Here is a 55,992-nt window from a genome sequence, read left to right on the forward strand (position 1 = left end):
GATGTTTTCGGAAGAGTCGGCGAAGTAATCGATGCCCTGGCGCCTGGCAGCTATGCCGGGCATCAGGGACGGTGCTGGTAGCCTTTGCATTGCGCGCGGCTACCCGTCAACCGGGGCTCAGGCCAGCAGCCGGGCCTCGGTCTCGCCGTAACGCAAGGTTTTTTCATCGGCGTTGAAGCATCCTGTGTGCTCGTCCCGGCCTTGTAGCACAAAGCGGGCATCCGAGCGGCCCAGGGTGGCCGCCGCCTGCTGGCTGTTCTCCCCGATCACGCCTTTTTGCTGGCGGTTGATGATCACCCCCAGGCGCGTATCGGTGAAGTCCTTCATCATCCAGGCGTCACCATCGCTGTCACCAAACACCAGGGTCGGGCCATAGCCTTTTTGGGCTACAAACACATTCTGGATGCCGACGGTCTTGCCCGGCCCCCAGTTGAAGTGCCAGTCCTTTTTATACACATTGGTGTATTTGCCATCGAGCATTTCCAGCTTCAGGCCGAGGACATTTTCTGGCGGCAGCCCGTAGCCGTATTTCGGATCACAGGCAAAAACCCGCACCACGTCGTCGATCGATGCGGTGGAAATGTACACATCGAAACCGTTAGTCCGCAAAGTTGCCATCAAGACCACGATTTCAGCATGCACGCGCATGCCGTAGAAGTGCACCGGCGCAACCTGGCCCGCACGACCAGGCATCTCTGCGCTGCTGTGGATCGGCGCCTGGCGCAAGGCCTCTCCGAGGTTGTATTGAATGGAGTCGCAGACCATTGCCTGCAACTCGGCGGTGGTGAAGTTCTTATAGAAATAAATGATCCACTTGTAGCCCACTTCCATCGGGTAGGTCGCGCACAGCGCACCGTACAGAAAGTAGAACTTTGCGCGGAAGTCCTGGAACTGCGCGCTGGTCCGGATGACCTCCAGGGGCTGTGTGCCACCCAGTGCGGCGCAGTGCGTGTAGAGCCACTGGTAGGCCTCGTTGATGTCGGCCGCCAGGTCTTCCATTGAAATACGCTGGCCGTCCAGATTGGTGTAATCGGCGTGGAACAAACCGCCTGGCACATCCTGCTGCAGCACTTCGGCGAACTCGGTCGGCGTCAGTTTGAACCGCAGGTTTTCGGCCTGGTACAACAACAGCGATTCCTCGGTGTCGTTCATGATGCAGGTATTGTCCCAGTCGAACACTGCATAGGGTTTTTGGGTTGGGTTGTAAGCGGCACTGCGGCAGCCCCAGGTTTGCAGCACCTGGTTGATGGCCTTCCGGTTGGCCGTGGACCAGCCCGCAGGTTGCGCGGGCAATACAAAGTTGTCGATCGTCATGCTCAGGCCGTTTCTTCCAGTACCAAAAGATTATCGAATGAGAAGCCCAGGGTGATGCTCTCGCCACGCTGGGGCAGCGCACGGTGCGGATCGTTGAACACGTCGAGTGAGATGACCACGGCGTCCATGCGCACCCGGATACGCACCACGGCGCCGAGAAAATCAACGTCTTCCACCGTCGCCGCCAACGAGTTGCGCCCCGCTGTCGGCGGCTCCAGCACGATGGCTTCGGGTCGGATCGCCAACGCACGGGTTTGGCCTGCGGCGGCATCGACGATAGGGTTCGATGTCACCAACGACTGACCGCACACGGAAATCTGGCCCGTCACGGCATCCACCACTACGCCAGACAGCAGGTTCAGGGTACCGACAAACGACGCCACAAAACGGCTGCGCGGGAAGTTGTAGACCTCGCTCGGCGTGCCGATCTGTTCAACCCGGCCTTCGCTCAGCACCACGATACGGTCCGAGATCGACAAGGCTTCTTCCTGGTCATGGGTGACGAACACCGAGGTGATGCCCAGCTCGCGTTGTACGGCGCGGATCTCTTCGCGCAGCGAGACACGGATCTTGGCGTCCAGCGCTGACAAGGGTTCGTCCAGCAGCAGCACCTGGGGCTTGCCGGCAAGTGCGCGGGCCAGGGCCACACGCTGTTGCTGGCCGCCCGACAGCTGCGAGGGATAACGTGCGCCCAGGGTCGTCAGGCCGATGAGCTTGAGCATTTCGGTGACGCGATCGTGGACCTGCTCCGTGGGCATCTTGGCCACCTTCAGGCCAAAGCCGATGTTCTCGGCCACCGTCATGTTGGGGAACAGCGCGTACGACTGGAACACCATGCCGATGTTGCGCTGGTTGGTCGGCGTGTGGGTCACATCCTTCCCATCGAACTTGATGGTGCCGCCCGAGGGGCTTTCGAACCCGGCCAACATGCGCAAAATCGTGGTTTTGCCGCAACCCGATGGGCCCAGGAAGGTGATGAACTCGCCACGGGCGATGTCCATCGTGAAGTCATGCACCGCGGTCTGAACACCGAAGGCTTTTTGCAGGTGAGTGATTTCGAGGAAAGCCATGGGATGTTTTTTCCGTCAATTAAGGTTTTGCGTTCTTGGCATTGCGCCCGAACACCTGGATCAAGCCCATGGAGGCCCAAGTAATCATGAAGGCCATCACCGCCAGCGCGGATGGCTCGTACGCCTTGTTGGCACCCACCAGTTGCAGGTAAGGCCCGAACGCGGGGCGGTTCAACAGGCTGGCCATGGTGAACTCGCCGATCACCACGGCAAAGGTCAGGAACGCACCCGACAGAATCGCCGAACGCAGATTCGGGAAGATCACCTTGAACAGAATGTCGAAAGTACCCGCACCCAGCGCCTCGGCGGCTTCCGTCAGGGTACGCACATCGATGGTACGCAGGCCGGTATCGATGGAGCGGTACATATAGGGCAGCGACAAGGTGACGTAGCTGCACACCAGCAGGAAGTCGGTGGCCCGCTCGTTGCCGGTCAGTGGTATCCAGGAGTTGCTGCCGAAGATGCGCAGATAACCAAACACGATGACGATGGCGGGGATCACCAGGGGCAGCAAGGTGATGAATTCCACCAGCGGACGCAGCTTGGGCAGGCGCAATTGCACCCAGTAGGCGGTGGGCACCACCAACAGCACGCCGACCACAATGGTGATGATCGCCATCAGGATCGAATAGCCAAACGTGGCCTGGAACTGAGGATCGGTGAACACCACCCGATAGGCTTCGAAGCTGTATCCGCCGCGCAGCATGCGCAGGCTGAACTCAAAGGTGGCCAGCAGCGGAATCAGGAAATAACTGGTGCCCACGCCGATGGCGATCCAGGCACCCAACCGAGAGGTGGATTTCATTTGCGGCCCTTTTCCGATTTGCTGCGCAGCCAGATATAACCTGCGTTGGAGACCCCGGTAATCACCACCATGCCCAGCGCCAGTGCGTAGCCCAGGTTCGGGTTGTGCAACACGTCGCCGCGGATTTGCGCATACAGCAGGATCGGCACGATGTTCAGCGAGCTGCCGGTCAGCGCGTACGCCGTGGCCACCGCGCCAAAGGCGTTCGCAAACAGCAGCAGCATGGCGCCCATGATGCTCGGCCACAGCACCGGCAAGGCAATAAAGCGCCAGTAGTGGTAAGCGTTACCGCCCAGGCAATCGCAGGCCTCACGCCATTCGCGTTTCAGGCCTTCCAGTGCCGGCGACACGATCAGCACCATCAAGGGGATCTGGAAATACAGATAGGTCAGCGTCAACCCGGTGAAGCTGAGGATATTGAACCCGGTGGAGTAGAGGTTGAAGCCTAGGTACTTTTGCATCAGCGCCGTCACCAGACCCACCCGCCCCAGGGTGGCCAGGAACGCGAAGGCCAGTGGCACGCCGGCGAAGTTCGAGGCCACGCCCGAGAAGGTCATCAAGGTCGGGCGAATCCACTCGGGTAGTTTGCCCTGGACCGCCGCCCAGGCCAGCAGGAAGCCGATGATGCCGCCGCCCAGGGCCGACGCGGCACTGATGCGAAAGCTGATCCAGTAGGCGCTGACCACGTTCGGCTCGGCCAAACCGGCGATATTGGCCAGGGTGAAATGGCCGGACGCGTCCTGGAATGCACCGACCATCAGGTAGCCGGTGGGCAAAAGCAAAAACAGGATGGCAAAAAGCAGAAAGGGCAGCACACCCAGCCAATGCCACTTGAGCGACCCGCGCGGCATGGACGCCGCTGCGGGTGGCGCAGAATTCGAAGAATCAGTCACGTGACGCCCGCCTTTCAAGCAATCATCCAATCCATGAAATAACTGGCATGGCCCGCGAAGGCCATGCCAGGCTGAAGCCATCGAAGGCCGATTACTTCACGCTGGCGCCAACCAGGGTGTCCCACTGCTTGGTGATGGCTTCCTTGCTCGAGTTCTGCTCATCCAGCGTCGGGAACACAGCCTTGGCATAACCTTCTGCGGGAGGCAGCTTGTCGAGCATGGCCTTGGGCAGCTTGTTGTTGGTGACCAGGTCGTTGAAGCGGATCGGGTGGCAGTAGCCATTCAGCCAGCCGATTTGGCCTTCGTCCGAATACAGGTATTCCATCCACAGCTTGGCGGCATTCGGGTGTGGTGCATAAGCGCTGATGGCCTGCACATAGACGCCGGCGACCACACCTGACTTGGGCACGACGACTTGCACATTGGGGTTGCCCTTGAGTGAGTCGCGGTCTGCCAGGGCGTTGTAGTCCCAGCGGATGATGATAGGGGTCGTGCCTTGTGCCAGGGATGCGGCTTTGCCGATCACCGGCACAAAATTGCCGGCCTTGTTCAGATCGGCGAAGAACTTCAGGCCGGCGGCGGGGGCCTTGGTGGGATCGCCACCCGCAGCGGCAATACCGGCGGCGTAGATGCCCTGGATAGCCTGGTTGGCAGAGCGTGGGTCGCCCGCCAATGCCACGGCGTTCTTGTAATCGGCCTTGAGCAGGTCGCTCCAGTCGGCCGGTATCGAGCTGATCAGGTCGGTGTTGACTTCGAAAGCCAGCACGCCGTAGTAGTCGCCATACCAGTAGCCATCGGCATCCTTCACCGAATCGGGAATGGTTGCCCAACTGGCCACCTTGTAGGGCTGCAGCAAGCCGGAAGCCTTGGCCTGGGGGCCGAAAGACAAACCAACGTCGATGGTGTCGGGCGCTTGCGGCCCTTTGTTGTCCTTGTTGGCCTTGATCGCTTCGAGTTCATCGCCTGAACCTGCGTCAGGGTTCAGTTCATTGACCTTGATGCCATACTTGGCTTTGAAGTTCTTGATCTGGTCGCCATAACCGCACCAGGAGTTCGCCAATGCGATAACCGTCAGTTCGCCCTCTGCCTTGGCGGCAGCGACAAGTTCCGCCGAGGCGGCCGATGCATTTTGCGCGCAGCCCAGAGCTGCGGAGATGGCTGCTGTTAGAGCAACGACTTTGAATGTTTGACGTGGCATATCACTTCCTTTTCGATGTCCGGTAGAGGGAAATTTGACGGCGGAAGATCAGGGCACAGCGAACTGCCTTGGCGCAATGGCAAGGTTGTTATATCTATTATGTAAACAATCAGTCGGTACCTGGCCCAGGCTGGCAGGACAGGAAAGAAAGGTAACTTTCAGAACTTCAATTGCATACTACTGTTGGCGCTGTGCCTGCGCAATCGTAGTGGTGATTTATGACTCTTTCGCGACAAATTGGTCGTAATTGGAAATGTACGGAGCGAAATTTTAGTGAAAGCAGGCGCCCAGTGTAGGCGGGGAGATTGCAGATGTTCCAGATAGAGCTTTATTGCTGTTGGTGGTAGAGAAATAGGTTATCGGATTCGTTTTAGGGGGCTTGTTTTTGCCGGTGGGCTTGAGCTGATATCTTATTTTTGTCTGGCTCCAGATTCGGATGGAGGTCGCATTATTTGATAATAGCTATACAGCGTAAAGCCGTCTTTGTGATGCAGTAAGGTTAAGTTGGCAAGGCGCGTTGTAGTTATGGGCAGTCGAAACTCAGCGACTTACAAGATGTGTGCCCTATCGGGCGCACAAAAAAAGGCCCATCACCAGGATGGGCCTTTCTTTAAACGAGCGTCACATCATCAAGCAAGTAATCAGGTGATTACAAGATTTTGAATGGGTACTGAGTGATCAGGCGGAACTCGTTGATGTTGCCTTCGCCATCGTCTGCGTTGCCGCGGTGCCAAGCTTGGCGTGCGCGGAAGGACAGGTCTTTCAGAGGACCGGTCTGTACAACGTACTTGGCTTCCACGTTGGTTTCGAAGTGATGGCCATCTTTACCATAAAGGCCGGCGTACGAACCGGTAGGATCCGCATGGGTGCCGTCGATGCCTTCACCATGGACATAACGTGCCATGAAACTCAGGCCTGGGACGCCGTAAGAAGCCATTTTCAGGTCGTAACGAGCCTGGATGGATTTCTCGCCAGGACCGTTAAAGTCGGAGTACTGGATGGAGTTGGCCAGGAAAATCGAGTCACCACCGCGGTTGCTGCGATCACCTACACCGATGTAGTCAAACGGTGTATCGCCGTGTACCTGTTGGAATGCCAGGGTAACGGTGTGTGCCTGGAGGAAGGAGTAAGCAGTCGCGAACGAGAACGCAGTGTTGTCGATCTTGCCTGCCAACGCCGAACCGGTATCGGTCGTGCGATAGATGTTGAAGTCGAAGTTCAGCGACTGATCGCTAGCCAGGGGCAGCGTGTAGTTCGTGTTGACGTAGTACTGATTCCACACGTCCTGAGCTTTGGCGCCATAGAGAGAAACGGTCAGGTTCTCATTGATGCCGTACTTGCCGCCTGCATAGTCGACGCTTTTAACATCGAGTACATTGCCAGAGCCTGTTTTGGCAGCATAGGTAGTACGCAGATCTTGCGACAGCGAGGTCTGATCCTGGCTGCTGCCTGCATAGAAGTGACCGGCTTCGAGATCGAGGTCTTTGATCTCACTGCTTTGCAGTTGGAAGCCACGACCGGTCTGTGCGAACAGGCGGCTGCCGCCCAGAGCGAAGACTGGAGCGGTGGTCGGTGCTTGGTCGCCGAATTTCAGCTCGGTTTTGGAGAAGCGAACTGCAACAGCGGCACCGGCTTTACCGAAGCTGTTGTTGTTGTCGCCGTTGGCTTGACGGCTGATGTTTTGCGAACCAGCTTTATCGTCATCGCCGCTCAGCAGGTAGCCGGCATCGCCGAAGCCTTCAACCTTTACGCCAACCTGACCTGTGGTGTAACCCGAGCTGAATTTGCCCAGGAAGCCTTGGGTCCAGTCGATCGCGTCATTGTTACCGTGATCCTGTTTGGTCCGGTTGAAGTAGTAGTTCTCGAGAACTACACCAGCCGAAGCACCTTCAACGAAACCCTTGGCATCAGCCTGGGAGGTTACGAACGGGTCGGCCATAGCCACTTGGGAACCTGCTGCAGAAACAGCCAGGGCGATCATGCTCCACTTCATCACGCGCATCGTGATTTGCTCCTTTGGTTTTTAGGAAGAGTACTGCCGTCCCACCTGTATTTTTGTCTGGGCGGCTCTTTCTTTTTTGTGTCGGCGCAAACTTATATCACGCTGACAAACTTGGCGATACTTGCACACCTATCCTTGCGGCTTCTTTACGAGCCTGTCGCAAAAAGCTAGCTCCATGTCGCAAATTCACAGCCTTTATACAGCGGCTGTACAACTTCAGCGCTGTTTCCAAAAGCATGAGCATAGAAAAAAATGGTCTATGTCCAAGCCCTGAACTCTCCATGGGGCGCACTGTGCAGCGTTGTTACGATGTCGCAGGGGCTTCAGCGTCCGGGCCGACCCTCTGTCGCGACTATTCACTCACCAATGCAACAAGCATGCACAAAGTGAAAAATTCGTGAGAAAAATTTTACCTGGCACCGTCATCACGCTGAAACCCTTATGAAACCTAGGGCGGTTGGCATTTTCGTCGGGGCTTGACGTACTGCTTTTCCTTGTGCTGCTAATCCGTTGAAAATCCATGGAAAGCGAAAAACGTTACCGCTCCACACTCCGACTGGGTAGTCGGTGGCTAAAGCGTGCACTGATAGTAGCCGCAGTGTGCGGTTTTGGTGCAAAAAGTTGATTCACAGTGTCGATGCACGCATCGACTGCGGGCAAGGTGACTTTTTTGTCATTTAGGTCAGCTCTCGCCGTTCATGAGGTAGGCAGAGGATTTCAGAAAAAAGTGACATTTTTGTGGCTGACTGGGTTTTTTTCTGGCCGGTGTGCAATTTTGTGGTCTTTGTGTTTCTGGAAAAGCGCCATTTGTTCCATTCTGGCGCAGCCCGTGCCCCGTATTCGCCCATTTGCCGCGATCCTTGGCCAGGGCCGTGAATCGGCGGCCGATCAGGGGTATCCTGACGGCCTGTCGCCAGGCCTTTGCCGGGCGCAAACCTATCCGTTACGCAGGAGTATTCACGGTGTTCGTTCTCGATTCGCGCCTTCAACAAGACACCTTGCCGATGGGCGACCTGCCGTTGTGTCGTGTGCTGCTCTCCAATGATGCGAACTATCCCTGGTTCATCCTGGTGCCACGGCGCGGGGATATCAGTGAAGTGTTTCAACTCGAGGCCGCCGACCAACAGCAATTGTGGCGCGAGACCTCGGAGTTGGCGCAGTTGCTACAACAGGCCTTCAACGCGGACAAGATGAATGTCGCGGCCTTGGGTAATGTGGTCAGTCAGTTGCACATGCATGTGATCGTCCGTCGCCGTGACGATGCGGCATGGCCGGCACCGGTCTGGGGCAAACATCCGGCTCGGCCCTATAGCGAGGAGGAGGTCGTGGTGATTCGCGAGCAATTGCGCGTGGCGTTCCAGCATGACCCACGTTTTGTGCAGGCGGGCCTATGAACCTTGAAGATCGTGTGACCGAACTGGAAAGTCGCCAGGCGTTTCAGGATGACACCATCCAGTCGCTCAATGATGTGCTGGTGGCGCAGCAGCGTGTGGTCGAGCGCCTGCAATTGCAGATGGCGGCCCTGCTCAAGCGCCATGAGGAAATGATGGGGCAGTTCGAGTCCTTCGAGGAAGAAGCGCCGCCGCCGCACTACTGACAGCCATCTCCAGACATAAAAAAACGCGAGGCAGCCTGGCTGCCTCGCGTTTTTTTGTAGCCGATCAGCGCCGCGGCAAGGCCGCGATCACGTCTTCGGCTTGCAGGCCCTTGTCCCGGTTCATCACCGAGAACTCCACGCGCTGGCCTTCGACCAGGACGCGATGGCCTTCGCCACGGATGGCGCGGAAATGCACGAAAATATCATCGCCGGAGTCCCGCGAGATAAAACCGAAACCCTTGGAGGTGTTGAACCACTTCACGGTACCGGTATCGCGATTGCTCATGTCGTAGTTGTGGGAAGCCGCCGCCGGGGAGGATTTCTTGTAGAAACTCACCGCCAGGTGCAGCAATACGGCAATCACGGCGGCCAGCAGACTCGGAAGCACGGCGGGTTGGCCGCCGATCAGGGTCAGGGGGGCGAGCAAGGTGAGGATTTGCAGTGCCACGGCGATGATCAGCAGGATGCTGACCAGGATTTGCAGTTGATGCCGTGGACCCTTGTTCCAGTAAGGAATGACTGGCGCGAGGGTAAGGTTGAGCAAGCCGAAGAATGCCAGGTACAGCGCATCAGGTTGTTGCAGGTAAGGCAGGGCTTCGGATCGCAGGCTGGGTATAAAGGACAGCAGCAGGGCAACAGCGCCCGTTAGCAGGTGGACGATTTTCAACATTTTGATTGACTCACTCAAGACGGATCACAAGGACGAGCGGGTGACACACGGTTCGCTTCTGGAAAAAAGGTGAGGCGTTGGGCACGTGTGGGCATCCGCCTATGCGCCACTGCCAGAGAATCGACAGCCACGACACAGCCTCTATTTAACAGCAAAGCCCATGCCTTCTCAAACTTCGAGGCCGGGCCGCTGTCGGAGAGTGTGCGCGGGGGCCACGCCTGCGCCGACGCGGCCCGCGGGCCAGACACCTGGCGTGGTGGCCATGGCGGATTTGTCGCAGTCGCTGCGGCTGTGCGAGTCGTAGGCGCTTGCTAGAGTGGTCCTGCACCTGTGAAGACGATGATCCATTCTGACCAAGGGGATACATATGGCTATTGATATCGGTATCAGCGAAGCAGACCGTAAATCCATTGTTGAAGGTCTTTCCCGTCTGCTGTCGGACACCTACGTGCTGTACCTGAAAACCCACAACTTTCACTGGAATGTCAGCGGGCCGATGTTCCGCACGCTGCATTTGATGTTCGAAGAGCAATACAACGAATTGGCCCTGGCCGTTGACCTGATCGCCGAGCGCATCCGTGCCCTGGGTTTTCCTGCACCGGGTACCTACTCCACCTACGCCCGTCTTTCCTCCATCAAGGAAGAAGAAGGGGTGCCGAGTGCCGAGGAAATGATCAAGCAACTGGTTCAGGGCCAGGAGGCGGTCACGCGCACGGCGCGGGGCCTCTTTCCGTTGCTGGACAAGGTCAGCGATGAGCCGACCGCGGACCTGCTGACCCAGCGCATGCAGGTGCATGAGAAAACCGCCTGGATGTTGCGCGCCTTGCTGGAAGGCTGAGTCCACGCTGCGCGAATGAAGCCATTGGCGTTTTATTCGCGCAGCGTCCCAGCGCCCTTGGGGTATTGGCGACGGCGCAGGCTTTCGCCCGGCCCCGGCCCCAGGCTTTTCGTTGTTCTTCCTTATTAATGGACTCTTCCTACGGAGGCTGTGGTGCAGTCTGCTGGATAGGGTTTTTTACTTAATGTTTTATGTCAGGAGGTTTGCCAGGAGCGCCTTTATTCAAAGGTGTGCAGCGACGGAGTGCGATGAAAATGGTTCAGTGGGTAGGGCATGAGGTGGGGAGTTCCGGTTGTGTGCGCAAGACACGGGTGGATCCCCTGTTACTGGATTTCGATATTGGGTTGGCGAAGCCAGTTTCGCGCTCGGTGCGTTTGAATGGTTTTGCCACCTGCTTGCGGTTGGAGGAGGTTTATTGGAAGGTACTGGCCGATATTGCCAATACCCATGAATGTACGGTCAATGCCTTGCTGTCCAATGTGGACATGGAGGTTCATCTGCGGTACGGCGGCGTGAAAAATTTCAGTGGTTTGATTCGTGTGGTCTGTGTCGTCCATCTGCTGACGTTGGGCGGTTTGTCCCGGGGTCGCTAGGCCTGTCCGGACGTCTCGGTGGGTTGGCGAGACGGCATGGGCTGGGGCGCTGACCGGTCCACGGCTGCAAAGGCTCGATTTAACGGATATAATCCCGCTCTTTGCTGCATGGCCCATCACGGGCTCGGGCAGCAGTGATGTTGTTATCTGATTGCCGAGACGCCCCATGCCCATGTACGACTACCAATGCGCTTCCTGCGGTCATCAACTGGAAGCCATTCAAAAGATCAGTGATGCACCGCTGGTCGACTGCCCGGCCTGCCAGGCACCGCAATTGAAGAAAATGCTCTCCATGCCAGGGTTTCGCCTGAGCGGGACCGGCTGGTACGAGACGGACTTCAAGACCGGCAGCAAGAAAAACCTGGCCGGTGGCGATAAAGCCGACTGAAATAAGCGACACGAGCGGGCGCTTGTCGCGTTGCCAAGACAAGACCTCCACCGAATTCGAACGAATAGAAGCGAACCACGACCATGATGCGCAGCCATTATTGCGGCCAACTGAACGAGAGCCTGGAAGGCCAGGAAGTCACCCTTTGCGGATGGGTCCACCGTCGTCGCGACCATGGCGGGGTGATTTTCCTCGATATCCGTGACCGCGAAGGTCTGGCCCAGGTGGTCTTCGACCCGGATCGCGCCGATACCTTCGCCGCCGCCGATCGCGTGCGCAGCGAATACGTGGTCAAGATCACCGGCAAGGTGCGCTTGCGTCCGGCCGGTGCCGGTAATGCCAACATGACCTCCGGCGCAATCGAAGTGCTGGGCTATGAGCTGGAAGTCCTGAACGAAGCGGAAACCCCGCCGTTCCCGCTCAACGAATACTCCGACGTGGGCGAAGAAACCCGCCTGCGCTATCGTTTTATCGACCTGCGTCGTCCGGAAATGGCCGAGAAGCTGCGTCTGCGTTCGCGCATGACCACCAGCATCCGTCGTTACCTGGATGAAAACGGCTTCCTCGACGTCGAAACGCCGATCCTGACCCGTGCGACCCCGGAAGGTGCCCGCGACTACCTGGTGCCGAGCCGTACCCACGCCGGTAGCTTCTTCGCCCTGCCGCAATCGCCGCAGCTGTTCAAGCAACTGCTGATGGTGGCCGGTTTCGACCGTTACTACCAGATTGCCAAGTGCTTCCGCGACGAAGACCTGCGTGCCGACCGCCAGCCGGAATTCACCCAGATCGACATCGAGACCAGCTTCCTCGATGAAAAAGACATCATGGGCCTGACCGAAGGCATGATCCGCAACCTGTTCAAGGAAGTGCTGGATCTGGAATTCGGCGAGTTCCCGCACATGACCTGGGACGAGGCCATGCGTCGTTACGGTTCCGACAAGCCGGACCTGCGTAACCCGCTGGAGCTGGTCGACGTTGCCGACCAGCTCAAGGAAGTGGACTTCAAGGTGTTCAGCGGCCCGGCCAACGATCCGAAATGCCGTATCGCCGCTCTGCGTGTTCCTGGCGGGGCCAGCATGCCGCGCAAGCAGATCGACGACTACACCAAGTTCGTCGGCATCTACGGTGCCAAGGGCCTGGCGTACATCAAGGTCAACGAACGCGCCAAGGGCGTGGAAGGCCTGCAGTCGCCGATCGTGAAGAACATTCCGGAAGCCAACCTCAACGTGATCCTCGATCGCGTCGGCGCGGTTGATGGTGACATCGTGTTCTTCGGTGCCGACAAGTCCAAGATCGTCAGCGAAGCCCTGGGTGCATTGCGGATCAAGGTCGGCAACGACCTGAACCTGCTGACCTGCAAGTGGGCGCCGATGTGGGTCGTCGACTTCCCGATGTTCGAAGAGAACGACGACGGCAGTCTCACCGCGATTCACCACCCGTTCACCGCGCCGAAGGGCACCCCAGAAGAGCTGGAAGCCAACCCGGCGGCCGCGCTGTCCCGGGCCTACGACATGGTTCTGAACGGCACCGAGCTGGGTGGCGGTTCGATCCGTATCCATCGCAAGGAAATGCAACAGACGGTCTTCCGTCTGCTGGGTATCAGCGAAGAGCAGCAGGAAGAGAAGTTCGGCTTCCTGCTCGACGCGCTGAAATACGGTGCACCGCCCCACGGTGGCCTGGCCTTCGGCCTGGACCGCCTGGTGATGCTGATGACCGGTGCCCAGTCGATCCGCGAAGTGATCGCGTTCCCGAAAACCCAGAGCGCGGCCTGTGTCATGACCCAGGCGCCGGGTGTAGTGGATGCCACCGCCTTGCGTGACCTGCATATCCGCCTGCGCGAAACGCCCAAGGCAGAGTAAGACGGACCCGAGGGCGCATCCACTGGATGCGCCTTTTTTCAAGGTCGAGATTTTTTATTGCCGGCCACTGCCACAAGGCAGGGCGGGCAACGTTTCAAAGAGCATAAAGAGAATTCGGAGCGAGTTATGGCGGGTCATTCCAAGTGGGCAAACATCAAGCACCGCAAAGAACGTCAGGATGCCAAGAAGGGCAAGATCTTCACCAAGTGGATTCGTGAACTGACCGTTGCCGCTCGTCAGGGCGGCGGTGATCCGGGCTCCAACCCACGTCTGCGCCTGGCGCTGGACAAGGCCCTCGGCGCGAACATGAGCCGCGATATCATCGATCGTGCGGTGGCCCGCGGTGCCGGTGCGGCCGACACCGACGATATGGTCGAGCTGAGCTACGAAGGCTACGGCCCCGGCGGCGTGGCGGTCATGGTCGAGTGCATGACCGACAACCGCAACCGTACCGCGGCGGCCGTGCGCCACGCGTTCAGCAAGTGTGGTGGCAACCTGGGGACCGACGGTTCCGTGGCCTATCTGTTCGAACGCAAGGGGCAATTGTCTTTCGCCCCGGGCATCGATGAAGACGCGCTGATGGAAGCGGCGATGGAAGCCGACGCCGATGACGTGGTCACCCACGAAGACGGCTCCATGGACGTGTTCACCTCGTTTGCCGGCTTCTATACGGTGCGTAACGCCCTCGATGCGGCGGGATTCAAGGCGGCGGACGCGGAAATCGTCATGTTGCCGACCACCAGTGCCGAGCTGGATCTTGAGGGCGCGGAGAAGGTGCTCAAGCTGATCGATATGCTCGAGGACCTGGACGACGTGCAGAATGTCTACTCCAATGCCGATATTCCCGAATCGGTAGCCGAACAGCTCGGCTGACCCAAACGCAGGCGCTATGACTTTAATTCTTGGTATCGACCCCGGTTCGCGCATCACCGGTTATGGTGTGGTGCGCGATACCGGGCGTGGCTGCGTCTACGTCGCCTCGGGCTGCATCCGCACCGGCAGTGGCGAACTGCATGAGCGTTTGCAGATCGTCTACCGCAGTGTCCGCGAAGTGATCCAGACCTACGGTCCGGTGACCATGGGCATCGAAAAGGTGTTCATGGCAAAAAACGCCGACTCGGCGCTCAAGCTCGGCCAGGCGCGGGGCGCGGCGATTGTCGCCGGTGCCGAGGAAAACCTCGAGATCGCCGAGTACACCGCGACGCAGGTCAAGCAGGCCGTGGCCGGCACCGGGGGCGCCAACAAGGAACAGGTGATGATGATGGTCATGCACTTGCTCAAGCTCACCACCAAGCCGCAAATCGACGCCTCGGATGCCCTGGCGATTGCCCTGTGCCATGCGCACACTCGTTCCAGCCTGTTGCCCCATGGCCTGGGCGCCGCACGTAGCCGTGGCGGTCGCCTGCGTCTCTGATAGCATCATCGCCTCAAACAATTTTGCTTGCCGATAGCGTCACGCCGGATAAGGTAGTGCGCTATCGTTCCGAGTCTTCAGCTACTGGTCTGGCCAGAAATAAGGATCTGATACGTGATTGGACGTTTGCGCGGCACCCTGGCAGAAAAACAGCCGCCGCACCTCATCCTTGATGTGAATGGCCTCGGCTATGAGCTGGAAGTGCCGATGACCACGCTTTATCGTCTGCCGTCGGTCGGCGAGCCGCTGACCCTGCACACGCATTTGGTCGTGCGCGAGGATGCCCAGTTACTCTATGGCTTCATCGGTCGGCGCGAGCGTGACTTTTTCCGCGAGCTGATCCGCCTCAACGGCGTCGGGCCGAAGCTGGCCCTGGCCTTGATGTCGAGCCTGGAAGTCGATGAGCTGGTGCGTTGCGTGCAGGCCCAGGACACCTCGGCGCTGGTGCGCGTGCCCGGTGTCGGCAAGAAGACTGCCGAGCGCCTGCTGGTGGAGCTCAAGGATCGCTTCAAGGCCTGGGAAACCGTGCCGAGCATGTTTGCCCTGGTGCCCAACCAACCGGACGGCGCACCTGCGCAGCCGGTGGCCAGTGCTGAAAGCGATGCGGTCAGTGCGCTGATTTCCCTGGGCTACAAGCCCCAGGAAGCGAGCAAGGCGGTGTCGGCCATCAAAGACAAAGGCCTGAGCAGCGAAGACATGATTCGTCGTGCCCTGAAGGGAATGATCTAAGTGATTGAAGCCGATCGTTTGATAACCGCCTCCGGCGGGCGTGACCGCGAGGAGGTCCAGGATCGCGCCATTCGGCCATTGAGCCTGGCCGAGTACATCGGCCAGCCGACGGTCAAGGAGCAGATGGAGCTGTTTATCCAGGCGGCGCGCGGGCGTGGCGAGTCCCTTGACCACACCCTGATCTTCGGTCCGCCGGGCCTGGGCAAGACCACCCTGGCCAATATCATCGCCCAGGAAATGGGCGTGTCGATCAAGAGCACCTCGGGGCCGGTGCTGGAGCGGGCCGGAGACCTGGCGGCGCTGCTGACCAATCTCGAACCCCACGATGTGCTCTTTATCGATGAAATCCACCGCCTGTCGCCTGTCGTCGAAGAGGTCCTGTACCCGGCGATGGAGGACTTCCAGCTCGATATCATGATCGGCGAAGGGCCGGCGGCGCGTTCGATCAAGCTCGATCTGCCACCCTTCACCCTGGTCGGTGCTACTACCCGCGCGGGCATGTTGACCAACCCGTTACGTGACCGCTTCGGTATCGTCCAGCGTCTTGAGTTCTATAGCACTGCAGATCTGGCAACTATCGTTACCCGTTCGGCGGGGATTCTGGGTTTGCCGCTGGACCCGGAAGGCGCGTTCGAGATCGCCCGACGGGCCCGGGGTACACCGCGGATCGCAAACCGCCTGTTGCGGCGGGTGCGTGATTTTGCCGAAGTGCGAGCCAAGGGTCATATCACCAAGGCGGTGGCGGACCTGGCCTTGAATCTGCTGGATGTCGACGAACACGGTTTCGATCACCAGGACCGGCGCCTGTTGCTGACCATGATCGAGAAGTTCGACGGTGGTCCGGTCGGGGTGGACAGCCTGGCGGCGGCGATCAGCGAGGAGCGGCACACCATTGAGGATGTGCTCGAACCTTACCTGATCCAGCAAGGCTACATCATGCGCACCCCCCGTGGACGGGTGGTGACCCGGCATGCCTATCTGCACTTCGGTTTGAATATTCCGTCGCGCTTGGGTGAGATGCCCGTGGTAGACGAGTTCCTTGATGCGTTGGACGAGTAAAAGCAGTATTGGGGCTGATTTATTCGTGGTTTGCGTTGTCCGAAGGGCACGTGTCACGAATCTTCATGCAAAAAGTCGTCGAAGGATGAAAAACAGTTGCCTGGCCGGATTGGCAACCTGAGGAGTAAGCACTAGAGTATGCGCGCGCAAAACGGGGTTCAGTCGTTCGCACATCGCTGTCGCGTTTATTACGAGGACACCGATGCCGGCGGCATCGTGTATTACGTCAATTACCTTAAGTTCATGGAGCGGGCTCGAACCGAGCGGCTACGGGCACTGGGCTTTGCCCAATCGTCGCTGGCAGGGGAGAACCTGTTGTTCGTCGTGCATTCCAGCGAAGCGCGTTACCACGCGCCGGCGCGATTGGACGATGAGCTGTTGATCAGCGCCGAGGTGATCGAGCTGAACCGTGCGAGCCTGCGCTTCAAGCAGCAGGTCAGGCGTGCTGATGATGAAACGCTGCTCTGTGAAGGGCGGTTCCTGGTGGCCTGTGTGCGCGCCGATAGTTTAAAACCCCGGGCCATTCCAGAAGCCTTGCGTTCGGCCTTTGCCGACACAAGCGGCGCGGGTACTCACTTAGAGCAGGAGATAAAGCGTGGAAGCTAACGTCGTCGACCATTCCTCCATGTGGAGCTTGGTCAGCAATGCCAGCATCGTGGTGCAATTGGTCATGCTGATCCTGTTGGCCGCCTCGGTCACCTCATGGGTCATGATTTTTCAGCGCAGCAACCTGCTGCGCGCCGGTCGCCGGGCCCTGGAGAGCTTCGAGGAGCGCTTCTGGTCGGGTATCGACCTGTCCAAGCTCTACCGTCAGGCCGGCAGCAACCCGGATCCGGACTCGGGCGTGGAACAGATCTTCCGTGCCGGCTTCAAGGAGTTTTCCCGTCTGCGCCAGCAACCGGGCGTTGATCCGGAAGCGGTCATGGAAGGCGTCTCGCGTGCCATGCGCGTGGCCATCTCCCGCGAAGAAGAAAAGCTCGAGCAGAGCCTGCCGTTCCTCGCCACCGTCGGTTCCGTCAGCCCGTACATCGGCCTGTTCGGTACCGTCTGGGGGATCATGAACTCCTTCCGTGGCCTGGCTACCGCCCAGCAGGCGACCCTGGCCACCGTGGCCCCGGGCATTTCCGAAGCACTGGTGGCTACGGCGATCGGCCTGTTCGCGGCGATTCCGGCAGTTATCGCCTACAACCGCTTCGCGGCCCGTGGCGAGACCCTGATCAGCCGTTACTACACCTTCGCCGATGAGTTCCAGGCGATCCTGCACCGCAAAGTGCACACCAGCGAAGAGTGAGCAGGTAAATCCCCATGGCCCGAGTTCGCCACAAACGCAAGCCGGTCGCCGAGATGAACGTGGTGCCCTACATCGACGTGATGTTGGTGCTGCTGGTTATCTTCATGGTGACCGCGCCGATGCTCAATCAGGGCGTGAAGGTTGATCTGCCCAAGGTTTCCAGCGAAGCCTTGCCGCAGGACAACAACACCCAGGTCCTGACCATCTCGATCAAGGCTGACAAGACCTATTACTGGAACCTTGGCAGTGAAGTCGACACCGAAAAACAGCAGGACAGGGCCATGACCCTGCCGCAGATGACCGACGCGGTGACCAAGATCATCCGTGCCGGCACCGAAGGCGGCAAGCGTACCCAGGTGTTCATTCGCGGTGACAAGACCGTTGACTATGGTTCCGTCATGGGTGCCATGGGCGGTCTGCAGAAGGCCGGCGTCGGTAATGTTGGCTTGATTACCGAGGCCCCCTGATGCACCAACAGCGAGAGCCGTCCGCGTCGGAAAGCTACTTCTGGCCGAGCGTCTGGGCGATTGGCCTGCATATCCTGATCTTTGGCATGCTGTTCGTCAGCTTTGCCATGACGCCGGATCTGCCGGAGGCCAAGCCGATTGTCCAGGCGACCCTGTATCAGCTGAAATCGAAAAGTCAGGCGACCACCCAGACCAATCAGAAGATTGCGGGTGAGGCGAAGAAATCCGCCGCACGCCAGACCGAAGTCGAACAGATGGAACAGAAGAAGGTCGAGCAGGAAGCGATCAAGGCTGCGGAACAAAAGAAAGAGGAAGCGGCTCAAAAGGCCGATGAAGCCAAGAAGTCCGACGAGGCCAAGAAAGCGGACGAGGCTAAAAAGGCCGATGAGGCCAAGAAAGCCGACGACGCGAAGAAGGCTGCCGAGGCGAAAAAGGAATTGGCCGATATAGCCAAGAAGAAAGCCGACGACGAAGCCAAGAAGGCCGCTGAAGAAGAGGCCAAGCAGGCCGCTGACGACGCGAAGAAGAAAATCGTCGAAGACGCCAAGAAAAAAGCGGCCGAAGACGCGAAGAAGAAATCCGAAGCTGACGAGGCGAAGAAGAAAATCGCCGAAGACGCGAAGAAGAAAGCGGCTGCCGATGCTGCGAAGAAGAAATCGCAGGATGCGGCGCGTAAATCTGCCGAAGAGAAAAAGGCCCAGGCCCTGGCAGACTTGCTTTCCGACACGCCGCAGCGCCAACAGGCCCTGGCTGATGAGCAGGGTGATGAAACGGCGGGCAGTTTCGATGATCTGATTCGTTCCCGGGCGGCAGAAGGGTGGGCACGTCCTCCTTCGGCGCGTAAAGGGATGACGGTGGTGTTGCAAATCGGCATGTTGCCGGACGGCACGGTGACTTCGGTCACGGTGGCCAAGACCAGCGGCGATGGCCCGTTTGACGCCTCGGCGGTAGCGGCGGTCAAGAATATTGGTCGTTTGACGGAAATGCAGGGAATGAAACCGAGCGACTTTGCTCCCTATCGTTCCTTCAAGATGACATTCACACCTGAGGATCTAGCCTTGTGAGAAACCTTCTTCGAACAATGCTTGTCGTGATCTGCTGCCTGGCAGGGATGGCGATGGCGGATGAAAAGAACATTCTGGTTACCAGCGGCAGCGATCGGGCCACGCCCATCGCGGTCGTACCGTTCGGCTGGCAGGGCGGTAGCGTCCTGCCGGACGACATGGCCCAGATCATCAGCGACGACCTGCGTAACTCCGGTTACTACTCGCCGATTCCGAAACAGAACATGATCAGCCTGCCGACCCAGGCCAGCGAAGTCATCTACCGTGACTGGAAGGCCCTGGGCGCCCAGTACATCATGGTCGGCAGCATTGTTCCGGCCGGCGGTCGCCTGCAGGTGCAGTACGCACTGTTCAACGTCGCCACCGAGCAGCAAGTGCTGACCGGCAGCGTCTCGGGCACGGTCGATCAGTTGCGCGACATGTCGCACTACATCTCCGACCAGTCGTTCGAAAAACTCACCGGCATCAAGGGTGCGTTCTCCACACGCATGCTCTATGTCACGGCTGAACGCTTCTCGGTGAACAACACCCGCTACACCCTGCAACGCTCGGACTATGACGGTGCACGCGCAGTGACCCTGCTGCAATCGCGCGAGCCGATCCTGTCGCCGCGTTTCGCCCCGGATGGCAAGCGTATCGCCTATGTGTCGTTCGAACAGAAGCGTCCGCGCATCTTCGTCCAGCACATCGACACCGGTCGTCGTGAGCAGATCACCAACTTCGAAGGCCTCAACGGTGCACCGGCCTGGTCGCCGGACGGTAATCGCCTGGCGTTCGTGCTGTCCAAGGACGGCAACCCGGACATCTACGTGATGGACATGGCTTCGCGCCAGATGAGTCGCGTCACCAGCGGCCCGGGCATCAACACCGAACCGTTCTGGGGCAAGGATGGCTCGACCATCTACTTCACCTCCGATCGCGGCGGCAAGCCACAGATCTACAAGACCAGCGTCGGTGGCGGCGGTGCGGAGCGCGTGACCTTTATCGGTAACTACAACGCCGCGCCGAAGCTGTCGGCAGATGAGAAGACCCTGGTGATGATTCACCGCCAGGACGGCTTCACCAATTTCCGTGTGGCGGCCCAGGATTTGCAGCGTGGGACAGTAAAAATACTGACAGACACCAACCTTGATGAGTCAGCCACTGTCGCACCCAACGGCACCATGGTAATCTACGCCACCGCCCAGCAGGGCCGGGGAGTCTTGATGCTCGTGTCCATCAATGGACGCGTAAGGCTCCCGCTTCCTACCGCTCAAGGCGAAGTCAGAGAACCTTCCTGGTCCCCTTACCTGAACTGACGCGGCGCTTTACGATTTTGCTTAACACACTGGGGTTCATTAGGAGTTTTACGATGGAAATGCTGAAGTTTGGTAAATTTGCTGCGCTGGCTCTGGCCATGGCTGTAGCTGTAGGTTGCTCGTCCAAAGGCGGCGACAATGCCGGTCAAGGCGCTGTAGATCCAAACGCTGGTTACGCCGCTAACACCGGTGCAGTTGATGGTTCCCTGAGCGAAGAAGCTGCTCTGCGCGCTATCACCACTTTCTACTTCGAATACGACAGCTCGGACCTGAAGCCAGAAGCCATGCGCTCCCTGGACGTTCACGCCAAGGACCTGAAAGCTAGCGGCGCTAAAGTCGTTCTGGAAGGTAACACCGACGAACGTGGTACTCGCGAGTACAACATGGCACTGGGCGAGCGTCGTGCGAAAGCCGTTCAACGCTACCTGGTACTGCAAGGTGTTGCTCCAGGTCAGCTGGAACTGGTTTCCTACGGTAAAGAGCGTCCAGTTGCTACTGGCCACGACGAGCAGTCCTGGGCTCAAAACCGTCGCGTCGAACTGCGTAAGTAATTCGTCATGCGAACGTGCCGTCGTGCTGTAACTGTTTTGGCTCTCAGCCTTATGCCGCTTGCGGCGTGGGCTGCGGTTCCTGTGGTCGATAACAACTCCGGCAACAATAGCGGTGGGAGTTATCCGCCTGCGGGTTACGGTACGAACGGCGCCTATGCCGGGGGAGGGGTTTCGACCCCTGTCTCGGCACAGGGCGAGCTGTTCAATCAATTGCAACGCATGCAGGAACAACTCGCGCAGCAACAAGGCGTGATCGAAGTTCTGCAAAACGATGTAGCGCGCATGAAGCAGGAAAACCTGGAGCGATACCAGGATCTTGATCGGCGCATAGGCAGTGGCGGCGCTCCGGCGGCTGCGGCTCCTGATAATTCTGCAACCGGTGGCGATGTCAACGCCGCCGCCGGTGCTGCACCTGCTGCCCAGGCCCCCGCGGCCAGCAGCGAGCCGGGTGATCCGGCCAAGGAAAAGCTCTACTACGACGCTGCCTTCGACCTGATCAAGGCCAAGGACTTCGACAAGGCCAGCCAGGCGTTCAGCGCTTTCCTGCGCAAGTACCCCAACAGCCAGTACGCCGGCAACGCGCAGTACTGGTTGGGCGAAGTGAACCTGGCCAAGGGCGACCTGCAAGGCGCCGGCCAGGCGTTTGCCAAGGTCAGCCAGCTGTATCCCAAGCACGCCAAAGTGCCGGATTCGCTGTACAAGCTGGCGGACGTAGAGCGTCGCCTGGGTCATACCGACAAGGTCAAAGGTATTCTGCAGCAGGTGGTTTCCCAATATCCGGGGACTTCCGCCGCGCAGTTGGCACAGCGCGATCTGCAGCGTATGTGACGGCCGACGGCCTGCTTGAAGAAACCCGCGCTTGTCGCGGGTTTTTTCGTTAGAATTCACGCCCTTTTTTATGAAACACGCTGTCCTGGACTGTGCGATTGCAGGTTCATGGCGGTGCCTGACTGAGGCGGACGGCCTGTTTAGCTGTTACGCCCGTGGCGACTATGCAAGACACATTGAGAATCACCGAAGTTTTTTACTCGTTGCAGGGTGAAACGCGGACGGCTGGGCTGCCCACCGTTTTCGTGCGCCTGACCGGTTGCCCGCTGCGCTGCCAGTACTGTGACAGTGCCTACGCTTTCAGCGGTGGCACCCTCATGACCCTGGACAGCCTCCTGACCCAGGTGGCCGATTACCGTCCGCGTTATGTCTGCGTGACCGGCGGCGAACCGCTGGCCCAGCCCAATGCCATTCCCTTGCTCAAGCAGCTCTGTGACGCCGGTTACAGCGTGTCCCTGGAAACCAGTGGCGCCCTGGATATCTCTGCGGTGGACACCCGGGTCAGCCGCGTGCTCGACCTGAAGACGCCGGGCTCGAAGGAATCGCATCGCAACCGCTACGAGAACATCGATCTGCTGACCCCCAACGACCAGGTCAAATTTGTGATCTGCTCGCGGGAGGACTATGACTGGGCGGTGTCCAAGCTGATTCAGTACGGTCTGGAAAAGCGTGCCGGCGAAGTCCTGTTCTCGCCGAGCCACCACGATCTGCCGGCCCGTGAGTTGGCCGACTGGATCGTTGCGGACAACCTGCCGGTGCGGCTGCAGATGCAGTTGCACAAATATCTATGGAATGACGAGCCGGGGCGCTGATATGACCACCCAAGCAAGCACTGACAAGAAAGCGGTAATCCTTCTCTCCGGCGGCCTGGATTCGGCCACCGTGGTGGCCATGGCGCGCGCCGAGGGCTACAGCTGCTACACCATGAGCTTCGACTACGGCCAGCGGCACCGTGCCGAGTTGCAGGCGGCCGAACGGGTGGCCCGTGACCTCGGGGCGGTCGAGCACAAGGTGATTGGCTTGAACCTCAACGGCATCGGTGGCTCGGCCCTGACCGACAGCAGCATCGATGTGCCCGAGACGCCGGGCGAAGGTATTCCGGTGACCTACGTGCCGGCGCGCAACACGGTGTTCCTGTCGTTGGCCCTTGGCTGGGCCGAGGTGCTCGGTGCCCGGGATATCTTTATCGGCGTCAACGCGGTGGACTATTCCGGTTACCCGGACTGCCGTCCCGAGTTCGTCGAGGCGTTCGAAACCCTGGCCAACCTCGCGACCAAAGCGGGTGTCGAGGGTAATGGTTTCCGTATCCAGGCGCCGCTGCAGAACCTCAGCAAGGGCGATATCGTCCAGGCCGGTATCAAACTCGGAGTCGACTATTCCCTGACGGTATCCTGCTATCAAGCGGATGCTAACGGCTTTGCATGTGGGAAATGTGACAGTTGCCGACTGCGTGCTGAAGGCTTCGCAGCGGCCGGAATCAGTGATCCGACACGTTATTTTTGATTTTTTTCATTTAAGGTGTTGAATTACCGTTAGAAATCAGTATTATACGCGCCACCACACAGCGGGTCGTTAGCTCAGTTGGTAGAGCAGTTGGCTTTTAACCAATTGGTCGTAGGTTCGAATCCCACACGACCCACCATATTTGTTGTAGAAGAAAATCCGGAATGCCCACGAAAGTGAGGAGTTCCGGATTTTTTTTGCCTACAAAATGGCACGTTGAGCGGTTCTGAAGTCGTAAAGGGCGCAACACTTACTTGCTGACATGCAGCCGTCTGCCTCGAACATTAGTTTCGAGTTGGCGTGATGTCAATATGGAACACTCGACTTGCAGGAGCGAGGCTAGAGCGTTTTGTCAATCTGCAGCTTGTCTGCCCTGCAGAATCTCTGAGCACGCTGGGACCTTTCCCAAAGGTCTGACAGACTATTCTTGACGCGTATTTGTTGAATTTTAGGCAGCCGCGTATGTCCAGACAGACAGTGCCGGTTCTCATGCCTGTTAGCTGCTACAGCGATCCTGCAATGGGCTGCATCAGCCCCAGCTGTAGCTCTTGATACCCACCCTGCTGATCATCAGCGTGAACAACACGGACGACTCAGACCCCTCATCCATGGATGGGGGCTGGGGTATGCCGAGATCCTCCCACCAGGTACCTGGACCATCCCATGTGAGCTCGTGACTGAGGCCGGTACCGACTGGGAGAATGGCCTGCTCCAGTGAATATCGTTCTGAACTGATGCTGGCGACTTGAGTCAGCAGTTTGGAGACTGGCGGTGATTCAGGCGGTAGCAGCAGGGAGGGGGGGGCCCCGACCACCTCAATTGCCGCCGGCGCCGGTGGGACCTCCGGTATGTGGGGTATGAGCGGTGGCTCGCCAGGATCGGGCAAGGTATTGGCCGGGGAGGCGGGAATGTGTTCGTCGACGCGTCTTTCGAACGCAATTGCTCCCTGGGCCAGGCTGCGCTCATGAAGTACGGCGCGCATGTGATCGTAATCGACCTCGATGTAACTCAAGGTGGTCGCGATATTCGAATGGTTCAGCAGGTTCTTGGTCAGGTGGATATTGCGCTCGGGCTGCCTCATCAGGTCGGTGGCCAGGGTATGCCTGAACCGGTGCGGGGTCATGCGCACCCCAAGCGACGTGGTCAGCTTGCGATACATGCCCTCAACTTGGTCGATATTCATGACCTTGGATCGATAGTGTCTGGAGAACCGGTTGACGTTGAACAACTGATCGCCAGGAGCGAAGCCAATTTCATCTGCGGCATCCAGCAAGCGCCGTATGTGCGGTTCCAGGCCCGCCATGATCGGTATGGAGAATTCGCGGTGTGTCTTCTCCGTATCGGCCTCTACCCGAATCAGTTTGTTGAGCCAGTCGATGTCCTGGTAGCGAAGCGTCAGCAGCGCGTTCAGTCGAATGCCCGTGTAGTAGAACATCTCGAAGGCAGCCAGCCAGAACCAGGCTGGGGTGACTTTGCTGCGTTTTTTCGAGCAGCGCTCTTCCGAAACCATTGCCTTGAGCCAATCACGCGCAATCTTTATCGCGTCACGGGCGATCGTCTTGCTCGGTCGCTTCGGCGGAATCACCGCGGTTTTCTTGAACGGGTTGGTCGTCGTATGGGTTAGTAAACCCTGTTCCAGGGCATAACCCCAGACAGTGCGCAGATGGTTGGAGTAGGTGTTCCAGCTCTGCTTCGACAGGCCGTTCTCCAGAAGCGCCCTTCGGCATCCAAGAACGCCGCGGTGATCGATGTCTTCCGCCGCGATCTCTGTACCGAAATACCTGAGCAACGCTCGGGTGGACGCCAGGTAGATTTTTCCGCTCGACTCCCTCAGGTCGTGAGTGAAGATGTAATCCTTGGCCAGTTCCAGTGGAGCGGTCATTCAGAGCCCTCCGCTGATCCAGAGATCAGACTCAAGCTCACATTGTCGAAGGGCAATTCGTTGAACACGGTCAGGGGATCGATCAGCAAGTATCCCTTGAGCTTCTTTGTACTGCGCGGACCGATGACGTTGCAGGTCCAGATATTGAGGCTCTTGTCTGTCTTTCGATGAAGTTTCAGTTTTTCAAAGCTTCGCTGCACCAGTTGCCAAGCTTCCACTTTTTGGGCCTTTGCCTGTGCTTCGATGGCAGGGAACTCCTGTACGAAACGCTTGAAAATTCCTGGTGTTACCAACATTGCGGTTCCCGTCACGGTATGCACAAGTGCCTTTGTGTCGTTGATGATGATTCGCCGGGAGACGAGGCCATTCCTTAACCATTCAACAAATCCCTGACCCAGCTCGATCTTATGGCTCGGCATCGGAGCCATATCTTCGGTGCTCGCTACAGGTTCACTTCCCGCGACTGAAGGCTCGATTGGCTGGATTTCTTCCAGTTTCGAAGGTGCGGTCTGTGCCGCTGAGAGTGGATCCTCTGGGTGGCCTTCTAGTGGCGCTGTGATATTACCCAGGAGGGCCATAAGCGCGTCAATTTCAGCAGGATCATTGGTGGGGGGGGCTGAAGGCTTTAGTACAGGGGCTGAAACGTTTGTAGTGTGGAGCGCTGGACCAGTGCTGTTGCTTTCTGGTAGGCCCGGGTCGAGGGATTGTTTGACCTCCTGTGGCTCCTCGGTGGTTGAGCCAGCATCGACTTCCAAGGTGCCCGAATAAACCGGGGGGCGGTCAGTCACATCATTCCAGATCAGTGCCGGCGACAGCTTGAGTAAGGTGAATGTGTTGCGCCAGCCATTCCCGTTGTCGATCGTGGCCCTCCAGATTGCTTTGTCTTGGGCATTGGTCTGGATGACTCCCTGATCCTGGAGCATGTTGAAGAACGGTGCATTCGAAGTAGGGACTCCATCGACACCCTGTGTCAGCAGATAGGCACGTAGCTGATCGGCTATCGGCTTGCTGACCAGCCATAAGGCGTCCTGAGCCAGCCATCCATCTGAAGGTCCGTCAGGTTGGTTCAGCTTGAATTTGTCGCGTACCAGATAGCGCAGGCCATCTGCCAACTGCCGTTGCAAGGATTGCTTGGGCGCGACCAGCGCTCGAGCAGGATTGCCGCCAAGCTCCTGGGCAACTGACGCCCGGTCGGCCTGTACCACGATTTCACCCAGAATGCCGGCGTTCTCGTATTGGCCGGCCAGGATGAAGATCAACTGCGACCACACTTCAGGAAAGTCGCTGAGCCAGTCCAAGATGTCCGGTGTGAGCACCTGTGCATAGATCAGCGCGGCCGCTGCGCCGTGGAGCTGGTAATTGCGTCCCTTCACATAGCGGAATCGGTAGGGACGGGTTATGGGACCGTGCCACGGGTGCCAGGTCTTGCCGCCCTGCAGCTCGATATGCACGTCGACGGCGATTTTCCCGAGGTCGTGAATCAGTGCCCCATATGCCGCCGCCGCAGTCCAGGCTTCGGCCTGTGCCGATTGCGACTCCGGTGGTGCGCCGATCGGCAGTAGGTAGGTCTGTCGGATCTTCAAGGCATAGGCGACGATTTCCAGGCCGTGGTCAAGCATGCCGCCGGGGTGCGCGTGGTGGTGGTTTTCCGAAGCAGGGAGCTGCTGGACCAATTCCGCGTAGCGCTCAAGTGGACGTCGGTAAAGCTCGACAAACTGCTGGCGGGATAACGATGCGCGCTGCCAGATGTTTTCCAGTAGTTTTTGACGACGCGGAGTCGCAAGTAGCTCCAGGCCTTGGGCGGGTTGTAGGTAGCCGCTAGGTGAGGGGGCCGCGGTAGCTTGGGCTTTGCCGCGCCGGAAGATTGAGAACATGGCCAACTCCACGAAAGATTCATGGGGCGGGCTTTTCCTCTATCTGGAGGGTGTTGCTCAATGGGAAAGCATCATCAGCAGCGAATAGTATTTTTGATGGCTTAATGATGTCGCAAGGCATGACAGTCTGAGCTGTGTGGAAAACAAGCTTCCATGGAGCTAGGATCTTGGGGCGGTTCACACGTTCTTGCCCAGCAGGGCAAGATTGACCCCTTAGTCAGTTTGGAAAAGCACCGGCCACAACCGTGACGGAAAAAACGCTGCCATGAGGACAGCTATGACCCAACTTGATAGCAGAATCAGCTTGACCTTCCGTTCCAACCTTGCAGCAATCACCACGCTGATGGAGGCTGGGCACCATACCCATGCAATTGCCCTAATTTATTCGGCGATCGACCACATGTCTTGGCTGAACACAACTGGCGAGCCAGGTGGTCGAGGCTTTAAGGATTGGGTGCACCGATTTTTGTTCAATGGCGACACTTTTGACTTCAACGCTGAGGACCTGTGGGCGGCAAGATGCGGCCTCCTTCATACGGGAGCCGCGGAGTCCGATCTTTACAGGGGCGGTAGCGCGAAGCTGGTCTATTACGTCCTCGGTGAATCACTACCGGATGAAGGCATGCTCAATCCCGTACTGACGGCGCATGGCATCGCTCGCAGCCAAGTCGTGATCGTGGACTACTACTGGCTCTCGACAGGATTCGTTGATGCATTGAGCCGCTTTCAAGATCACTTACTGGCAGACGTAGCGGCACATACTCGGGCCGCCGAAAAAGCAGCATTGCAGATGGTTTTCCAAGTCTCCAGCGGCGTCTCCAGATGATCGAGGAAAAGTGCTCCAGATTCACCACAGCTACAGCCTAGAACTGGGGCCAAGCGCGTAGGAGGACGCTCACCTAGCATCCTCGAAAACAGACAGGGAATCGTTTTATGAGGGATTCATTTTCGAAGCGTCACGGTTTTGCATCTGTCCAAGAGGCAGAAATCACCATCCGCGAAGATGCACCGCAGGAGTTGAAGGAATACCTGATTCAGCTCGTTTATGAGTGCCGCCTGGAGCCGTCAGACCTACGTGAAATCATCTGCCAAGCCCTGAAAGTTCTGGCCAATAAGCAGAACTGGAGCGAGCGGCCCAACATCCACCAAGAAAACGTGCAGCTGTTGAGCGAGTGTAAATGGTTCAAGGTGTATGACGTGATCGAGCGCGTAGCTGAATGTCTCCGCCAGAGGAACTACCCCCAAGGTGTGTACCAGTACTTCACTGAAGAGTTGAACGAGTTTTTTGTTGAGCATGGCATTGGGTGGAAGCTGCTCGATGGTCGTGTCGAGATCCGAGGTCCGGAGTCGTTTGAAGTGATCCTAAGATCGGCCAGGGAAACGGAGCTGCAAGCCGGGCACCACACGGCTAGCAGCGAGTTGCACGAGGCAATCTCTGATCTCTCGCGACGGCCAGCACCTGATCCTACAGGGGCCATACAGCATGCAATGGCTTCGCTGGAATGTGTCGCCAGGCAGCTTACCGGTGATCATCAAGCAACTCTTGGGAAGATCATGAATGATAATCGCATGCTCATCTCACCCCCTTTAGACCAAGCGGTGATCAAGACCTGGGCGTATGCGTCGGAGTTCGGCCGGCACCTTCAGGAAGGGAGGGAACCATCCTTTGAGGATGCCGAATTGGTCGTCGGTTTGTGCGCTTCGGTGAGCAACTATCTGATCAAGAAGTCGAATGCTCAGTGATGGCGTTGGGCGTGGGCTTTCCCGACGAACAAAAGCGTAGCGAATCCGTGCAAGTAGGAAAAATATTATGACTGAAATTTTGCTGATGATTATTGCTAGCTTGTTGGCGGTGATGTGCATCCTAGGCGTAGGGATTTTACTTAATGTTTCCCGAGTCAAGTCTGGAATTTCATCGCTCATTCAGGTCATGGCTGCTCTTCACGACGATAATGAGAATAGGTTTAAAGAGAGTTTCGAGTGGACGAAAGCTAACTTGGAGCAACTGGCCGGGACATCCATTGCCATTGAGCAGAGCATCTCGGATATCAAATATGTTACTGATGTGATTTATCGGTACAAATTGCCAAATGCGGCTGAGAGACGACTCTTGGATCAGATTGAAATCGACAACGACGTTTCGACCGGAATCATGAGTGCTGGCAAGGGGGAAACCTGAACGGTCTTACCCAAACACGCAAGCCAATCGAAGGATCGTTGCCCAATCAGTCGGCCATCGTGCGGGCTCTAGCATCGTTAGAGCGGGAGTGTGAATGCCTTTTGCTTCAAGCCCTTTCAGGTAGGGCTTTTACCCTTCTGGACCATTCCATTCGCTTTTCGAGAACCCTTTCCCTTTGGACCATTTGCTCCATCAATCATCGGGAAGATGCAGCCTGGCCTCCATTGCGTCATGTAGCAGCCGAACAACCTCAATGACCTGGTCGTCGGCCAATCGGTAGAACATGACGTGCCGAGGCCTTTGCACCATGCCATTTGATGTGGCTGCGCGCTTGCGGGAGTGGCACAGATGAAAGCTTCTCAGGCCGGGAGTGATCTCGTCACGCAGACTGCTACCGATCCTATTCGGCACTGTAGCCAGGTCCTCGATCGCTGTGCGGATAAGCTCCCCGTACCTGAGCCGAGCCGTTGTGCCGAACTGCACCTGCGAATGCCTCAGAATATCGGTGATGTCCGCTAAAGCGGTGTCGGTGATTCGGTACTGCACCATGCTCAGTGTTTCTCGGCGACGGAGAGGGAGGCGGCTTCGCCAATGTCTGCCAGCAGCCTGCCCAGGCCTTCACTATCTACCTCCACAAATCGACCCTGCTCCAGATCCATCAGTCCGATCGAGGTGGCATGTCTCAGGGCTTCTACTTTGGCGGCTTCTTCCGCTTCGCGCTGCTCCAGGAGACGGAGGCCTTCGCGCAGTACCTCACTGGCGTTCTGGTAACGACCAGAGAGCACCAGGTCGTTGACGACCTGTTCCAGGTGGTCGGTTAGGACGACATTTCGAGTAGCCATGGTGTGCTCCAGTGGTGGGAGGAAGGGACGCTTTTCGATGTTGGCATATTATGCCAGCAGGCTTGCAAGTTCGCCAAATCCGGCGTATATCTGATATCAGGACGCCTCTATGAGAAAGGGCAAAGGAGACATCACCATGACCGTACAGAGCTCTCAGGGACTTGCAAGCCGCTTGGGCTATGGCCTTGGTCGAGGTGTGCGGTTTTTCCTGGCGGATGAAAACGTGGTGCTTCGTTGGACAAAGAGACTGGTGCTTTTTGCTGCAATCCTGTTTTTTTCGACAGTACTCTTTCACTGGCTTGCTGGCGCGATCATGACGATGGTGAGCTTTGGGCTTATTCTGTGGGCGGCTGTGAAAGGAGATGCGTCTGTTCTTCTCAGTTCATCTGATTCTGAGTGTTGGGGGGGCCAAGATCATAACGAGAGCCTTCATCAAGATCACCAAGAACAGGCAATCTGGCGAGATGGACCTGAAGGTTGGGGATATTACAGAGTCGATGATGTGCGTCTTGATTTCTGACTATTGATACAAAAAAGGAGGACACAGTCCTCCTTTTTATTAGCTCTTTCCGCCGACCGAACCAATAGCTTGTTTTCCAATGGAACCGCCAGTAGCTCCGGCTTTTTCCACTGGTTGTGAACCACGCGATAGCCCATCAAGAACACCACCTGCTTGAAATCCGGCCCATGCTAGGGCTGTCATCCAGAAGAGGGGTAAAATGATGAACATTGATCCCATGACGAAATTGAGAATTGCGTCCTGTGTAGCTGTGTTCAATCCCATTACCGGATCGAAACTAAGGTGCGGTGAGCCTGAGCCGTAGAGTGCGTCCAGGATCGTGCTGTCGACCCACCGGGCGAGTTGAAACCAGAAATCGACGAATATAAGTGAGAAGAAGACGACACTCATCGTCATGGCTATCTTCAATTGATATGCACCGATGATCAGGACTATCGGGATGCAAATCACCATTGCCATTTTCAAGAAGGCCATAATCATTGGCAGTGCTTGGCGAACCATATCCATTGCTGGGAAATAGCCTAATGCTCCCAGCGCAACGCCTAACGTTCCCCCTGCACGAGCAGCACCATTCCAAACGGTCCCTCCGATCTGTCCGCCATAATCGGTGTAGACGTCGCCTTGGACCTGACTGGTGGGGGACACCAGTTGCCGAATGACTGCCTCGTTGACCTGATCAGACGACAGCCACTTTGCCCAGCCAAGCAATTTTGTCATCAGGTCTGGATCTACCTGGGCCTGCAGTCGATCTTTCAAGCCAATGCTTCCGTCGGACCACCATTGCTTGCAGGTCGGATATCCGCCGCCGCCCGTGACCTCGGGTAGTCCTGCATCCCGGGTTGCGTTGTAGGGCCATGAGGTTCGTGGTGTCTTGGAGTAGTCGGTGTCGTAGTAGCCCGCCGTGTTGAGGAAGAAGTGCGAGCCGATCCAGCTCAGATCCTGCAGCGTATCGGACTTGCTGGCGGCAGATCCGAGATCCGGTTGTCGCATGAACAACCGTGCCCTGGAGGGGCCGTAGCAGTCATGGGTGAAATCCGCGACCTCCTGGGCAAGCAGGGGATTATTGATGCGAGAGCTGTCGACCTCCATGCGCATCTGCCTCAGGTCGGTCCCGCACGGAATCGCAGCGACGGCACCGTTGGTGAATGCCTTGGACAGCGCATGCATGAAAGCCCACCAGACAGGCATCTGTGCGCTCTTGCCGGCCAGAGAGCTGAATGACGTGTTCCAACCTGTGTCTGTCGGCGCCGGTAGGTTGTACTGACATTGCTGTGCCCGGGTTTGATCAAATTGCAGCGTGTCGAAGCTCACGTTCACGGCCGGAACGCCGCATAGCGCCACGACTACGTACCCGACATAGATGCTGGTCTCGATTCTGGCCAGGGAGAGAACGCCCTTATTGCCCTCATCCGCGCCTTCACCGCGGACCTTGAGCCATTCTCGTATCACGATGATTGCGAAGGGCAGGGCGAACAGTCCCGTGTCCTGGATCATGTCCCAGATGCCGTTGTTGATGATCCAGCCGACCAGGGTCAGGTAGTACTCAAGGTAATCATTGGTATACAGGGTCACAGCCCACCCCCTCGCTGAAGCAGTACTTTGCTCAGCTCAATCAGCAATACCAGCAGAACTACCAGGATCTCTACCCTCAAGAAACGCACTTGGAAGCCGGGCTCGGGTAGGCGAGCCTTGAGTTTGAGCCAGGCCACCGTCAGCGCGGTATAGAGCACCAGGCGCCAGGCCAGAAGGTACCAGTAATGGTTCGAGCGCCATTCTTGCCACTGCTGCAGGTTGTTGAAGAGTTGAAGAAACACAGCATTCAGCAGAACGACCAGGAGTGTCATGGCCACTAAGACGGCCAGACTGATCAAAATGCCACGGCCGAGCCGACGGAGGAGCGAGTGCGCGGGGGCAATGACAGGATCCTGAATATCGGTCATGGTCAATGCCTCACTGCCGGCTCTTGGCCGGTGACTGCAACTGATTCAGACGGTCCGTTTCCGGATCTCCCTGGAACACACCGCGCGAATTTTCAGCTCGAGCTTTGGCGCGGTCGATGATAGTCATCGGCGAGTTCTTCGCGAGCTGCTGACGCATGTCCAGCTCGATCTTCAGATTGCCGATTTCCTGCTGCAGTGATGAGCTCTGTTGGTTGACTGCCTGGAGCGCAAGGTCATTGGCTGCGACGTTGGGTTCTTTGCTACCGGCCGACAATGTGCGTTGTAGAACCAGGGCCTTCTCCAGGACGTCGGAGAGCGCGACCTCTGAGGCCAGCCGGCGGGCCAGGACGTCCTGGTCACGTTCATCCTTTAGTGCGGCAACGACGCCACGAGTGATGGGTAGTGAGTCACTGCTCGCAGCGGCCAGATTCTCCGCAGACATGGGCTTGTTGCCGGTCAGCAGATCCTGCAGCGCCTGCAGTTTGGTGTCGTAGGTTTCCTGGATCAGTGGGGTGAGACCTACGCCGGCGGCGGTGACGGTTTTAGGGCAACTGTCACAGGTCTGTTGTTGCTGCTCGCCCAGGACACGGTTGGCGAAGGTGCTGGCTTCCTGGGGGGAGGCCCAGACATTGCACACCAGGCCGTTGCTGCAGGTGTCCTTACTGATTGATGAGGTATCGGTGGCCGCACGTTTGTTCAGCAGGTTGTAACCCGCCTTTGTTACGTCTCCAACAATGCGGATCGGCTGCTGGCCAGAGCCACCAGCTCGATCACCGCCCACCCATGTGACACCATCGTTGCCACCTTTCTTTTCGACTTGTTCAACGGTGGATACTGCATCGGTATTCGTCGTCAGAGCCTGGCTCATTGCCTGGCCTTCGGCGATTTTCCCCCAGCCCATTTGACCGCCAGCGATGTCCGCCATCTTCTCGCCGATTGCTCGGCAGGTACCTTTGGAGCGGTCAAAGTCGAGTCGAGCCTGCAGAATGCCGTTGGTGATCAGGTTGTAGAGCGCTGGGTTTGCCCGCTGGAGAATCAGTGCCGGCAGAGAGGCTACGGCACCGGTGGCGTTCGAAAGCACCGAGGTCATGATGTTCTGGAATCCGGACGTGGCTCCGTTCAATTGGTTTTCCAGAGTGTTGCTCAAGTTCATGTTTCCGCAGACCAGGTTGTTGTTCCAACCTCCGCCGACCGAAATGCTGTCCATGTTGCCGGCGCTGCCCATTGTCACTGCGTTACCGCCGCCAATGCTGTACAGCACGTCGTCACCGATGACACTGCCCGAGGATGACGCGTTGATGGGATCAGCCGCGAAAGCTGCTGCACAGGCGAGACTGCAGACGAGTCCGATCGCCCAGGGAGTGAGTTTCATGTTGTGCTCCGATCGAGAGTTCATAGGAAGTCCGTGCTACCGAGAAAGGTCTGCCCACGCCGCTCACAGCAGGAGTACGGGCGCCAGAGTGCCCAGGCATACCCGCCGTCCTGGGAGTCGATGTTGGGGGTGATACTTGGAAAGGTTGCGCAAGTGGGGTTGAGGGTCGGGGTCAGTTCTTGCCATTTGCCAGTTAAGGCAATGCCTTCAAGCAGTGCTCCTGCCGGCCAGTAACCTGGCATTGGGAGGGCGAGCATTGGCAGGTAGACGTGGACCTGCCCGATCCGGGTCGTGATGTCGCCGGCGCGCTGTGCGATGACTGCGCCGGTTTTGTAGTCGTCGACCTGGTGGAGGAAGCCACTACGAGGGTAGAGATTGCCCCAATTGCTTGCTGTGAGGAGGCTGCTGACTTCACGCATGCCAGGAATGAGTGCTTCGGGGTATACGGACTCGGGCACTCCGTATCGCCAGGCAATGGGGTCGAGGGTGCTGAGGAAGTAGGGAACTAGCGGCAAGGTCGCCCCTTTGCAGACATAGCCTGAGGCGCTGGCGAACTGGCTGAATGTGGCTCCGCCCGGGTGGCCGATCACATCGGCCTCTTTGAACTTCGTGATGTTGTTTTCAGCAACGTGGTTGGTGGTCCCGTCGTTGCCGGCCTGGGCCATCGGGTTCGGCGAGCCAAGAGGGGACATCTCGATCCAGGGGTTCATTCCTGTGTTCGAGTAGGCGGACACCACGGCATCAGGAACGTAGTGGCGGACTTTCGTCGAGGTTTTGACCGTGCATCCAAAAGGGGTGCAGAGCAACCAGTAACAGATGCCGACTACCTGGTACTCAAGGCAGGTGGGGGAGAGTGTCGAGGCGACGATAGCGGCTGTGTTGATCGCGGCTGATGCGGTGAACGACAGGCTGAAGGTGATGGCCATCGATAGGGGCCGGAGCAGATGGCGTCTCATCGTTGCATGCTCCGTGCTCGATCAATCAGTCCCACCGCTTTTGCCACATCGGGCTCGCCATATACGACGTAGCTGCGATCGACAACAACGGCTGGGATTTTCCTGATTCCCAGGCTCCAGGCGTCCGTAACGCCTTGCTGGGCACTGGCGAGATCTTTCTGGAGCTGCTTCCCGGCCGGGGTGGCCAGATAGCGTTGAATGGATGTCGCAGCCTGGCTCGGATCTGCGGGGAGCTCGCGAGAGAGTTGTTCCTCGAGGCGTCGCTGCTCATCAACGAGGATAATGCGGGCTCCCGCAGAAGCTGTGACCGGATGTCCACGGTCGGTGATCACCCAGGTCTCAGCCTGTGCAAGAGCTGATATGAGCATCAGGGCGAGAGGCAGAAACCTGTGCGTTGAGTCGCGTTGTAGAGATGGATGCCGGGTCATGACGCCGTACCTGAAATGGGTTCAGGTGCAGGAAACCGGATAGGGGCATTGAGCGCAGCAAAAAATAGGAATTCGGTCGGTCTTGTTTTTCTGTTTGTGGGCCCCGGCAGCCCTTGAATACCGTAGTGCCCTCATGAGGCGGTTAGCGATTGGCTCGTTAAGATAATCAGTGATCGGCGAATCACATTTGGCATCTCTCCTACAGGATTTTCCGGCAGCCACCAATGGTGGTGCCAGCCGGGATCGCGTATAGACAGAACTAGTAACTGGCATAGATCAGCGAAGTCGCTGGCAAACTGGGGGTTAATAGTGGCACCAGTTGTTGGTCCAGCAACGCCAGTTGTGCCGCAATGCGCAGGAGTAGGCTGATAATGATCAAGATGTCGCGAAGTGTTTTCAGCATGTGAATCGCCTCAATTGGGATGCTGTCAGGCTGCTGTCACGACCGCTTCGGTTCCACTTGATGTTTTCCCGGGCCGGGTCACGACAGGTCAGGCGTCAAGTGTGAGGCGATAAATAACCATTTATTGAGTGGGGTTTCCGAAACACAACAGGCTCTGCCCGGGGAGGGCGGGGTGGTATGAATAACGAACTGAAAGGGAAAATTGACATGTCGATGACAGACCCGCTCGCCGCACTTGTAAGTCTTCAGGTGGAGGTGCGTAGAGGAATGCCTACCCATCCCACTGAAAATTATCGAACCGTTCGGGTTGCTGTGGATGAGCACAATGGTCGTGTGAGGTACACCTACGCCAAGATCGAGCACGGACGAGTGAAGGCTCTGTCAATGTTCGTGACAGTAGACCCCATAGGCGGTATCGCTTGCTTCCAGGTCGGATATGCTGTCCCGGAAGCATATCGTGGAAGAGGTTGGGCAACTGAGATCCTAGGGCAGGGTATTGAAGAGCTTCGTAAAGGCCTAGGCCGTCACGATGTTAAGCAGTTCTATGTCGAGGCTGTTGTGGGCAGCTCCAACCTGGCATCGCAGAAAGTTGCGGCCAAAGTAATCTCACAGAGCCCCCTGCAGACGACCGACTGCTATTCCGGTGAGGCGGCATTGGCGTACACCCGACTTATAGAATGCTGAAGGAAAAAACGACAATGGTGATACACATTGCACCACTGCTGGACTCCGATCGCCTGGGCGGGCCCACGGCGCGCCTGGTGCCGGTGCGCAGCCGTCGAGAGCCGTTGCGCACCTGGGCCAGCTTGACGGCGGTAGGGCGGTTTGCCGACGCGCTAGGGCTGCGCGGCTTCACAGTCGAGCTGTGATTACACGCCCGGGGCTTGGGCGGCTTTGTCCAGTGCTCCGGCCAGGACCTGCGCCGGAGCGCTGAGCGCGCTGTAACTGCGGGCCAGCTCTAGTTCCCGCGTGCCCGACGTGATGCGCTGGTACTAGGCATGCTGCTGGCGGAAAACCTGCAGGGACTTTAGCTCAAACGGGGAGAGGTCCAGGCTGATCAACATCGGGCTACCTCGGCAGCATCACGCCTAAAGGGAAAACCTCAGACGAAAAAAAACCGCCTTACGGGATAGGGCGGTTCTCTGTAAACCTCGGTTCGCGGCCTTGGCTTACCATCTCACTGGATGCATTGACGTGGATTCATCATAACCACGCAAGTGCATTTGTGCAATTGCAGTAATACCGCGAAAGCGCGTTATTCGTCGCCTCACGCACCTACACGGCGTTTTCTGGTCAGGGGTAGAGGGAGCCACAGCTCCGGGAAATTAACGTTTTATAAAATTGCTGGAGGCCCTTATCTGCGGGGCTTGGCAAATATTCACGGTGACATGGACAGCACGGAAAACTGGGTTACTATGACCTTGCTCGCACGTTAGTGCAGACAGTGACGTTTGGCTGGTTATCTCCAAGGTTTCATGCTCCCTGACACGGCTTCGCACCCGTGCCGGAATGATGTTTCGGGGGGTATAACAACCGGCCGCCTCACTGGATGCATTGACGTGTCATCCGAAAGTTCGTGTGGTCCGGTATGCGTTCTGGAGGTTTGGCCCCCTACCTGGAGGCCAAAACGTATGAAAATTTTCCTACGTGTTCTGAGCCTCGTATGGAAGGCGTTTCAAGCGTTTCGCTTGTACGACTTTCTGCGAGATCACTACGACGACCTGATGTAAGGTCTTAGTGGTGGAAACCGCTCTGACTTCGGTCAGGGCGGTTTTTTTTACCCAAAAAAGCTCATGCAATAAGCTGGGGCTTTATTCAACCGTTGGCCCGGCTAGGTGTTCGGTTGGGTGCAACTTTCGCCCTTCCAGAGCGACAAGTCACCCTTTCCACTCCCAGCTCCACGAAAACGGAGAATGGCTCTATGAGCTATTGGTCTGAGTCGCGGGCGGCCCTGGTCGACCTTTCGGCAAGAATCTGCGTGCTCTGTGAAGCGCCCTGAACTCCTGCTCCGGGCCTGGGAAATTGCACTCCACTTGACCACCCGTTTGCATTCGACTTGACCAGTCGTTTGCATCGGACGTGACCAGGCATTTGCATTGGATTTGACCACTCGCCTAGCGAATGATGGGAAGGCTACAGCAGCGCTACGGGGGGCACTACCTGGGGTGTGCCATCAGCGATGCACATCCACCCCCAAGTTCTGAGTGCCGACGTCTTCTTAAACTCCTCGACCAACTCGCCCGCGATTTCCCCGATGTCTTCCCGCAACTCGAACTGCGGACGCATTGCGTGCAGAACGTCAATTCCCATATCCCCGGCAAGAAGCTTGCACATCAGCCTGATACGAAGCTTCCAAGGCAAGGTTTTTCCGCGCCTTTCCGGATGTTGGTAAACCATGGTGTTCAAATGGGCTGATGCGTGGATGTAGTCAGCGCTGTTCATCCAGATCTGCAAGTGCGCAGGCACGCCAAGAGGTAAGACGTTGAGCGCCAGCCAATCGATTAGGCCAATGGCAACCCCGCGCGCCTGAAGCTCCATCGCCAGCATCAGAAGTACTTTGTGTAGGGAGTTTGCTGCCTTGATAGCAACAGATTTTCGACCAAGATGATCCGCTTCGACCACTATCGCGATCAGCGCAGCGAGGGCATCCAGGCTTGCCCTGCGTTCGAGTTTTTCGAGTAGAACTTGAGTGATTGGCTCGCGCTGAACACTGTCCCAAATCATGTTGCTGGTGTTGTGGTAAAGCACCAGTTGGACTTCGGTGTTTAGCGTTCGGAAGTAACTGTCGAAGTTGATCTCCTGTTTCCGGGAGATCTCTTTCATCAACGTCCATATGGGGTGGTTCAGGTCGCGGGAGGATCCAGGTGCTAGCACCTCCACTCTGCTCAAGGTCTCGGCCTTGGGCGAGATAATTTTCTGTTCGTACCTAGACCACTTGCTTCGGTAATGCCGGATCGTGCCATTCGTATTTCTTCGAAACGACTCTTTTTCGAAGTACAGCTCAAGGGCATAGGCCGTTTTGAGGCCTGTCCGCTGCCTCAGGCCCTCAAACCAATAGCCCACAGCAAGCATTTTCACCGTGTTGCTTCGGGGGGTGCTATTTTCCGGAATTGATTTGCGCAAGCTGTCTGCGAACTCCGAATAAATTTTTGCAATTCTATTAAAATCAGACACTTAAAGATCCTCAATCGATCTTTGTACCGTAAAAAATGTAGACGCCTTACGGCTGGAGCGCAAGGGGGCAGTTTATTACTATTAACTGTGACCAAACCGGACATTAAGTGCGATGCGCGAGCCCCTTGAAATCCAAAATCTGGCATCCGAATTAGAGCTTGATCTCAAAGATCGATATGGCCTGATGGTGGGTGGCAGTGCGCTGTGGAGAGAGTTGGGATACGCGTCCTATGACGCGTTTCGAAAAGCCAAACAGCGCGGGACTATCGACGTTCCCCTGTTTGAGGTGCCCAATCGTCGGGGCTTCTTTGCCCTGTCCAAAGAGGTTGCATGTTGGATTGCCACGCAGCGCTGCGCACGGCAGCAGACCGTATGAACTAGGCATATGAGGAGTATGGCAATGAGACCAGGCTAGGAGTTAGCCGGTGGATTTGGAGCACAAAAAAGCCCAGGGGTGGAGCCCTAGGCTTTTTTGATGGTATTAGGTTTTTCAGCCCTATGCGCCATCATTCTGTGTTCCCTCGCGTTCGGCGTCAAGTCGACCACCTTCCGTTTGTCTGCAATTTTCACACGGCGCGACTTGTGAGGCATTTACATGCCTGTCGCGAGGAGAACATATGAGGCTGCCAATAGGTACGCAGCGCGAGGTGCTACGTCTCGCGAGCGACCCCAAGCTTTCGAATAGAAAGATTGGTCTATTAGCCAAAGTGTCCCACAACACTGTTCGCACCATTCGCGATCAGTTGGCTCAGTGCGGGCAAAGCTGGGAAGAGCTAAAGCACCTTGACGACAAAGCGCTCGCGGAGCGTCTGCATACCGAGCAGAGAACCTCATCTCAAAGGAAGGTCTACCCGTCATGGCCCGTCGTCCATGAAGAGCTAAAACTTCCTGACATCACCTTAGAGCTCCTATGGCAAGAGTTTCGTACGAGCGAGCCAGAAGGCGTGTCTTATGCTCAGTTCACGCGACTCTATCGTGAGTGGGTCAATAGGCAAAAGCTGAGCATGCGACAGATTCACCTCCCCGGAGACAAGTGCTTCGTGGACTTTTGTGGCAGGACAATGCCCGTGACCAACCCGGACACGGGAGCGATTAGCCAAGCCCAGGTGTTCGTGGCAACGCTAGGCGCCTCGGGATACATTTTTGCCACCGCTGTGAACAGTCAAACGACCCCAGACTGGCTCAGATGCAACGTTCTGGCCCTGGAGTTCTTCGACGGGGTTCCCCGGTTCGTTGTGCCTGATAATTTGAAGTCAGCAGTGACTAAAAACACGAGAGATGTGGTGACCTTAAATCGTGCCTATGCCGAGTTTTCTGAGCACTACGGATTTCAAATTTACCCCGCCAGACCGCGTAAACCGAAAGACAAGTCGCTAGGTGAGATTGCCGTTCAACTGGTACAGAGGTTCGTTCTCGCAAGGCTGAGAGCGAGCACGTTTTTTTCCCTAGAAGAGCTCAACGAGAAAATCAGCTACTGGGTCGATGAGCTAAACAATCGTATCACACGGACGTACCCGAAGAGCAGAACCAGCCGCTTCCTTGAGCTTGATTATCCAGCCCTCAAGCCCCTTCCAGAACAGCGATACAGCTACAGTCAGTGGGTGTATCAGGTTCGGGTAGGCAGCGACTACCACGTAGAATTTGAAGAGCACAGCTACTCCGTCCCTTATCACTTTGCGAATCTTCTTGTCGATTTACGCGTGCGACACGATTGGCTCGAAATCCTTCATCAACGCCGTGTCATCGGCTCGCACAAGCTCAATCGCCAGCGCGGCACTAGCACCCTCAGAGAGCACTTGGCCCCGAATCACAGCCATTTTCAAGACTCCCAGCCGGAAGCGCTGATGGTATGGGCTGAGACTGTCGGGCCGGAAACACTCCGTTTCGTGAAGGACAACCTCAATCTAAGGAAAGATTTCGCGACAGGTTTGAAGGCCGTTATTGGCCTGAAACGCGACGTTCGCACGGGTGCGATCACGCCGTCTCGCCTTGAATCCGCGTGCGGCTATGCCAACAGCTTGAAAATCCTGAGTTCTGAGCGGCTACGATCGATCCTTCGGAACGAATCTGACCTGCGTCCCAACTACCAAAGATCCGCCCCCTTGGTCGAACACACCAACATACGCGGTGCTGAATACTACGCCTCACAAGGAGATGAGCCGCTATGAAGTCAATCCTCGATACTGCCCAAAACCTCATGACTCTTGGTCTGCACGGGATGGCCGTGGCCTACGAGCGACAGCTTGAAACACCGGCGCTGCTGAAAGAACCATTCGATACAAGGCTTGGTTTAATGATGGACGCCGAAAATAGCGAGCGTGAGAGCAGAAAGGTTGGACGTTTGCTAAAGGCCGCGAGGCTTCGTGAGAATGAAGCCACAATGGACAGCATTGAATTCAAAGCATCCCGAGGCATAGACCGGAATACTGTCATGACCCTCGGAGAGTGTGAATGGTTAGCGCGACGTCAGAATGTGATCATCACAGGCGCCACGGGCACTGGCAAAACTTGGCTCGCTTGCGCACTCGGAAACCAGGCCTGCCGCCTTGGGCGAGCGACGCTGTATCGCACCGCCAGCAAGCTTTTTGAAGAGATCTCACTTTCTTACGCTGACCACACCATGCCCAAACTACGTCGGCAATTGATACGCGCAGAACTATTAATCATCGACGATTTGGGCATCGGTGGCATTGACGCCCAACTCGGCCCGTTCCTCCTAGACGTTATCGACCAGCAGTCACAGAACGGGTCATTGCTGATCACAAGCCAGTACCCGAAAGAAAAATGGTATGACCTGTTCTCTGACCCCACGATTGCCGACGCAATTCTTGACCGTATCGTTCACAAGTCCCATGTCATCGAACTGAGGGGCGAATCGATGCGAAGGGTAAAAAGTCGCAAACGGGCGTAAGAGCATCCAGAATACGTCTATGGTGGTCAATACGAATGCAATTGGTCAAGTCGAATGCAAACAGGTGGTCAAGTGCAATGCAACCGCCTGTTTTTCAATACCTTTCGCCATATCGGAATTCGGCCATTTGCTATGCCCATTTTGGATCGTCTTCCTTTATCCGACATGATCAGAATGGATCTGGGCCACCCTCAACACCGGTAAAAGTGATTTCAGGCGGTTCACCCTCCCGCTGCCATCCGAATTGATAAAGCAGCCATTGGTAGGCGCCTTCCTGGCGGTCAGCCACGAGCAAAAGCGTCCATCCGACCCGGAGTAGTAGGTTCGCGTTTTCTTCACTACGGGTACTGGTCAGTTTAGTCGTTTTGTCGATGCTCATCTGGCACCCCTCATGCTGAGACCATTGATGAAAGCTAGCCTTGAATCCGACTGACCGATCGTGTCCCAGGAAGTGGTGTAACTGAACCAACCGAAGGCGCCCTGCGGGCGAAAGAGGTTGGTCATCGTGGTTTTTGGCTAACGTTGTGTTTGCGAAGACCTAACGAACACCAGGAAAACCACGATGACCAAATCCACTATCGCATTGACCGAGCTGGTTGAGAAAGGGGCAGACGCCGATCTGCTCAAGCAAATGATTCAGTTCGTTGCCCAGCGCATGATGGAGCTCGATGTCGAAGGCCTCTGCGGCGCCGGCTTCGACGTCAAAAGCCCAGACCGGGTGAACAGCCGCAACGGCTATCGGGATCGCCTGTGGCAAACCCGCGCCGGAGACGTTGATCTCAAGATCCCCAAGCTGCGCCAAGGCAGCTATTTCCCTGGCTTCCTTGAACCTCGGCGCACCGCCGAGAAAGCCATGGCCGCAGTGATTCAGGAAGCCTATATCCAGGGTGTTTCAACTCGCTCCGTAGACGAGTTGGTCAAGGCCATGGGCATGACCGGTATCTCCAAGAGCCAGGTCTCGCGACTGGCCGGCGAGATTGACGAGCGTGTCAACGCGCTCCTGGATCGCCCACTTGAAGGTGACTGGCCCTACCTCTGGATAGATGCCACCTACGTCAAAGTACGGGAGGCCGGGCGTATTGTGTCGGTCGCCGTCATAATCGCCGTGGCGGTGAACACCAATGGTGGCCGGGAAATCCTGGGCATGCGCGTCGGTCCCTCGGAAGCTGAGCCATTCTGGACGGACTTCCTGCGAAGCCTGATGCGACGTGGCTTGCGCGGTGTAAAGCTGGTGATCTCTGATGCCCACGAAGGGCTCAAAGCGGCCGTATTCAAAGTGTTTCATGCGACCTGGCAACGCTGCCGGGTATACTTCATGCGCAACGCCATGGCCCAAGCGCACCATGGCGGCGGCCTTGCTGCGCAAGGTGTTCGCCCAGGACAGCCGAACCGAATGCCATCAGCAATGGCGCCTGGTAGCGGATCAGTTACGGGAAAAGTACCCCAAGGTCGCCGTACTCATGGACGGCTGCGAGGATGAAGTGCTGGCCCACATGGCGTTCCCTAAGGCGCACCGGCAACAGTTGCACAGCACGAACCCGCTGGAACGGCTCAACGTCGAGATCAAGCGCCGTACGGAAGTGGTGGGTATCTTCCCGAACGATCCAGCCATTACACGGCTGGTCGGGGCGATGCTGCTGGAGCAGAACGACGAGTGGTGCCTGCAACGGCGCTATATGCAGTTGGAGGCTTTCGAGGCGGTCAGCGATAATCCGCAGGCCAAGCTGTCGGCCGTGATCAACTAAACGGCAAACTCAGTGGCCAGAGCCATGATGAGTTACACCACTTCCTGGTACACGATCCTCGCCCATCACCGTCTGATGTGATCGATCAAGTTGCGTGCTCGCACTCGTGCAAACGTACGACAAAGTCGGATGCGCCCAAGTTTCATCTCATTGTCTTAGGAGGGGAAAATAGACGAAACAGAGCGTGATCGACTCTTCGAGCGATTCCATAGCCGTGGAAATGACCTGGAAGCAGGGCTGGGGTTGACCATCGTCCAAGGCGGTGCAGGCGATTGGGGAAGAAGCTAAACAATTACGCTGACTGAAAGTTGGGTGAGCGCAGGCTTGAGAGGCTAGTTTTTAGGCCGGTAGCGGTCAGCCGTGCGCGGCGGAATCGGCCAAGAGCAGACCTTCGTGGTGAACAGCGAAGTAGTCGCTTCAGGCTGAAAGCGGAAGTGCAGGATCGGTGTCAGCCGCCAGCGCTCACGGGGCGGTAGTCTATTTTTCCCTTCATGGCACAGGCAACACCTCCTCCTCTATGAACCACTTGCTCTTTCTGATGCTCTCCAGCGCAGCGTCTGGGTTTTCCGACCAGAGCACTAGCGCCAAGCTCTCGCGCGCCCGGCTGCAGGTGACGTACAAGAGCCTCAAGCTTCGGTCAATGGTTGTCTCCTTCTTAGCATCGACGTTGCTCACGTCATTTTTGCTGAGATCCTTCGCACCAAACAACTTGTCGTAAGAGATTTGGAAGCTACCTGCTTCACTGTCGTCCATCACGACCATCACGTGAGGAAACTCGGAACCCTTTACGACCTGATGCGTGGCGAGGTCTGTTTTTCCGGCTAAGTAGTTTCGGTAGCGCGCTAGCTCCTCCCAAGGGGCAGCAAATAGAGCACACCATCCGCGTCGCATTCGAGTCTCCGACGGTTCCTTTGTGCGCGGAGGAGGCGCAGCAGGCGCGGGCGAATTGTCACTGAAGGCTGCCACTAAACGAGAATCTACTTCGAACAGTCGCGCTTCCAACACTGACTCCAGAATCTCCCTCACCGTGGCACTGGGTTTGGAACTGACCGTCGCAAAGCTCGAGATAGCTTGGAGCATTTCCATCGTGCGCAATCGTCTAGTCGCACCATCCTCTGGCAAAGAATTCAGGCTGCCATTCCGTCTCAGAACCTCCGTAGCCGCAAACTCGTTGATGCATCCGTCAGCTTCGACGCAAGCAGCTAGTTCCATCAATTCCTCTAACAACAGCCGCGCTACGGTTGGGCCTTTGTTCTCACCGCTTCCCTGTGGCGCCGCAGCGTTAGGGTCTAGGAGATCCATGGCTCGGTAAGCTTGGAGAAACCCCCCGCGAGTGGCGACAAGCTTGTGCTCAAGCGCAAGGATTTGGTGTCCCCGCGTTCTCCAGACGGTAGATGAAGTTGCGTCAGCCATGAGCTCGGCGCACAGTTCCTCCTTCTTTACTTTCTCATCAGAGCCGAGCTTCGCATCCCCCACAAACACTCGTACAACTCCGCCAGTTTTTTCCGTACGTGGATGCTGTTTGACACCAGTAGGTTGCTGCGTGCGGCCCTCATGCTCCGCCTCCCAAATCTTGTTTATCAGCGCAACGATTCGCTGTTGGCTGCGATGGTTCATCTGCAGCTCGGGACGACCCCACCCTTCTGGCACCAGTCCAGGCAGGTCTAAATGGCCATCCGTGTAGATTCGTTGCCGATGGTCACCCAACAACCCCAAAGTAAGTCCGTTCCCCTGTGGAGTGGCAACCTCCATCAACGCATCTAGGACGCCCTTCATTGTGTCTTGCGACTCGTCGATGAGGACTATCGGATGACGGTCTCTTAATATGGTTCGGAGAGTCGGCCTGTTCGCCAGCAGCCAAGACGCGGCATCCAGAACGTGTCTATGTTGGATTGCCCCTGAACCATACCTGTTCCGGTCCGGGTGGTAGATGAACTTCTCAGTAGTACGAAATTCTTCGATGTCCTGCTCAATCTCTGCGAAGTTTGTTTCATCAGTGGCGCTGATCCCTCTTACCTTCTGGGAGGCTTCGAGCCTCTCCCGTTCCAATTGCTTCGTCTTGACTGCGATAAGGGCCTCTCTAATGTCGTCGTCAAACCCACCAATCAACTCCCAGCAGAAGGAGTGAATGGTCGAGACATTAACAAGGTCGTTATTACCCAAGCGTCCGTTGATTACGGAGACAGCATTCTTGGTGAACGTAATCACTCGAATAGAACGACCAAGTAGCCGAAGGTTTCTCGCGAGTTCACCCCCAGAGTCATGGGGAACCACACCCGTGAGCCGACGTAGAACCTCAACTAACGTCCTAGTCTTCCCGGATCCCGCGCCTGCAAACAGGAAGAAGCTGCGACCTGGCTTTTCCGTAAGATAGCCACAGATTTCCTCGACGACACCAGCATCGCGCTCATTACCATTGCGAATCAACCCGACGCTCACAGGTAAACCTCCGATTCAAGATTGAGCTGCTCTTGGAGCCATTCAAGTGCGTCAGCGATATATTTCGGGCAAGTAATGACTTCACCCGAAGCAATTTTCTCGAAAATCGTTGCAGAAAAGTCTCCTTTGCTGAACTTACCATGCATCAGCGTGTGGAGCTTTTTCGCCAAATCGGCATTGGATTCCGCGCCGGTCACTGTTGTCACGACCTTGCCAAGTGCTCCAGTAGGCTTCTTTATCTTCACCCCCTCTGGGCTGAACTTCTCCTTACCCAACTCCTTGAACCATGAAATGTTTGAAAGGATCAGGGAGTCTTCGAAGGAACTCGGCCAACAGTTATCAGCCTCTTTCACAGGTAACTGCCACGTGAATCTGACCTTGCAGTCAGCCACCTCGCTCCAGACTAAACGGGCCTCTTGGGGTTCCTTGAAATCATCGAGCTCAGTGCACTTAGGGTGCCATGTCCTAAGCGTCGCGTTCCCACACTTCAGCCCTGGTTGCCCTTCATTGGCGACAGCAGTAAGAGTGATTTTGCTGTTAGCGTCTGAAGACTCTTGCACGGGGTCAATATCAGTAATGATCACCGTTGGAATTCTCAGACGCTCCACCAGCGGGCGAAGCCGATGAGCGTGGCTACCGCCGATATCAAGGAGCGACACGTACCGACTGCTCAGCGCTCCGAACTGTCGTTCTATGAATAGAGGAACCAGCATACGCTCCGCCGTCCCCTCAACGAAAACTGCCGCATCTGCGAACAGAAGATCCGTGTGCTGCACACGGAAGTATCTCTCGGCGAAGATCCGCGTATCGTCATCGTCACCAAAAACGTCACCCATATTCACAATTTCCGTGCTGGGCATCGCCACAGTTTTTGACTTGGCAACGCGCCGCAGGTACCGCAGGTGAGCAAAGCTCTGCGCATGCGCCAGGTGACTAGAGTGCGTACTGATGAGTAATTGACTCTTCAACGAGCCAGGTTCTGTTGCCGTCGGACTGATTAGTTTGTGCGCTTTATCCGAAAAGATGCGCTGGACCTGGACATGTAGGTGCGCCTCGGGCTCTTCAATCATCACAATATGGACTGGCGCAGGCGAGCCCTTTGTAGGATTCAGCCGCGCCGCCTTAAACGACACCAACTGATAACTCAAGGACTGAAGGTTTTGATAACCAAGGCCGATTGAGTATTCCGGCAGCAGATCATCCACAGAGTCCTTGCTCATGCGGTACTGAACTGCCGTACCGTGGTCGAGGAGATCCGCGGTTTGAATGCGCGTGCGGAAGTGAATTTCGTGCGGGTCATGGAGACCGGGATATCCCAGAATCTTGACGTCCTCAACCGACGGAGCTAGAGCATCTCGAATCTTCTGGTCGAGGTCGGCCTGAGCGTTCGCGACCGCTTCGACTAGATCAGCACGATGCCCATGACCAGTGGCAGCGATGTTCAGATGCTGTCGCGCAAACTTCAACAACTGATTGGAGAAGAGGCCCACACGATGCGGACCGGATCCGGAACGCGTGTCCGCTTCTTCAGTGCCTAACCCACGCTGCGCCGGTACGAAGTCCACTCGAACAAGCCGGGAAAGGTGGGTTCGGTCAACAGGCGTCGCGTTGGATGCCAGAACTTGAGCCTTGTACACCTTACCCTTCTCGATGGGGTTGTTCTCCGCGTCCAGCTTGTAAACCTGAACGCGACCAAGGTCACTAGGGTACCGGAGCCAGAAGTCCAGAAGATCGATGGGCCAGGCGTGCGAGGCTTTGTCCAAGTCCTTCACAGGAGCCCGGGCCTCACGATAGCGCCACGCAAGTCGCTGCAGTTCGTCAACAGACGAGGCCGGCTCCAACCGAAGGCGAACGCCGACCGCACCACCTGTCCAGTTGAATTTCGAAAGGAAGGGTGCGACGAAGTGATACATCCCTTCCTCGGCATTGAGCCAGAGGTCCAACGTTGGCATTGAAGATCGTAGCGTCACGAGCTGAGCGTCCCAGTCGTCGACGGACGAATCAGCTGTTGCAGGATCCTCGGCCAAGCCTTCCCAGAGTTTCCCTAGGGCTCTCAGAGCAGGCCACTGCGATAGGCTGATATCGAATGCCCCAAACGTCGGCGCATCCGAGAGGAACTGGCGAAGTGCGGTTAGGATTGACGTCTTCCCACTGTTGTTGGCTCCAACAAGAATCGTGGTTTTTTCGTCGACGTCGAGCTTGACTCTGGTAAGGCGTCGAAACTGACAGAGTTCGACGTGGCTGAGGGTAATGCTCCCAGAAGTGACTGAGGTAGGTGCTTTGTCGGTCATATCTATCCATAGACGTCAGGTTGAAGCAACCAACGAAATTGTGTGGTTGCAGATACATGCGAGGGCGCGATTGCGCCGTGCCGCCTGGCCTGACCAACCCCAGTCTCTCGACGAGCCCTCCCTTGAGATTTATAACGGAATTTCAAGGCGAAACCCAATCAGAAATACCGACCTTCTGGGACTAACCCTGCGACTTGAGCTTGATTTGCGTCACTGCACCAATGAGCAGATGTCGAGCTCAGACTGAGGAACACTTCATTCATGAGCAAAGTCCGCAATCAGCAGAGCTGACATCCACATCGGTGCGGTGAATGGCCGCAATGGGTCGATTCTGTTGAAAAAGTCGGTCTCGGCTTTCACGAAAGAAAAGTACGCGTCTGAGATTGAAATCCATATTTTGAGCAGAGGGTACAGGACTCAGATTTCACGTAGCAGCGTGCAAAAATGACGTTTTCACCGCTCAATGCATGGACCGCCAGCCCGGGTCGACTTTTTCAACAGAATCGGTCGACTTCTGCCGGTCACGACAGGCAGAAACCGGCCATGAGCGGACGTTCGCTAGAGGCGTTTTTGTGGCCAGAGTCGAGTACGAAGGCAAGGGTCCGTAACAGAAGAAACTGTCACTATAAAACAGCTTTAATCGAAGGATTTACGTGCCCCACACCAGTGAAAGAATTAAATATAGGAATTTCAGGAGGTTATGAGGATTTACGGACAAGTCGAGATGAATAATCCGAGTAACAGAGCATGGTGCCATTACGCCATTTCGCATGGTTGGTATATGCTCTCGTAAAGATCAATCTTAGGGGGCACTATGAACGATGAACCGAACGCCGCTTATCGCTTAGAGGGTATTGATCTTGAGGATGGTTGGATAGTAGGCAAAAGAATTGTCACAGGTTCAGAGGGCGGCGGCTCAGGTGGTTTCTTTTCTGTATCCTATGAGGTTCGTAGAAATGGCCAAGAAGCCTTCTTAAAAGCATTTGATATTGTTAAAGCACTTCAAATAGCAGCGCAACAGGGAAAAACGCTAATAACGGCGTTGCAAGAACAGGCTCAAGCTTTCAACTTTGAGACTGCATTGCACGATTTGTGCTTAGGTGCCAAAATGAGACGTGTTGTCAAAATCCTGGCCCATGGACAAGCAATTGTTCCAAGACTCGAGAACGAACAAATTTTCCAAATTCCATACATGATTATGGAGTTGGCGGACGGCGGAGATGTACGCGGATATATAGGAAAAACACTTGCGATTGATATGGCACTAAAGCTTACTTATCTCAAGGATGTAGCGTCAGGCATACTACAGCTGCATAAGGCAAAGGTGGCTCATCAAGATCTTAAACCATCCAATGTAATGGTTTTTGGTAATGAAATGGCTAAAGTTGGCGATCTTGGCAGGGCGAGCAGTCAGGATCTTCCAAGTTTGCATGACTCCAGTAGCATTGCAGGCGATTGGAATTACGCACCGCCGGAGCAGCTATTTCAGCATCCGCTAGTTGACTGGATGGATCGGCGCATGCGTTGCGACCTTTATCAGTTTGCTTCTGTAGTTACATTTGTTTTTTTTGGGACGACGGTCAATCTAGAGCTTATTAGTAGACTTCCTAACCATGTTAAGCCTTTCGCGTGGCAAGGGGAGTCATCTTCTTATTCAAATTCATTACCTTTCTTTATAAACGCGTTTGACGAGGCGTTAATAGATTGGGAAAAACTATGCCCTGAGTGGCTGAGCAGTAGTTTGATAGATATAATAAGGCAGTGCGGAACGCCGGATTATACTCAGCGCGGGTGTCGAAAAACACTTAGGCAGTCAGTTCCCACTTTAGGCCTTGATCGATTCGTTAGCGAACTCCAACGACTGATTCTGAGAGCCAGTATTGAGGCTAGAAACACGTCAAGCAAGCAGGCAGATTCACAATGAACCCACTCGGTTTAAAACGCGATATAATTCCTATTTGGAAACCATCTTACGAAGCTGCTAAGTCGCCTGAGTTGCTCGCGGTGAAAAAGCAGGTTTCTCAGATTAAGGCGGAGGCTCAATCGGAAACTGTACTAGCGGATTTTCTTAGCAATAAGAACCTTGGAACAGCCGCAGACCTATTGAATGCCTCGATGCTCGAGGGGAAGTCGGAGCTTTCGATCATTGCCGCAGAGTATGTTATTAGCTCAAAGGAAAAGCTTCCTGCTTTAGAAGCAATCAGTCGAAAAGTGTTAGGCCTCAAACCGCTTGATACTCACCTCAATCATCTAAATGAAATTGCCGCTTTACGATCGAGACTGATCAATATGCCGCAAAATCCAATCGCATGGGTTGATTTGGCTCGTGCATATACCGTAATAAATGAAAGAGAGAAATCAGAAAAAGCAATGTGGGTAGCGCTGCGATATTCCAATAACCATCGTTGGATATCCCGTATGGCGGCTAGATTATTTGTGCACTATGAGGAGCTAGGGAAAGCGCATCGAGTATTATTGTTAAATGAAAACTTGCGATCTGATCCTTGGTTACTGTCTACGGAATTAGCGGTGGCGAGGTTGGCAGGGCGACCATTAAAGAATTGGAATCAGGCTAAAAAGCTCGTCACGGCATCAATAAATCCAATTCATTTATCTGAGCTATCGAGCTCAATCGCCACTTCAGAAATTTTGGGGGGTGCTGACAAGAAAGCTCGTGCTTTTTTTAAACAGTCTCTGATTTCACCAACCAGTAACTCTTTGGCACAAATAAAGTGGGCAGATCGCTCGTACAAGCTAGGGTTTGGAAAGCAAATAGAGGCGACTCTTGCTCATTCCAACAACGCCTATGAAGCAAAATACTGGGAAGCGTATGAAAAGAAAAATATGCAGTTAGCTCTAAAACACGCTGATGCCTGGTGGAAAGAAGAACCTTATTCCGTTTCTCCTCCGCGCGCAATCACATACCTAGCATCAATTGTTAATGACATGCCGTTACTACTTAGATCCGCCAACATCGCTCTAAAAGCCAATCCTAGGGATATCGTTCTAAAATTAAATTATTTATTTGCTCAGATCAGTACCTTGGGATACGCCTCTTCAGTAGATAGTAAAACCTTAGAAAAGGTCACGCGCACTCTTAGAGCTATAATGCATGGCCCGGATAAAAGCGAAGCGGCTCATGCCATAGCTAATATTGGTATGCTTGCTTATAGGACGGGAGAGTTTGATCTAGGTAAGGCGTACTACGACCACGCTGAAGAATATTTTGAGAAGACGAAAAACCCCTCTCGACTTTTTCTCCTGTTGAACCATCTCAGGGAAGCGTTGATAGCGGATTCTGAATGGTCTGGGTGTATAGTTTCGAGGATAAAAAATTTTATATCTCAACCTCAACCTGTCATCTCCGCCGCTGGTGAGTATTATCTCAATAAAATAGAATTGTTGGAAAAGCAACCAGGAACATGGAAAAATAAATTTTCCAATGTTTTCATAGACGATGAGACATCTGATGAAGCTGCCGAGCCTGCAAAAATATTGTCATTGGAAGAAGCTTCAAAAAAATTCTGGCTTCCTTCCGACTTCTACACTGCGAATGAAGCTCTTCAGTTATTGAAAACTGAGCGTGACAACTCTACAGTAAAGTCTAGAAAATAAATAAAAATCCGTTTAAGGGGGGGCGAGTGTTCTAGGCTGCTAAAGAGTTAAGCCTGGACGACAAAACAAGATTTTGACGCTGTATTACCTGAGGCGTGTCATTGCTTCAGGTACCTGCCTTTATGGAAGTAGTGCTGTCAATTTACCTAGAACGACCTAGGTTCTGTAGACGTCCTCACGAGTTATAGATTAGAACCAACCATTCGTGATTGACCGATTCTGGCTGAAACTGTCGTGAGCGGCAGCTATTGGCCGATTCTGTTGAAAAAGTCGGTCTCGGCTTTCACGAAAGAAAAGTACGCGTCTGAGATTGAAATCCATATTTTGAGCAGAGGGTACGGACTCAGATTTCACGTAGCAGCGTGCAAAAATGACGTTTTCACCGCTCAATGCATGGACCGCCAGCCCGGGTCGACTTTTTCAACAGAATCGGCCGATTTCTGCCCGTTGCGAGAGGCAGAAAGCGACCCATTGCCGCCGGTCAACATTGGCTGAAATGGGTCGAACGTGGTTAGTCATGAGATGCCGCGTTTCGCAATTTTGCTGCTAGATTGTAATCAGGAGATGGCATTCCTCCTTTAACCGCCTTCGTGCTGATGATGCCTACGTGAACCCTGGACAGGGTGCGTAGGTGTATCCGCCTCCTGTCCCCAATCTAGGACAGGATTATGATCCTACTACCACAGTCGCCACTCCCTTGTTGTGCTTACCTGCGAGCTGTTTGGCCTAGGTCTGACGGGGTGAGCCCACCATGCTGAAATCACTTGTAATTATCGCCGTTGGCGCGTCACTTGGTGCCTGGTTGCGCTGGCTCTTGGGCATGAAGCTAAACGCTCTGTTTCCTACGATTCCCCCAGGCACAGTGGTTGCGAACATGGTTGGGGGCTACATCATTGGCCTAGCTATCGCGTTTTTAGCCGCATCCCCCACCCTGAGTCCTGAGTGGCGTCTGCTGATCATCACGGGATTCTGTGGCGGACTTACCACCTTTTCTACCTTTTCGGCAGAAACAGTTGCCCTGATCCAGGAAGGCAGGCTGCTGTGGGCGCTTGGTTCGGTTTCATTGCACGTCGTGGGCTCGCTGGCGATGACGGCTGCCGGGCTTCTGTCCTATCAAATGATTGGCACGCGTTGAGGAGATGGAAATGAAAGGTTTTCTGGTGATTTTCTTTACCCAACAGAACCGTCGTTATCAGGGAAAGATGCTCGGCGACTGGATCGTAGATTTGGCGAAAGAAATGGGACTACGTGGTGCGACCCTATCTACGGGTATCGAGGGTTTTGGGCATACCGGTCGGCTCCACTCCTCGCATTTTTTTGAACTAGCGGATCAGCCTACCGAGATTCGCATGGCTATCACCGAGGACGAGTCTGAACGGTTGTTCAAGCAATTGGAGCTTGAGGAAATCTCGGTGTTTTACATAAAGACTCCAATTGAAATGGGCTTCGTCGGCAAAAAAACCACCTAGTCCGGCATCCTTTTACCAGGCAAGGCTTCAGGAAATCTTCCTGTGTTTAATAGCTCCGTAACATGATTTTACATTTTGAGCGGAGCTAGATAAGATCGACGGATTGGAGATGGCATTCCTCCATTAACCAACCGCTGCGCCCGTAGCAGCTGATGATGCCTACAGAAACCTGATCAAACCAGGTCTGTAGGCGTTCGCGCTCAGAATCCCTTTTTGGTCAGGCCCACTTACATTTTTGTGGCTGGCCAAATGTCTAAATTTCGACGACCTGAACAACTCGACTTACTGCCCTATATAGCGAAATGGCTTGCGCTCGCTGGCCTAGTAGCTCTTTTGGCAGGCTCTGCTTCTGCGTTATTCCTCCTTTCCTTGGATCATGCCACCCAGTGGCGAGAAACCCATCCTTGGGTGATCTGGCTCCTGCCAGTGGCTGGCTTCGCCGTGGGACTTGCGTATCACTTGATAGGCAAACCCGTTGATGCCGGAAACAACCTGATCATCGATGAGATCCATGATCCTAAGAAGATAGTGCCTTTGCGCATGGTGCCGATGGTGCTGATCGGAACCGTGGTTTCCCACCTCTTCGGTGCATCTGTGGGACGTGAGGGTACGGCGGTGCAGATGGGCGGCGCCCTTGCCGATCAACTGACGCATGTCTTCCGTCTACGCCGCGAAGACCGTCGGGTGATTCTGATGGCTGGCATCAGCGCTGGTTTTGCGTCCGTCTTCGGCACCCCCCTCGCTGGAGCTTTGTTTGGACTTGAAGTGTTGGCCATTGGACGTATGCGTTACGACGCGCTTTTCCCTTGTGTGGTTGCGGCGATCGTTGCTGACCAGGTGGGACAAGCCTGGGGAGTGGTTCACACACATTACGTCATTGGCGAAGTGGTGCCGGTGCAGCTCTGGAGCGTTATGGCTGTGGTAGCCGCTGGGATTGTCTTCGGCCTTACAGGCCTGCTATTCGCGACAGCGACCCACAAGCTCGGGGCCTTCGTTAAGCGGCTTATCACCTATTCACCATTAAGACCCTTCGCCGGTGGCCTGCTGATCGCAGTCGCAGTGTGGGGGCTCGGTAGTAACCATTACATCGACGTCGATAAGTACATCGGACTGGGCATTCCGAGCATCGTCCAATCCTTTCAAATGCCAATGGCTCCGTGGGATTGGCTCGAAAAAATGGTGTTCACCGTTGTCTCCCTGGGTACTGGATTCAAGGGCGGCGAAGTCACTCCGCTGTTTTACATCGGCGCCACTTTGGGGAATGCGCTGGCTCCCCTCTTGCACCTTCCCTTCGGCATGCTGGCTGGTATCGGCTTTGTCGCCGTCTTTGCCGGTGCAGCTAATACACCACTGGCAACCATCGTCATGGCCATGGAGCTCTTCGGGCCCGAAATTGCTCCGCTTGCAGCCATTGCCTGTATCGCCAGTTATCTCGTATCCGGACATACCGGGATCTATCACGCCCAGCGCGTCGGTCACAGCAAGCATCACCGTCCTCTTCCGGACGAGATTCGGCTCTCTGATATCAAGCAATTTCATGCTCAAACTGAATCCGCTAGCGAGCGGAAAGTGGCTCTTATGGGGGAAGAGAAATGACCGAACATCGCCAAGATCGCCTGACAGCTTTGCAGCTCTATTTCCCTGGCGCTAGTCGGGCTCGAGTTACAAATTTCTGGCATCACCTAAGTGCGCCCGCGCTTGCCCAACACCTTCTTAACGTCGCGCAAAAAGCCAAGATTGAGCAGGTCATGCTCAAACCGATTTCTGCAGGTTATTTGCCGGGACATCGCATTTCCCATCATCACCCGGAGCTTGGTGATATGAATCATCCCCAGTGTCTGGAATTGCTGGATACAGAGGGCAAGCTGCGCACCTTCCTGCGCGACCACGCTGACGAGTTGTGCAAGGTGCGAGCAGTTCTTCTCTTATGCGAGTTACCGCTCAGTGAGGCCTTGTAATTCAGTTCTAAGAAACAGTTCGCAAATGAAGAGGCTTGGCCGACCAGGCGTTGGTCGGTCTCGCCACATTAGAGGATGTTGCCATGAATGGCTTTCAACTGACGTTTTTCACTGAGCAGAGTACCAACTACCAGCACCTTCCACTGGGAGAGTGGTTGGTCGAGTTCGCCAAGCGAGAGGGTGTGCTGGGTGCGACGTTAGTGAGCGGTACGGAGGGGTTGGATCATTTGGGACATTTGCATACCGCACATTTCCTCAGCGGTGCCGATCATCCCGTCACGGTGACGATATCCACTGATGAACCTGGGTGCGACAAGTTGCTGGAGGCATTAGCCAAGGAGTCGTTTTCGCTGAGCTATATCAAATTGCCCATTGAGTACGGTCGAGTCGGCCAAGCGGAAAACTAAAACACACCGTTTTGGACAGCTAACAAAAAAGGATAAACGCCATGTACCGAGTTTATAACCTGCGTCCACAACCTGCTCCCGCTGGCTGGGCTCGTACCAACAGGCCGCTCCTCGTAGGACTGATTTTTTGGTCAATTTTTCTGGCGGGGATTGCAG

The 55,992-nt window shown here is 56.0% G+C and carries 58 protein-coding genes, 1 tRNA gene, 1 pseudogene and 2 riboswitches (2 of these 62 running past the window's edge); of the genes and pseudogenes, 39 read left to right on the forward strand and 21 right to left on the reverse strand.

Annotation, left to right across the window (positions count from 1 at the left end; translation table 11 throughout):
• A protein-coding gene (locus HX866_RS03110) for a mechanosensitive ion channel family protein (protein WP_177099823.1) crosses the window boundary here: on the forward strand, window positions 1-28 show its 3' end. The gene continues 815 nt to the left of window position 1, outside the view; 28 of the gene's 843 nt are visible here — the last part of the coding sequence; its start codon lies beyond the left edge, outside the window; its stop codon occupies window positions 26-28.
• Window positions 29-117: 89 nt separating this feature from the next.
• Here HX866_RS03110 and HX866_RS03115 read toward each other — a convergent pair whose 3' ends face one another.
• The 6 genes from HX866_RS03115 to HX866_RS03140 all read right to left on the reverse strand — a co-directional run bounded on the left by HX866_RS03115 (window position 118) and on the right by HX866_RS03140 (window position 7,282).
• The gene (locus HX866_RS03115; RefSeq protein ID WP_177137970.1) at window positions 118-1,314 is read right to left on the reverse strand and encodes an HAD family hydrolase; all 1,197 of its coding nucleotides are present in this window, start codon (window positions 1,312-1,314) and stop codon (window positions 118-120) included.
• A 2-nt stretch (window positions 1,315-1,316) separates the two neighbouring features.
• Window positions 1,317-2,384, reverse strand: coding sequence for an ABC transporter ATP-binding protein (locus HX866_RS03120; RefSeq protein ID WP_177099827.1), 1,068 nt, complete (start codon window positions 2,382-2,384; stop codon window positions 1,317-1,319).
• A 19-nt stretch (window positions 2,385-2,403) separates the two neighbouring features.
• Window positions 2,404-3,189 (reverse strand): ABC transporter permease, encoded by a 786-nt coding sequence (locus HX866_RS03125; RefSeq protein ID WP_177137971.1) that lies wholly within the window; start codon window positions 3,187-3,189, stop codon window positions 2,404-2,406.
• Window positions 3,186-4,082: an ABC transporter permease gene (locus tag HX866_RS03130; protein ID WP_218177279.1), complete on the reverse strand. Its 897-nt coding sequence runs from the start codon at window positions 4,080-4,082 to the stop codon at window positions 3,186-3,188. The genes HX866_RS03125 and HX866_RS03130 overlap by 4 nt, the downstream gene beginning before the upstream one ends.
• Before the next feature lie 91 nt (window positions 4,083-4,173).
• Window positions 4,174-5,280 (reverse strand): ABC transporter substrate-binding protein, encoded by a 1,107-nt coding sequence (locus HX866_RS03135; protein ID WP_177099829.1) that lies wholly within the window; start codon window positions 5,278-5,280, stop codon window positions 4,174-4,176.
• Window positions 5,281-5,929: 649 nt separating this feature from the next.
• A complete protein-coding gene (locus tag HX866_RS03140) occupies window positions 5,930-7,282 on the reverse strand; it encodes an OprD family porin (RefSeq protein WP_177124017.1) in 1,353 nt (450 codons plus the stop codon).
• Between the two features lie 962 nt (window positions 7,283-8,244).
• Here HX866_RS03140 and HX866_RS03145 point away from each other — a divergent pair.
• Window positions 8,245-8,676: an HIT family protein gene (locus HX866_RS03145; protein ID WP_177092767.1), complete on the forward strand. Its 432-nt coding sequence runs from the start codon at window positions 8,245-8,247 to the stop codon at window positions 8,674-8,676.
• Window positions 8,673-8,879, forward strand: coding sequence for a SlyX family protein (locus HX866_RS03150; RefSeq protein ID WP_177092766.1), 207 nt, complete (start codon window positions 8,673-8,675; stop codon window positions 8,877-8,879). The genes HX866_RS03145 and HX866_RS03150 overlap by 4 nt, the downstream gene beginning before the upstream one ends.
• Before the next feature lie 64 nt (window positions 8,880-8,943).
• Here the strand turns inward: HX866_RS03150 and HX866_RS34585 are convergent, their stop codons facing one another.
• Entirely contained in the window at window positions 8,944-9,549 is a 606-nt protein-coding gene (locus HX866_RS34585; protein WP_103496683.1) for a cold-shock protein, read from the reverse strand.
• 367 nt (window positions 9,550-9,916) lie between these two features.
• Here HX866_RS34585 and HX866_RS03160 point away from each other — a divergent pair, with 367 nt between their 5' ends.
• The 18 genes from HX866_RS03160 (at window position 9,917) to HX866_RS03245 (ending at window position 23,570) form a co-directional block, all read left to right on the forward strand.
• Window positions 9,917-10,387, forward strand: a complete 471-nt coding sequence (locus HX866_RS03160; RefSeq protein ID WP_100938823.1) for a Dps family protein — start codon at window positions 9,917-9,919, stop codon at window positions 10,385-10,387.
• Between the two features lie 254 nt (window positions 10,388-10,641).
• Complete coding sequence (locus tag HX866_RS03165) at window positions 10,642-10,980, forward strand: ribbon-helix-helix domain-containing protein (protein WP_177124036.1); 339 nt, start codon at window positions 10,642-10,644, stop codon at window positions 10,978-10,980.
• A 166-nt stretch (window positions 10,981-11,146) separates the two neighbouring features.
• Window positions 11,147-11,368, forward strand: a complete 222-nt coding sequence (locus HX866_RS03170; protein ID WP_040070481.1) for an FmdB family zinc ribbon protein — start codon at window positions 11,147-11,149, stop codon at window positions 11,366-11,368.
• A gap of 83 nt (window positions 11,369-11,451) precedes the next feature.
• The gene (gene aspS, locus HX866_RS03175; protein WP_177092765.1) at window positions 11,452-13,227 is read left to right on the forward strand and encodes an aspartate--tRNA ligase; all 1,776 of its coding nucleotides are present in this window, start codon (window positions 11,452-11,454) and stop codon (window positions 13,225-13,227) included.
• 126 nt (window positions 13,228-13,353) lie between these two features.
• Window positions 13,354-14,100: a YebC/PmpR family DNA-binding transcriptional regulator gene (locus HX866_RS03180; protein WP_100938826.1), complete on the forward strand. Its 747-nt coding sequence runs from the start codon at window positions 13,354-13,356 to the stop codon at window positions 14,098-14,100.
• Window positions 14,101-14,116: 16 nt separating this feature from the next.
• Window positions 14,117-14,641, forward strand: a complete 525-nt coding sequence (gene ruvC / locus HX866_RS03185; protein ID WP_100938827.1) for a crossover junction endodeoxyribonuclease RuvC — start codon at window positions 14,117-14,119, stop codon at window positions 14,639-14,641.
• 114 nt (window positions 14,642-14,755) lie between these two features.
• The gene (ruvA, locus tag HX866_RS03190) at window positions 14,756-15,370 is read left to right on the forward strand and encodes a Holliday junction branch migration protein RuvA (RefSeq protein ID WP_100938828.1); all 615 of its coding nucleotides are present in this window, start codon (window positions 14,756-14,758) and stop codon (window positions 15,368-15,370) included.
• The gene (gene ruvB, locus HX866_RS03195; RefSeq protein WP_100938829.1) at window positions 15,371-16,429 is read left to right on the forward strand and encodes a Holliday junction branch migration DNA helicase RuvB; all 1,059 of its coding nucleotides are present in this window, start codon (window positions 15,371-15,373) and stop codon (window positions 16,427-16,429) included.
• A gap of 138 nt (window positions 16,430-16,567) precedes the next feature.
• On the forward strand, window positions 16,568-17,035 hold the full coding sequence (gene ybgC / locus HX866_RS03200) for a tol-pal system-associated acyl-CoA thioesterase (RefSeq protein WP_103499435.1): 468 nt from the start codon (window positions 16,568-16,570) through the stop codon (window positions 17,033-17,035).
• On the forward strand, window positions 17,025-17,720 hold the full coding sequence (gene tolQ, locus HX866_RS03205) for a protein TolQ (RefSeq protein WP_100938831.1): 696 nt from the start codon (window positions 17,025-17,027) through the stop codon (window positions 17,718-17,720). Before ybgC ends, tolQ begins: the two co-directional genes overlap by 11 nt.
• Window positions 17,721-17,734: 14 nt before the next feature.
• A complete protein-coding gene (tolR, locus tag HX866_RS03210; protein WP_103499434.1) occupies window positions 17,735-18,187 on the forward strand; it encodes a protein TolR in 453 nt (150 codons plus the stop codon).
• The gene (gene tolA / locus HX866_RS03215; protein ID WP_177092764.1) at window positions 18,187-19,251 is read left to right on the forward strand and encodes a cell envelope integrity protein TolA; all 1,065 of its coding nucleotides are present in this window, start codon (window positions 18,187-18,189) and stop codon (window positions 19,249-19,251) included. Before tolR ends, tolA begins: the two co-directional genes overlap by 1 nt.
• A gap of 47 nt (window positions 19,252-19,298) precedes the next feature.
• On the forward strand, window positions 19,299-20,549 hold the full coding sequence (tolB, locus tag HX866_RS03220) for a Tol-Pal system beta propeller repeat protein TolB (RefSeq protein WP_371315525.1): 1,251 nt from the start codon (window positions 19,299-19,301) through the stop codon (window positions 20,547-20,549).
• Window positions 20,550-20,602: 53 nt separating this feature from the next.
• Window positions 20,603-21,100 (forward strand): peptidoglycan-associated lipoprotein Pal, encoded by a 498-nt coding sequence (gene pal, locus HX866_RS03225; RefSeq protein ID WP_177092763.1) that lies wholly within the window; start codon window positions 20,603-20,605, stop codon window positions 21,098-21,100.
• 6 nt (window positions 21,101-21,106) lie between these two features.
• Entirely contained in the window at window positions 21,107-21,928 is an 822-nt protein-coding gene (ybgF, locus tag HX866_RS03230) for a tol-pal system protein YbgF (RefSeq protein ID WP_177092762.1), read from the forward strand.
• Between the two features lie 164 nt (window positions 21,929-22,092).
• Complete coding sequence (queE, locus tag HX866_RS03235; protein ID WP_177137972.1) at window positions 22,093-22,740, forward strand: 7-carboxy-7-deazaguanine synthase QueE; 648 nt, start codon at window positions 22,093-22,095, stop codon at window positions 22,738-22,740.
• Between the two features lies 1 nt (window position 22,741).
• The gene (gene queC / locus HX866_RS03240; protein ID WP_177099842.1) at window positions 22,742-23,431 is read left to right on the forward strand and encodes a 7-cyano-7-deazaguanine synthase QueC; all 690 of its coding nucleotides are present in this window, start codon (window positions 22,742-22,744) and stop codon (window positions 23,429-23,431) included.
• Window positions 23,432-23,494: 63 nt separating this feature from the next.
• Window positions 23,495-23,570 (forward strand) — tRNA-Lys (locus HX866_RS03245).
• A gap of 390 nt (window positions 23,571-23,960) precedes the next feature.
• Here the strand turns inward: HX866_RS03245 and HX866_RS03250 are convergent.
• Both HX866_RS03250 and mobH read right to left on the reverse strand, forming a co-directional pair.
• Window positions 23,961-25,313 (reverse strand): site-specific integrase, encoded by a 1,353-nt coding sequence (locus tag HX866_RS03250; protein ID WP_177137974.1) that lies wholly within the window; start codon window positions 25,311-25,313, stop codon window positions 23,961-23,963.
• Window positions 25,310-27,187 carry a MobH family relaxase gene (gene mobH / locus HX866_RS03255; protein ID WP_177137976.1) on the reverse strand — a complete coding sequence of 626 codons (1,878 nt, stop codon included), beginning with the start codon at window positions 27,185-27,187 and terminating at the stop codon, window positions 25,310-25,312. The genes HX866_RS03250 and mobH overlap by 4 nt, the downstream gene beginning before the upstream one ends.
• Before the next feature lie 277 nt (window positions 27,188-27,464).
• On the opposite strand from mobH, the gene HX866_RS03260 reads away from it, so the two are divergent.
• The 3 genes from HX866_RS03260 to HX866_RS03270 all read left to right on the forward strand — a co-directional run bounded on the left by HX866_RS03260 (window position 27,465) and on the right by HX866_RS03270 (window position 29,366).
• Window positions 27,465-28,013: a hypothetical protein gene (locus HX866_RS03260; RefSeq protein WP_177137978.1), complete on the forward strand. Its 549-nt coding sequence runs from the start codon at window positions 27,465-27,467 to the stop codon at window positions 28,011-28,013.
• Between the two features lie 107 nt (window positions 28,014-28,120).
• The gene (locus HX866_RS03265; protein ID WP_177137980.1) at window positions 28,121-28,930 is read left to right on the forward strand and encodes an AbiJ-NTD4 domain-containing protein; all 810 of its coding nucleotides are present in this window, start codon (window positions 28,121-28,123) and stop codon (window positions 28,928-28,930) included.
• A gap of 67 nt (window positions 28,931-28,997) precedes the next feature.
• Window positions 28,998-29,366 (forward strand): hypothetical protein, encoded by a 369-nt coding sequence (locus HX866_RS03270; protein WP_177137981.1) that lies wholly within the window; start codon window positions 28,998-29,000, stop codon window positions 29,364-29,366.
• A gap of 192 nt (window positions 29,367-29,558) precedes the next feature.
• Here HX866_RS03270 and HX866_RS03275 read toward each other — a convergent pair whose 3' ends face one another.
• The gene (locus HX866_RS03275) at window positions 29,559-29,915 is read right to left on the reverse strand and encodes a type II toxin-antitoxin system RelE/ParE family toxin (RefSeq protein WP_177137982.1); all 357 of its coding nucleotides are present in this window, start codon (window positions 29,913-29,915) and stop codon (window positions 29,559-29,561) included.
• A 2-nt stretch (window positions 29,916-29,917) separates the two neighbouring features.
• On the reverse strand, window positions 29,918-30,208 hold the full coding sequence (locus HX866_RS03280) for a type II toxin-antitoxin system ParD family antitoxin (protein ID WP_083875266.1): 291 nt from the start codon (window positions 30,206-30,208) through the stop codon (window positions 29,918-29,920).
• Between the two features lie 136 nt (window positions 30,209-30,344).
• Here HX866_RS03280 and HX866_RS03285 point away from each other — a divergent pair, with 136 nt between their 5' ends.
• Entirely contained in the window at window positions 30,345-30,728 is a 384-nt protein-coding gene (locus tag HX866_RS03285) for a hypothetical protein (protein ID WP_177137983.1), read from the forward strand.
• Between the two features lie 39 nt (window positions 30,729-30,767).
• Here HX866_RS03285 and HX866_RS03290 read toward each other — a convergent pair whose 3' ends face one another.
• The 6 genes from HX866_RS03290 to HX866_RS03315 all read right to left on the reverse strand — a co-directional run bounded on the left by HX866_RS03290 (window position 30,768) and on the right by HX866_RS03315 (window position 35,827).
• Window positions 30,768-32,300 (reverse strand): conjugal transfer protein TraG N-terminal domain-containing protein, encoded by a 1,533-nt coding sequence (locus tag HX866_RS03290; protein ID WP_177137984.1) that lies wholly within the window; start codon window positions 32,298-32,300, stop codon window positions 30,768-30,770.
• Window positions 32,297-32,668, reverse strand: a complete 372-nt coding sequence (locus tag HX866_RS03295; protein ID WP_017124269.1) for a hypothetical protein — start codon at window positions 32,666-32,668, stop codon at window positions 32,297-32,299. The genes HX866_RS03290 and HX866_RS03295 overlap by 4 nt, the downstream gene beginning before the upstream one ends.
• A gap of 10 nt (window positions 32,669-32,678) precedes the next feature.
• The gene (locus tag HX866_RS03300) at window positions 32,679-34,040 is read right to left on the reverse strand and encodes an integrating conjugative element protein (RefSeq protein WP_042934593.1); all 1,362 of its coding nucleotides are present in this window, start codon (window positions 34,038-34,040) and stop codon (window positions 32,679-32,681) included.
• A 20-nt stretch (window positions 34,041-34,060) separates the two neighbouring features.
• A complete protein-coding gene (locus HX866_RS03305; RefSeq protein ID WP_177137985.1) occupies window positions 34,061-34,996 on the reverse strand; it encodes a TIGR03756 family integrating conjugative element protein in 936 nt (311 codons plus the stop codon).
• Window positions 34,993-35,424 carry a TIGR03757 family integrating conjugative element protein gene (locus tag HX866_RS03310; RefSeq protein WP_256344793.1) on the reverse strand — a complete coding sequence of 144 codons (432 nt, stop codon included), beginning with the start codon at window positions 35,422-35,424 and terminating at the stop codon, window positions 34,993-34,995. Before HX866_RS03310 ends, HX866_RS03305 begins: the two co-directional genes overlap by 4 nt.
• A gap of 259 nt (window positions 35,425-35,683) precedes the next feature.
• Window positions 35,684-35,827, reverse strand: coding sequence for a hypothetical protein (locus tag HX866_RS03315; RefSeq protein WP_177137986.1), 144 nt, complete (start codon window positions 35,825-35,827; stop codon window positions 35,684-35,686).
• Window positions 35,828-36,004: 177 nt separating this feature from the next.
• On the opposite strand from HX866_RS03315, the gene HX866_RS03320 reads away from it, so the two are divergent.
• Window positions 36,005-36,511, forward strand: a complete 507-nt coding sequence (locus HX866_RS03320; RefSeq protein ID WP_256344794.1) for a GNAT family N-acetyltransferase — start codon at window positions 36,005-36,007, stop codon at window positions 36,509-36,511.
• A 14-nt stretch (window positions 36,512-36,525) separates the two neighbouring features.
• Window positions 36,526-36,696, forward strand: a complete 171-nt coding sequence (locus tag HX866_RS03325) for a hypothetical protein (protein ID WP_177137672.1) — start codon at window positions 36,526-36,528, stop codon at window positions 36,694-36,696.
• A gap of 1,264 nt (window positions 36,697-37,960) precedes the next feature.
• Here the strand turns inward: HX866_RS03325 and HX866_RS03330 are convergent.
• Window positions 37,961-39,001 carry a hypothetical protein gene (locus HX866_RS03330; protein WP_177095780.1) on the reverse strand — a complete coding sequence of 347 codons (1,041 nt, stop codon included), beginning with the start codon at window positions 38,999-39,001 and terminating at the stop codon, window positions 37,961-37,963.
• A 112-nt stretch (window positions 39,002-39,113) separates the two neighbouring features.
• Here HX866_RS03330 and HX866_RS03335 point away from each other — a divergent pair, with 112 nt between their 5' ends.
• The 3 genes from HX866_RS03335 to istB all read left to right on the forward strand — a co-directional run bounded on the left by HX866_RS03335 (window position 39,114) and on the right by istB (window position 41,912).
• On the forward strand, window positions 39,114-39,377 hold the full coding sequence (locus HX866_RS03335; RefSeq protein ID WP_177095782.1) for a hypothetical protein: 264 nt from the start codon (window positions 39,114-39,116) through the stop codon (window positions 39,375-39,377).
• Window positions 39,378-39,618: 241 nt separating this feature from the next.
• On the forward strand, window positions 39,619-41,169 hold the full coding sequence (gene istA / locus HX866_RS03340) for an IS21 family transposase (protein ID WP_177095784.1): 1,551 nt from the start codon (window positions 39,619-39,621) through the stop codon (window positions 41,167-41,169).
• Window positions 41,166-41,912 (forward strand): IS21-like element helper ATPase IstB, encoded by a 747-nt coding sequence (gene istB / locus HX866_RS03345; protein WP_177095785.1) that lies wholly within the window; start codon window positions 41,166-41,168, stop codon window positions 41,910-41,912. The genes istA and istB overlap by 4 nt, the downstream gene beginning before the upstream one ends.
• Before the next feature lie 169 nt (window positions 41,913-42,081).
• Here istB and HX866_RS03350 read toward each other — a convergent pair whose 3' ends face one another.
• On the reverse strand, window positions 42,082-42,291 hold the full coding sequence (locus HX866_RS03350) for a hypothetical protein (RefSeq protein ID WP_069556792.1): 210 nt from the start codon (window positions 42,289-42,291) through the stop codon (window positions 42,082-42,084).
• 183 nt (window positions 42,292-42,474) lie between these two features.
• Here HX866_RS03350 and HX866_RS03355 point away from each other — a divergent pair.
• A pseudogene (locus tag HX866_RS03355) lies at window positions 42,475-43,657 on the forward strand (IS256 family transposase).
• Window positions 43,658-44,146: 489 nt separating this feature from the next.
• Here HX866_RS03355 and HX866_RS03360 read toward each other — a convergent pair.
• Both HX866_RS03360 and HX866_RS03365 read right to left on the reverse strand, forming a co-directional pair.
• A complete protein-coding gene (locus tag HX866_RS03360) occupies window positions 44,147-46,084 on the reverse strand; it encodes a UvrD-helicase domain-containing protein (RefSeq protein ID WP_218171238.1) in 1,938 nt (645 codons plus the stop codon).
• Between the two features lie 8 nt (window positions 46,085-46,092).
• Window positions 46,093-48,387, reverse strand: a complete 2,295-nt coding sequence (locus tag HX866_RS03365; protein WP_177095789.1) for an AAA family ATPase — start codon at window positions 48,385-48,387, stop codon at window positions 46,093-46,095.
• An 814-nt stretch (window positions 48,388-49,201) separates the two neighbouring features.
• Between HX866_RS03365 and HX866_RS03370 the strand changes: the two genes are divergently transcribed.
• From HX866_RS03370 to HX866_RS34150, 8 genes are all read left to right on the forward strand, one after another.
• Complete coding sequence (locus HX866_RS03370; protein ID WP_177095791.1) at window positions 49,202-50,311, forward strand: protein kinase domain-containing protein; 1,110 nt, start codon at window positions 49,202-49,204, stop codon at window positions 50,309-50,311.
• A complete protein-coding gene (locus HX866_RS03375; protein ID WP_177095793.1) occupies window positions 50,308-52,002 on the forward strand; it encodes a hypothetical protein in 1,695 nt (564 codons plus the stop codon). The genes HX866_RS03370 and HX866_RS03375 overlap by 4 nt, the downstream gene beginning before the upstream one ends.
• 551 nt (window positions 52,003-52,553) lie before the next feature.
• Window positions 52,554-52,615, forward strand: a riboswitch (Fluoride riboswitch).
• A 138-nt stretch (window positions 52,616-52,753) separates the two neighbouring features.
• A complete protein-coding gene (gene crcB / locus HX866_RS03380) occupies window positions 52,754-53,137 on the forward strand; it encodes a fluoride efflux transporter CrcB (RefSeq protein ID WP_177095795.1) in 384 nt (127 codons plus the stop codon).
• A 10-nt stretch (window positions 53,138-53,147) separates the two neighbouring features.
• Window positions 53,148-53,471, forward strand: coding sequence for a DUF190 domain-containing protein (locus HX866_RS03385; RefSeq protein ID WP_177095797.1), 324 nt, complete (start codon window positions 53,148-53,150; stop codon window positions 53,469-53,471).
• 96 nt (window positions 53,472-53,567) lie between these two features.
• Window positions 53,568-53,640: riboswitch (Fluoride riboswitch) on the forward strand.
• Between the two features lie 80 nt (window positions 53,641-53,720).
• Complete coding sequence (locus HX866_RS03390; RefSeq protein WP_177095799.1) at window positions 53,721-55,067, forward strand: voltage-gated chloride channel family protein; 1,347 nt, start codon at window positions 53,721-53,723, stop codon at window positions 55,065-55,067.
• A complete protein-coding gene (locus HX866_RS03395) occupies window positions 55,064-55,429 on the forward strand; it encodes a hypothetical protein (protein WP_177095801.1) in 366 nt (121 codons plus the stop codon). Before HX866_RS03390 ends, HX866_RS03395 begins: the two co-directional genes overlap by 4 nt.
• Before the next feature lie 83 nt (window positions 55,430-55,512).
• Entirely contained in the window at window positions 55,513-55,836 is a 324-nt protein-coding gene (locus HX866_RS03400; RefSeq protein ID WP_177095803.1) for a DUF190 domain-containing protein, read from the forward strand.
• A 41-nt stretch (window positions 55,837-55,877) separates the two neighbouring features.
• A protein-coding gene (locus HX866_RS34150; RefSeq protein ID WP_256344795.1) for a hypothetical protein crosses the window boundary here: on the forward strand, window positions 55,878-55,992 show its start. 152 nt of this gene lie beyond the right edge of the window; only the first 115 of its 267 coding nucleotides appear in the window; its start codon is at window positions 55,878-55,880; the stop codon falls past the right edge of the window.

Origin of the sequence: Pseudomonas gingeri, from assembly GCF_013386165.1 — a bacterium.
GTDB classification, from domain to species: Bacteria; Pseudomonadota; Gammaproteobacteria; order Pseudomonadales; family Pseudomonadaceae; genus Aquipseudomonas; species Aquipseudomonas gingeri_C.

Excerpts from the sequence above, each read along its gene's own strand:
- istA (WP_177095784.1), top strand. The coding sequence starts at position 39,619 with ATGAGGCTGCCAATAGGTACGCAGCGCGAGGTGCTACGTCTCGCGAGC.
- HX866_RS03265 (WP_177137980.1), top strand. The coding sequence starts at position 28,121 with ATGAGGGATTCATTTTCGAAGCGTCACGGTTTTGCATCTGTCCAAGAG.
- HX866_RS03385 (WP_177095797.1), top strand. The coding sequence starts at position 53,148 with ATGAAAGGTTTTCTGGTGATTTTCTTTACCCAACAGAACCGTCGTTAT.
- HX866_RS03335 (WP_177095782.1), top strand. The coding sequence starts at position 39,114 with ATGCGCGAGCCCCTTGAAATCCAAAATCTGGCATCCGAATTAGAGCTT.
- HX866_RS03350 (WP_069556792.1), bottom strand. The coding sequence starts at position 42,291 with ATGAGCATCGACAAAACGACTAAACTGACCAGTACCCGTAGTGAAGAA.
- HX866_RS03370 (WP_177095791.1), top strand. The coding sequence starts at position 49,202 with ATGAACGATGAACCGAACGCCGCTTATCGCTTAGAGGGTATTGATCTT.
- HX866_RS03115 (WP_177137970.1), bottom strand. The coding sequence starts at position 1,314 with ATGACGATCGACAACTTTGTATTGCCCGCGCAACCTGCGGGCTGGTCC.
- HX866_RS03395 (WP_177095801.1), top strand. The coding sequence starts at position 55,064 with ATGACCGAACATCGCCAAGATCGCCTGACAGCTTTGCAGCTCTATTTC.
- istB (WP_177095785.1), top strand. The coding sequence starts at position 41,166 with ATGAAGTCAATCCTCGATACTGCCCAAAACCTCATGACTCTTGGTCTG.
- queC (WP_177099842.1), top strand. The coding sequence starts at position 22,742 with ATGACCACCCAAGCAAGCACTGACAAGAAAGCGGTAATCCTTCTCTCC.
- HX866_RS03150 (WP_177092766.1), top strand. The coding sequence starts at position 8,673 with ATGAACCTTGAAGATCGTGTGACCGAACTGGAAAGTCGCCAGGCGTTT.
- HX866_RS03135 (WP_177099829.1), bottom strand. The coding sequence starts at position 5,280 with ATGCCACGTCAAACATTCAAAGTCGTTGCTCTAACAGCAGCCATCTCC.
- HX866_RS03325 (WP_177137672.1), top strand. The coding sequence starts at position 36,526 with ATGGTGATACACATTGCACCACTGCTGGACTCCGATCGCCTGGGCGGG.
- HX866_RS03170 (WP_040070481.1), top strand. The coding sequence starts at position 11,147 with ATGCCCATGTACGACTACCAATGCGCTTCCTGCGGTCATCAACTGGAA.
- HX866_RS03160 (WP_100938823.1), top strand. The coding sequence starts at position 9,917 with ATGGCTATTGATATCGGTATCAGCGAAGCAGACCGTAAATCCATTGTT.
- pal (WP_177092763.1), top strand. The coding sequence starts at position 20,603 with ATGGAAATGCTGAAGTTTGGTAAATTTGCTGCGCTGGCTCTGGCCATG.
- HX866_RS03305 (WP_177137985.1), bottom strand. The coding sequence starts at position 34,996 with ATGAGACGCCATCTGCTCCGGCCCCTATCGATGGCCATCACCTTCAGC.
- ruvC (WP_100938827.1), top strand. The coding sequence starts at position 14,117 with ATGACTTTAATTCTTGGTATCGACCCCGGTTCGCGCATCACCGGTTAT.
- HX866_RS03400 (WP_177095803.1), top strand. The coding sequence starts at position 55,513 with ATGAATGGCTTTCAACTGACGTTTTTCACTGAGCAGAGTACCAACTAC.
- HX866_RS03165 (WP_177124036.1), top strand. The coding sequence starts at position 10,642 with ATGGTTCAGTGGGTAGGGCATGAGGTGGGGAGTTCCGGTTGTGTGCGC.
- HX866_RS03285 (WP_177137983.1), top strand. The coding sequence starts at position 30,345 with ATGACCGTACAGAGCTCTCAGGGACTTGCAAGCCGCTTGGGCTATGGC.
- HX866_RS34585 (WP_103496683.1), bottom strand. The coding sequence starts at position 9,549 with ATGTTGAAAATCGTCCACCTGCTAACGGGCGCTGTTGCCCTGCTGCTG.
- HX866_RS03295 (WP_017124269.1), bottom strand. The coding sequence starts at position 32,668 with ATGACCGATATTCAGGATCCTGTCATTGCCCCCGCGCACTCGCTCCTC.
- tolA (WP_177092764.1), top strand. The coding sequence starts at position 18,187 with ATGCACCAACAGCGAGAGCCGTCCGCGTCGGAAAGCTACTTCTGGCCG.
- aspS (WP_177092765.1), top strand. The coding sequence starts at position 11,452 with ATGATGCGCAGCCATTATTGCGGCCAACTGAACGAGAGCCTGGAAGGC.
- HX866_RS03300 (WP_042934593.1), bottom strand. The coding sequence starts at position 34,040 with ATGAAACTCACTCCCTGGGCGATCGGACTCGTCTGCAGTCTCGCCTGT.
- mobH (WP_177137976.1), bottom strand. The coding sequence starts at position 27,187 with ATGTTCTCAATCTTCCGGCGCGGCAAAGCCCAAGCTACCGCGGCCCCC.
- ybgF (WP_177092762.1), top strand. The coding sequence starts at position 21,107 with ATGCGAACGTGCCGTCGTGCTGTAACTGTTTTGGCTCTCAGCCTTATG.
- HX866_RS03320 (WP_256344794.1), top strand. The coding sequence starts at position 36,005 with ATGAATAACGAACTGAAAGGGAAAATTGACATGTCGATGACAGACCCG.
- HX866_RS03140 (WP_177124017.1), bottom strand. The coding sequence starts at position 7,282 with ATGCGCGTGATGAAGTGGAGCATGATCGCCCTGGCTGTTTCTGCAGCA.
- HX866_RS03120 (WP_177099827.1), bottom strand. The coding sequence starts at position 2,384 with ATGGCTTTCCTCGAAATCACTCACCTGCAAAAAGCCTTCGGTGTTCAG.
- queE (WP_177137972.1), top strand. The coding sequence starts at position 22,093 with ATGCAAGACACATTGAGAATCACCGAAGTTTTTTACTCGTTGCAGGGT.
- HX866_RS03260 (WP_177137978.1), top strand. The coding sequence starts at position 27,465 with ATGACCCAACTTGATAGCAGAATCAGCTTGACCTTCCGTTCCAACCTT.
- tolB (WP_371315525.1), top strand. The coding sequence starts at position 19,299 with ATGGCGATGGCGGATGAAAAGAACATTCTGGTTACCAGCGGCAGCGAT.
- HX866_RS03365 (WP_177095789.1), bottom strand. The coding sequence starts at position 48,387 with ATGACCGACAAAGCACCTACCTCAGTCACTTCTGGGAGCATTACCCTC.
- HX866_RS03310 (WP_256344793.1), bottom strand. The coding sequence starts at position 35,424 with ATGACCCGGCATCCATCTCTACAACGCGACTCAACGCACAGGTTTCTG.
- HX866_RS03375 (WP_177095793.1), top strand. The coding sequence starts at position 50,308 with ATGAACCCACTCGGTTTAAAACGCGATATAATTCCTATTTGGAAACCA.
- HX866_RS03390 (WP_177095799.1), top strand. The coding sequence starts at position 53,721 with ATGTCTAAATTTCGACGACCTGAACAACTCGACTTACTGCCCTATATA.
- HX866_RS03250 (WP_177137974.1), bottom strand. The coding sequence starts at position 25,313 with ATGACCGCTCCACTGGAACTGGCCAAGGATTACATCTTCACTCACGAC.
- HX866_RS03270 (WP_177137981.1), top strand. The coding sequence starts at position 28,998 with ATGACTGAAATTTTGCTGATGATTATTGCTAGCTTGTTGGCGGTGATG.
- crcB (WP_177095795.1), top strand. The coding sequence starts at position 52,754 with ATGCTGAAATCACTTGTAATTATCGCCGTTGGCGCGTCACTTGGTGCC.
- tolR (WP_103499434.1), top strand. The coding sequence starts at position 17,735 with ATGGCCCGAGTTCGCCACAAACGCAAGCCGGTCGCCGAGATGAACGTG.
- HX866_RS03280 (WP_083875266.1), bottom strand. The coding sequence starts at position 30,208 with ATGGCTACTCGAAATGTCGTCCTAACCGACCACCTGGAACAGGTCGTC.
- ybgC (WP_103499435.1), top strand. The coding sequence starts at position 16,568 with ATGCGCGCGCAAAACGGGGTTCAGTCGTTCGCACATCGCTGTCGCGTT.
- HX866_RS03275 (WP_177137982.1), bottom strand. The coding sequence starts at position 29,915 with ATGGTGCAGTACCGAATCACCGACACCGCTTTAGCGGACATCACCGAT.
- HX866_RS03180 (WP_100938826.1), top strand. The coding sequence starts at position 13,354 with ATGGCGGGTCATTCCAAGTGGGCAAACATCAAGCACCGCAAAGAACGT.
- HX866_RS03315 (WP_177137986.1), bottom strand. The coding sequence starts at position 35,827 with ATGCTGAAAACACTTCGCGACATCTTGATCATTATCAGCCTACTCCTG.
- HX866_RS03125 (WP_177137971.1), bottom strand. The coding sequence starts at position 3,189 with ATGAAATCCACCTCTCGGTTGGGTGCCTGGATCGCCATCGGCGTGGGC.